This is a genomic window from Clostridium sp. BNL1100 (genome assembly GCF_000244875.1).
GTDB lineage: Bacteria > Bacillota > Clostridia > Acetivibrionales > DSM-1351 > Ruminiclostridium.
Window position 1 is genome coordinate 1,922,672 of the sequence record NC_016791.1, and the last position, 57,671, is coordinate 1,980,342.

Annotated in this window: 54 protein-coding genes, 1 tRNA gene and 1 pseudogene; 44 read left to right on the top strand and 12 right to left on the bottom strand. The window is 37.5% G+C overall.

Features of this window, described 5'->3' with window-relative positions:
* Nucleotides 1–160 precede the first annotated feature (160 nt).
* The 20 genes from rny (at nt 161) to CLO1100_RS08115 (ending at nt 21,902) form a co-directional block, all read left to right on the top strand.
* Nucleotides 161–1,729 (top strand): ribonuclease Y, encoded by a 1,569-nt coding sequence (rny, locus tag CLO1100_RS08020; RefSeq protein ID WP_014313255.1) that lies wholly within the window; start codon nt 161–163, stop codon nt 1,727–1,729.
* A gap of 182 nt (nt 1,730–1,911) precedes the next feature.
* A complete protein-coding gene (locus CLO1100_RS08025) occupies nt 1,912–2,706 on the top strand; it encodes a TIGR00282 family metallophosphoesterase (RefSeq protein WP_014313256.1) in 795 nt (264 codons plus the stop codon).
* Nucleotides 2,707–2,717: 11 nt separating this feature from the next.
* On the top strand, nt 2,718–3,545 hold the full coding sequence (pgeF, locus tag CLO1100_RS08030) for a peptidoglycan editing factor PgeF (RefSeq protein ID WP_014313257.1): 828 nt from the start codon (nt 2,718–2,720) through the stop codon (nt 3,543–3,545).
* 42 nt (nt 3,546–3,587) lie between these two features.
* Entirely contained in the window at nt 3,588–5,234 is a 1,647-nt protein-coding gene (locus CLO1100_RS08035) for a peptide ABC transporter substrate-binding protein (protein WP_014313258.1), read from the top strand.
* Nucleotides 5,235–5,266: 32 nt separating this feature from the next.
* Nucleotides 5,267–5,758, top strand: a complete 492-nt coding sequence (gene lspA / locus CLO1100_RS08040; RefSeq protein WP_014313259.1) for a signal peptidase II — start codon at nt 5,267–5,269, stop codon at nt 5,756–5,758.
* A gap of 30 nt (nt 5,759–5,788) precedes the next feature.
* The gene (locus CLO1100_RS08045) at nt 5,789–6,703 is read left to right on the top strand and encodes an RluA family pseudouridine synthase (RefSeq protein WP_014313260.1); all 915 of its coding nucleotides are present in this window, start codon (nt 5,789–5,791) and stop codon (nt 6,701–6,703) included.
* A 256-nt stretch (nt 6,704–6,959) separates the two neighbouring features.
* Nucleotides 6,960–7,496, top strand: coding sequence for a bifunctional pyr operon transcriptional regulator/uracil phosphoribosyltransferase PyrR (gene pyrR, locus CLO1100_RS08050; RefSeq protein WP_014313261.1), 537 nt, complete (start codon nt 6,960–6,962; stop codon nt 7,494–7,496).
* A gap of 13 nt (nt 7,497–7,509) precedes the next feature.
* Nucleotides 7,510–8,451, top strand: coding sequence for an aspartate carbamoyltransferase catalytic subunit (locus CLO1100_RS08055; protein ID WP_014313262.1), 942 nt, complete (start codon nt 7,510–7,512; stop codon nt 8,449–8,451).
* On the top strand, nt 8,435–9,721 hold the full coding sequence (locus tag CLO1100_RS08060; protein ID WP_014313263.1) for a dihydroorotase: 1,287 nt from the start codon (nt 8,435–8,437) through the stop codon (nt 9,719–9,721). The genes CLO1100_RS08055 and CLO1100_RS08060 overlap by 17 nt, the downstream gene beginning before the upstream one ends.
* Nucleotides 9,722–9,775: 54 nt before the next feature.
* A complete protein-coding gene (gene pyrF, locus CLO1100_RS08065; RefSeq protein ID WP_014313264.1) occupies nt 9,776–10,714 on the top strand; it encodes an orotidine-5'-phosphate decarboxylase in 939 nt (312 codons plus the stop codon).
* Between the two features lie 24 nt (nt 10,715–10,738).
* The gene (locus CLO1100_RS08070; protein ID WP_014313265.1) at nt 10,739–11,821 is read left to right on the top strand and encodes a carbamoyl phosphate synthase small subunit; all 1,083 of its coding nucleotides are present in this window, start codon (nt 10,739–10,741) and stop codon (nt 11,819–11,821) included.
* A gap of 22 nt (nt 11,822–11,843) precedes the next feature.
* The gene (gene carB / locus CLO1100_RS08075; RefSeq protein WP_014313266.1) at nt 11,844–15,059 is read left to right on the top strand and encodes a carbamoyl-phosphate synthase large subunit; all 3,216 of its coding nucleotides are present in this window, start codon (nt 11,844–11,846) and stop codon (nt 15,057–15,059) included.
* 17 nt (nt 15,060–15,076) lie between these two features.
* Nucleotides 15,077–15,853, top strand: a complete 777-nt coding sequence (locus CLO1100_RS08080) for a dihydroorotate dehydrogenase electron transfer subunit (protein ID WP_014313267.1) — start codon at nt 15,077–15,079, stop codon at nt 15,851–15,853.
* Between the two features lie 15 nt (nt 15,854–15,868).
* Nucleotides 15,869–16,792, top strand: a complete 924-nt coding sequence (locus CLO1100_RS08085; protein WP_014313268.1) for a dihydroorotate dehydrogenase — start codon at nt 15,869–15,871, stop codon at nt 16,790–16,792.
* A gap of 54 nt (nt 16,793–16,846) precedes the next feature.
* Entirely contained in the window at nt 16,847–17,530 is a 684-nt protein-coding gene (locus CLO1100_RS08090; RefSeq protein WP_014313269.1) for a histidine phosphatase family protein, read from the top strand.
* A gap of 23 nt (nt 17,531–17,553) precedes the next feature.
* Entirely contained in the window at nt 17,554–18,411 is an 858-nt protein-coding gene (locus tag CLO1100_RS08095; protein WP_014313270.1) for a phosphoribosyltransferase, read from the top strand.
* 75 nt (nt 18,412–18,486) lie between these two features.
* Nucleotides 18,487–19,179 carry a DUF1287 domain-containing protein gene (locus CLO1100_RS08100; protein WP_014313271.1) on the top strand — a complete coding sequence of 231 codons (693 nt, stop codon included), beginning with the start codon at nt 18,487–18,489 and terminating at the stop codon, nt 19,177–19,179.
* Nucleotides 19,180–19,200: 21 nt separating this feature from the next.
* Entirely contained in the window at nt 19,201–19,677 is a 477-nt protein-coding gene (gene ybaK, locus CLO1100_RS08105; RefSeq protein ID WP_014313272.1) for a Cys-tRNA(Pro) deacylase, read from the top strand.
* Between the two features lie 15 nt (nt 19,678–19,692).
* Nucleotides 19,693–19,968 carry a hypothetical protein gene (locus tag CLO1100_RS08110; protein WP_014313273.1) on the top strand — a complete coding sequence of 92 codons (276 nt, stop codon included), beginning with the start codon at nt 19,693–19,695 and terminating at the stop codon, nt 19,966–19,968.
* 92 nt (nt 19,969–20,060) lie between these two features.
* Nucleotides 20,061–21,902, top strand: coding sequence for a hypothetical protein (locus CLO1100_RS08115; RefSeq protein WP_014313274.1), 1,842 nt, complete (start codon nt 20,061–20,063; stop codon nt 21,900–21,902).
* Between the two features lie 43 nt (nt 21,903–21,945).
* Here CLO1100_RS08115 and splB read toward each other — a convergent pair whose 3' ends face one another.
* The 3 genes from splB to CLO1100_RS08130 form a co-directional block, all read right to left on the bottom strand.
* On the bottom strand, nt 21,946–22,965 hold the full coding sequence (splB, locus tag CLO1100_RS08120; protein WP_014313275.1) for a spore photoproduct lyase: 1,020 nt from the start codon (nt 22,963–22,965) through the stop codon (nt 21,946–21,948).
* Nucleotides 22,966–23,035: 70 nt separating this feature from the next.
* The gene (locus tag CLO1100_RS08125) at nt 23,036–24,286 is read right to left on the bottom strand and encodes a YibE/F family protein (RefSeq protein ID WP_014313276.1); all 1,251 of its coding nucleotides are present in this window, start codon (nt 24,284–24,286) and stop codon (nt 23,036–23,038) included.
* Between the two features lie 12 nt (nt 24,287–24,298).
* Nucleotides 24,299–24,652: a DMT family protein gene (locus tag CLO1100_RS08130; RefSeq protein ID WP_014313277.1), complete on the bottom strand. Its 354-nt coding sequence runs from the start codon at nt 24,650–24,652 to the stop codon at nt 24,299–24,301.
* Between the two features lie 244 nt (nt 24,653–24,896).
* Here CLO1100_RS08130 and CLO1100_RS08135 point away from each other — a divergent pair, with 244 nt between their 5' ends.
* The 3 genes from CLO1100_RS08135 (at nt 24,897) to CLO1100_RS08145 (ending at nt 29,276) form a co-directional block, all read left to right on the top strand.
* Complete coding sequence (locus tag CLO1100_RS08135) at nt 24,897–27,467, top strand: ABC transporter substrate binding protein (protein WP_014313278.1); 2,571 nt, start codon at nt 24,897–24,899, stop codon at nt 27,465–27,467.
* A gap of 152 nt (nt 27,468–27,619) precedes the next feature.
* Entirely contained in the window at nt 27,620–28,003 is a 384-nt protein-coding gene (locus tag CLO1100_RS08140) for a DUF134 domain-containing protein (RefSeq protein ID WP_014313279.1), read from the top strand.
* On the top strand, nt 27,930–29,276 hold the full coding sequence (locus tag CLO1100_RS08145; protein ID WP_242836707.1) for an iron-sulfur cluster carrier protein MrpORP: 1,347 nt from the start codon (nt 27,930–27,932) through the stop codon (nt 29,274–29,276). The genes CLO1100_RS08140 and CLO1100_RS08145 overlap by 74 nt, the downstream gene beginning before the upstream one ends.
* A gap of 76 nt (nt 29,277–29,352) precedes the next feature.
* On the opposite strand, the gene CLO1100_RS08150 is transcribed toward CLO1100_RS08145, so the two are convergent.
* Nucleotides 29,353–30,360, bottom strand: coding sequence for a YeiH family protein (locus CLO1100_RS08150; protein WP_014313281.1), 1,008 nt, complete (start codon nt 30,358–30,360; stop codon nt 29,353–29,355).
* A gap of 121 nt (nt 30,361–30,481) precedes the next feature.
* On the opposite strand from CLO1100_RS08150, the gene CLO1100_RS08155 reads away from it, so the two are divergent.
* The 3 genes from CLO1100_RS08155 to CLO1100_RS08165 all read left to right on the top strand — a co-directional run bounded on the left by CLO1100_RS08155 (nt 30,482) and on the right by CLO1100_RS08165 (nt 32,518).
* On the top strand, nt 30,482–31,381 hold the full coding sequence (locus CLO1100_RS08155; RefSeq protein ID WP_014313282.1) for a LysR family transcriptional regulator: 900 nt from the start codon (nt 30,482–30,484) through the stop codon (nt 31,379–31,381).
* Nucleotides 31,382–31,491: 110 nt separating this feature from the next.
* Nucleotides 31,492–32,142: a 4Fe-4S binding protein gene (locus tag CLO1100_RS08160; RefSeq protein ID WP_014313283.1), complete on the top strand. Its 651-nt coding sequence runs from the start codon at nt 31,492–31,494 to the stop codon at nt 32,140–32,142.
* 28 nt (nt 32,143–32,170) lie between these two features.
* Nucleotides 32,171–32,518, top strand: a complete 348-nt coding sequence (locus tag CLO1100_RS08165; RefSeq protein WP_014313284.1) for a C-GCAxxG-C-C family (seleno)protein — start codon at nt 32,171–32,173, stop codon at nt 32,516–32,518.
* A gap of 299 nt (nt 32,519–32,817) precedes the next feature.
* Here CLO1100_RS08165 and CLO1100_RS08170 read toward each other — a convergent pair whose 3' ends face one another.
* The 3 genes from CLO1100_RS08170 to CLO1100_RS21235 form a co-directional block, all read right to left on the bottom strand.
* On the bottom strand, nt 32,818–33,624 hold the full coding sequence (locus CLO1100_RS08170) for a PrsW family intramembrane metalloprotease (RefSeq protein ID WP_014313285.1): 807 nt from the start codon (nt 33,622–33,624) through the stop codon (nt 32,818–32,820).
* A gap of 123 nt (nt 33,625–33,747) precedes the next feature.
* Nucleotides 33,748–33,823 (bottom strand) — tRNA-Lys (locus CLO1100_RS08175).
* 157 nt (nt 33,824–33,980) lie between these two features.
* Entirely contained in the window at nt 33,981–34,103 is a 123-nt protein-coding gene (locus CLO1100_RS21235; RefSeq protein ID WP_014313286.1) for a hypothetical protein, read from the bottom strand.
* 245 nt (nt 34,104–34,348) lie between these two features.
* Between CLO1100_RS21235 and CLO1100_RS08180 the strand changes: the two genes are divergently transcribed.
* From CLO1100_RS08180 to CLO1100_RS08225, 9 genes are all read left to right on the top strand, one after another.
* Nucleotides 34,349–35,116, top strand: a complete 768-nt coding sequence (locus tag CLO1100_RS08180; RefSeq protein ID WP_014313287.1) for a DUF2087 domain-containing protein — start codon at nt 34,349–34,351, stop codon at nt 35,114–35,116.
* A gap of 70 nt (nt 35,117–35,186) precedes the next feature.
* Nucleotides 35,187–35,450 (top strand): DUF1905 domain-containing protein, encoded by a 264-nt coding sequence (locus CLO1100_RS08185; RefSeq protein WP_014313288.1) that lies wholly within the window; start codon nt 35,187–35,189, stop codon nt 35,448–35,450.
* A gap of 36 nt (nt 35,451–35,486) precedes the next feature.
* Nucleotides 35,487–36,986: an MBL fold metallo-hydrolase gene (locus CLO1100_RS08190; RefSeq protein WP_014313289.1), complete on the top strand. Its 1,500-nt coding sequence runs from the start codon at nt 35,487–35,489 to the stop codon at nt 36,984–36,986.
* Nucleotides 36,987–37,290: 304 nt separating this feature from the next.
* The gene (locus CLO1100_RS08200; RefSeq protein ID WP_014313290.1) at nt 37,291–37,821 is read left to right on the top strand and encodes a flavodoxin domain-containing protein; all 531 of its coding nucleotides are present in this window, start codon (nt 37,291–37,293) and stop codon (nt 37,819–37,821) included.
* A gap of 114 nt (nt 37,822–37,935) precedes the next feature.
* Nucleotides 37,936–38,970: a low specificity L-threonine aldolase gene (locus CLO1100_RS08205; protein WP_014313291.1), complete on the top strand. Its 1,035-nt coding sequence runs from the start codon at nt 37,936–37,938 to the stop codon at nt 38,968–38,970.
* A gap of 28 nt (nt 38,971–38,998) precedes the next feature.
* Nucleotides 38,999–39,187: a 4-oxalocrotonate tautomerase DmpI gene (gene dmpI / locus CLO1100_RS08210; RefSeq protein ID WP_014313292.1), complete on the top strand. Its 189-nt coding sequence runs from the start codon at nt 38,999–39,001 to the stop codon at nt 39,185–39,187.
* Nucleotides 39,188–39,527: 340 nt separating this feature from the next.
* Nucleotides 39,528–39,917 (top strand): hypothetical protein, encoded by a 390-nt coding sequence (locus tag CLO1100_RS08215; protein ID WP_014313293.1) that lies wholly within the window; start codon nt 39,528–39,530, stop codon nt 39,915–39,917.
* Nucleotides 39,918–39,987: 70 nt separating this feature from the next.
* Nucleotides 39,988–40,443: a carboxypeptidase-like regulatory domain-containing protein gene (locus CLO1100_RS08220; RefSeq protein WP_014313294.1), complete on the top strand. Its 456-nt coding sequence runs from the start codon at nt 39,988–39,990 to the stop codon at nt 40,441–40,443.
* 108 nt (nt 40,444–40,551) lie between these two features.
* The gene (locus tag CLO1100_RS08225) at nt 40,552–41,316 is read left to right on the top strand and encodes an SDR family oxidoreductase (protein ID WP_014313295.1); all 765 of its coding nucleotides are present in this window, start codon (nt 40,552–40,554) and stop codon (nt 41,314–41,316) included.
* A gap of 24 nt (nt 41,317–41,340) precedes the next feature.
* On the opposite strand, the gene CLO1100_RS08230 is transcribed toward CLO1100_RS08225, so the two are convergent.
* From CLO1100_RS08230 to CLO1100_RS08240, 3 genes are read right to left on the bottom strand one after another with little or no spacing between them, the layout of a single operon-like run.
* A complete protein-coding gene (locus CLO1100_RS08230) occupies nt 41,341–42,051 on the bottom strand; it encodes an SDR family NAD(P)-dependent oxidoreductase (protein WP_014313296.1) in 711 nt (236 codons plus the stop codon).
* The gene (locus CLO1100_RS08235; RefSeq protein ID WP_014313297.1) at nt 42,048–43,061 is read right to left on the bottom strand and encodes a radical SAM protein; all 1,014 of its coding nucleotides are present in this window, start codon (nt 43,059–43,061) and stop codon (nt 42,048–42,050) included. The genes CLO1100_RS08230 and CLO1100_RS08235 overlap by 4 nt, the downstream gene beginning before the upstream one ends.
* Entirely contained in the window at nt 43,021–43,860 is an 840-nt protein-coding gene (locus tag CLO1100_RS08240) for a nucleoside phosphorylase (protein ID WP_014313298.1), read from the bottom strand. The genes CLO1100_RS08235 and CLO1100_RS08240 overlap by 41 nt, the downstream gene beginning before the upstream one ends.
* A gap of 193 nt (nt 43,861–44,053) precedes the next feature.
* Here CLO1100_RS08240 and CLO1100_RS19985 point away from each other — a divergent pair, with 193 nt between their 5' ends.
* The gene (locus CLO1100_RS19985) at nt 44,054–45,205 is read left to right on the top strand and encodes a stalk domain-containing protein (protein ID WP_014313299.1); all 1,152 of its coding nucleotides are present in this window, start codon (nt 44,054–44,056) and stop codon (nt 45,203–45,205) included.
* A 42-nt stretch (nt 45,206–45,247) separates the two neighbouring features.
* Here CLO1100_RS19985 and CLO1100_RS08250 read toward each other — a convergent pair whose 3' ends face one another.
* Nucleotides 45,248–45,793, bottom strand: coding sequence for a DUF6512 family protein (locus CLO1100_RS08250; protein ID WP_014313300.1), 546 nt, complete (start codon nt 45,791–45,793; stop codon nt 45,248–45,250).
* Nucleotides 45,794–45,986: 193 nt separating this feature from the next.
* On the opposite strand from CLO1100_RS08250, the gene CLO1100_RS08255 reads away from it, so the two are divergent.
* The 5 genes and pseudogenes from CLO1100_RS08255 (at nt 45,987) to CLO1100_RS08275 (ending at nt 53,272) form a co-directional block, all read left to right on the top strand.
* Nucleotides 45,987–47,705 carry an ABC transporter ATP-binding protein gene (locus CLO1100_RS08255; protein WP_014313301.1) on the top strand — a complete coding sequence of 573 codons (1,719 nt, stop codon included), beginning with the start codon at nt 45,987–45,989 and terminating at the stop codon, nt 47,703–47,705.
* A complete protein-coding gene (locus CLO1100_RS08260; RefSeq protein ID WP_014313302.1) occupies nt 47,705–49,573 on the top strand; it encodes an ABC transporter ATP-binding protein in 1,869 nt (622 codons plus the stop codon). The genes CLO1100_RS08255 and CLO1100_RS08260 overlap by 1 nt, the downstream gene beginning before the upstream one ends.
* Before the next feature lie 63 nt (nt 49,574–49,636).
* Nucleotides 49,637–50,361 (top strand): annotated as a pseudogene (locus tag CLO1100_RS08265) (SDR family NAD(P)-dependent oxidoreductase).
* 77 nt (nt 50,362–50,438) lie between these two features.
* A complete protein-coding gene (locus CLO1100_RS08270; RefSeq protein ID WP_014313303.1) occupies nt 50,439–51,080 on the top strand; it encodes an NAD(P)H-dependent oxidoreductase in 642 nt (213 codons plus the stop codon).
* Between the two features lie 497 nt (nt 51,081–51,577).
* Nucleotides 51,578–53,272, top strand: coding sequence for a S8 family serine peptidase (locus tag CLO1100_RS08275; protein ID WP_014313304.1), 1,695 nt, complete (start codon nt 51,578–51,580; stop codon nt 53,270–53,272).
* 69 nt (nt 53,273–53,341) lie between these two features.
* Here CLO1100_RS08275 and CLO1100_RS08280 read toward each other — a convergent pair whose 3' ends face one another.
* The gene (locus CLO1100_RS08280; protein ID WP_014313305.1) at nt 53,342–54,970 is read right to left on the bottom strand and encodes an S-layer homology domain-containing protein; all 1,629 of its coding nucleotides are present in this window, start codon (nt 54,968–54,970) and stop codon (nt 53,342–53,344) included.
* Nucleotides 54,971–55,142: 172 nt separating this feature from the next.
* On the opposite strand from CLO1100_RS08280, the gene cobU reads away from it, so the two are divergent.
* Genes cobU through cobT form a run of 3 tightly spaced genes read left to right on the top strand, consistent with a single transcriptional unit; the run spans nt 55,143 to nt 57,592 of the window.
* Complete coding sequence (gene cobU / locus CLO1100_RS08285; RefSeq protein WP_014313306.1) at nt 55,143–55,715, top strand: bifunctional adenosylcobinamide kinase/adenosylcobinamide-phosphate guanylyltransferase; 573 nt, start codon at nt 55,143–55,145, stop codon at nt 55,713–55,715.
* Nucleotides 55,716–55,736: 21 nt separating this feature from the next.
* The gene (cobS, locus tag CLO1100_RS08290) at nt 55,737–56,489 is read left to right on the top strand and encodes an adenosylcobinamide-GDP ribazoletransferase (protein WP_014313307.1); all 753 of its coding nucleotides are present in this window, start codon (nt 55,737–55,739) and stop codon (nt 56,487–56,489) included.
* A gap of 44 nt (nt 56,490–56,533) precedes the next feature.
* Nucleotides 56,534–57,592, top strand: a complete 1,059-nt coding sequence (gene cobT / locus CLO1100_RS08295; RefSeq protein ID WP_014313308.1) for a nicotinate-nucleotide--dimethylbenzimidazole phosphoribosyltransferase — start codon at nt 56,534–56,536, stop codon at nt 57,590–57,592.
* The last annotated feature ends 79 nt before the right edge of the window (nt 57,593–57,671 follow it).

The window sequence follows — 57,671 nt, forward strand, 5'->3', positions numbered from 1 at the left end:
TATTTGTATCGGTCATAGCCATATACCGCTTAGTTATTATTATATTTTGCTATTCTACAGTACATAGGCCTTTGATAGGTTCATTTCTGCTTTTATTCCAATATTAATATGGTTATTGCGAATTATGAAATTTGAGCTTTGAAAACTGAATAAGGAGGAGGTGTTTAAGATAATAGTTAATATTTTAATAGGATTGGCCTGCGGATTAATTATTGCAGTTATTGCTTCTAAAATATTTTATGATAGAGGATTTGAGGCCAGAAAAAAGCAGGCAGAAGCCCAAATAGGCAGTGCCGAGCAGGAGGCCCAAAGAATTGTTGGAGAGGCTTTTAAACAAGGCGAGAATAAGAAGAGGGAAGCACTTCTTGAGGCTAAAGAAGAAATTCATAAAAGCAGAGTAGAACTTGACAGGGATATCAAGGATAGACGAAATGAGTTTATGAGGCAGGAAAGAAGGCTCGTTCAGAAGGAAGAAACACTCGACAAGAAAGTAGAAGCACTTGAACAGAAAGATGAAGCTTTAAATAAAAAACTGAAGGATATTGAAGTTTTGCAAGAGCAGTCCGAAGAGCTTGTTAAAAAGCAAACTGAAGAGCTCGAAAGAATTGCCGGATTATCTGTAGAAGATGCTAAAGAATACTTGCTTCGTAACATTGAAAACGAAGTAAAACATGAGGCTGCGGCACTTATAAAGGAAATTGAGTCTAACGCCAAGCAGGAAGCAGACCGCAAGGCAAAGGATATATTGGCAACTGCAATTCAGAAGTGTGCTGCCGATCATGTATCTGAAGCTACTGTTTCTGTAGTACCTTTACCTAATGATGAGATGAAGGGAAGAATTATCGGTCGTGAGGGTAGAAATATAAGGACTCTTGAGACCTTGACAGGAATTGATTTGATTATTGATGATACACCGGAGGCTGTAATACTGTCTGGATTTGATCCTATACGAAGAGAGGTTGCCAGATTAACTCTTGAGAAGCTTATTCTTGATGGAAGAATTCACCCTGCAAGAATCGAAGAAATGGTTGAAAAAGCTAAAAAAGAGGTTGACAACACTATTCGTCAGGAAGGTGACAATGCAGCATTTGAAACAGGCGTGCACGGCTTGCATCCGGAACTTGTAAGGCTTTTGGGTAAACTTAAGTTCAGAACAAGTTACGGGCAGAATGTACTTAACCATTCCATAGAGGTATCTCACCTGGCAGGTATAATGGCTGCTGAACTTGGTGTTGATGTTCAACTGGCAAAAAGAGCAGGTTTGCTGCATGACATCGGGAAGGCTATTGACCATGAGGTGGAAGGTTCCCATGTTACTATTGGTGCCGATGTGGCTAAGAAGTACAAGGAAAGTGCTGATGTGGTAAATGCCATTCTTTCTCACCACGGTGATGTAGAGGCGACAAATGTAGTTTCAGTTCTTGTACAGGCTGCGGATTCTATTTCAGCTGCAAGACCAGGTGCGAGAAGAGAAACACTGGAATCCTACATCAAGCGTCTTGAGAAGCTTGAAGAGATTGCAAACTCCTTTGAGGGAGTTGAAAAGTGTTTTGCAATTCAGGCAGGAAGAGAAATCAGAATTATGGTTAAGCCTGATGTTGTAAATGACGCAGATATAGTTCTGAAGGCAAGAGAAATAGTCAAGAAGATTGAAGATGAGCTTGAATATCCCGGACAGATTAAAGTTACTCTGCTAAGGGAAACTAGAGCTATTGAATATGCAAAATAATTAATTAAAATAAAATAAAAAAGCGTGGATTCCACGCTTTTTTATTTTTAGCATGTATCCATTAAAGTGTTACTTTTTATTGATATATGTATTATAATTGTTATAGATTACGGCATTACGTACTTAAAAATGAATGTCTGTACATAATAATAATAGCTTAATTAAATTTTGGAGGCAAAGAATTGAAGATACTTTTTATTGGTGATATTTTTGGAAACCCGGGAAGAAAGGCTGTAAAAGAATTTGTACCACAGCTAAAAAAGGAACTGGGAATAGATTTTTGTATTGCCAACGGCGAAAACGCTGCTGCGGGAAGCGGCATAACCTATTTGATCGCTCAGGAGCTTTACAAGTCAGGTGTTGACTGTATTACACTGGGAAATCACACGTGGTCAAAGAAGGAAATTTTGAATTTTATAGACTCTGATGAAAATATTATTAGGCCGGCTAACTTGCCCGGAAATGTTCCGGGTAGAGGATACACCATACTGAAATCTAATGGTAAAGAACTGGCTGTATTAAATCTTATGGGAAGGGTATACATGGATAGCATTGACTGTCCGTTTCAGGTTGCAGACAGAGAATTACAAGAAATAAAATCAAAAACCAAGGCAGTTTTTGTAGATATGCATGCGGAAGCCACATCTGAAAAGTCTGCTCTTGCCTGGTATCTGGACGGAAGAATATGCTGTCTGGCAGGAACGCACACACATGTGCAAACTGCAGATGAGAGAATTTTGCCATGTGGTACTGCATTGATTTCCGACGTTGGAATGACAGGGCCTTATGACGGAGTAATTGGTGTCGACAAGGAATTGATAATTGAGAGATTTATTACCAGAATGCCTCAAAAATTCGATGTTGCTAAGGGACGGGTACAGTTTTGTGCTGTTCACTTAGAAGTTGATGAAAAAACCGGAAAATGTATTAAAATTGAGCGTATATTTAAAGTAGCAGATTCTTTAGACGGAAAATAATGGGGGCATGAATGATAGCAAGCAATGAAAAAATTACTTTGAAACAAAAGAAAGATTTAATATATATTCAGTTTCAAAACTTTAAAGAGTACGAGCATTTACTTACACACTGTTTTACTACAAGACTTGGAGGCGTGAGCCAGGGGGCGTTTTCTTCTTTAAACCTTAGCTTTAACAGGAATGACATCAGAGAAAATGTTAGCGAAAACTATAGGCGGCTGGCAGATGCAATTGGAGTTGATTACAATAAAATGGTTCTGTCGAACCAGATACATGATAACAAGATAAGATTAGTGGGTATTGAGGACGCAGGGAAAGGTCTGACTTTAGAAAGTGACATTATAGGTTTTGACGGCCTTTCAACAAATCAACCGGGTATACCGCTGGTAACATTTTATGCTGATTGTGTTCCGGTATTATTTCTTGATCCGGTAAAAAAAGCTATAACAGCAGTTCACTCCGGCTGGAAAAGTACGGTAAAAAATATATCGTACGAAGCATTAGTGTTTATGAAAAATACGTACGATAGCAATTATGAAGATATTATTGTGGCAATTGGGCCTTCCATATGTATGGATTGTTTTGAGGTAGGCAAGGAAGTATATGACGGATTCAAGGAAAAATTCAGCTGGTGTGATAAATATACGGAATATAGAAACGGAAAGTACTACATTGGTTTGCAAAGAATTATAAAGCATGTTTTGGTGGAGACAGGTGTTCCGGAGAAGAATATTCTAATAAGTGATGTTTGTACGAAATGCAATACTGACCTTTTTTTCTCCTATAGGGGGGATAAAGGGAAAACGGGTGGTTTGGCAGCTGTTATGATGCTTAAATAAAATAAATATGTATTTGATAAGATTATTTGTTGGAGAAAAACAATGACAAAATCCATGAGACTTATTTCTTTACTGATAATTACAGGGCTGATGCTTTCAGCATGTACTGTTAATCTTAATAAAAAATCTGCAAATCCGGTTGAGGATATTTATGAAGGTAAATATGATGTGTTGGACAAAGGCCCTGAAAAAGGCGGGTCAGTACGTTTGTTCAGTACACCTGTAGATACACTGAATCCAATTCTAACAAACAACCAGTATGTTCAGGATTTTTTGGGTTTGGTATTTGAGGGACTTTATAAATTAGATGAGAAGCAGCAGCCTGTGCCTGCTTTAGCTCAAAGTACAGTAACCTCGGCTGATGGGCTAAAAATAACAATAACTTTAAAAAATGGTGTTAAGTGGCACGACGGCGCTTCACTTCAAGCCGGAGATATTGTGTTTTCAATAAATAGTATAATGGATGCTAAGAACAGCAGCGTATATGCGGCTGGCTTACAAAATATTGCATCTGCGTCAGCAGGTAAAAATAACTCGGTTGTAATTACTTTGAAAAAACCTGATGCTTTGCTGTTATACAGCTTGACTTTCCCAATTATACCAATGCATTATTATAATAAAGAGAAACTAAGCGAAAAAAATTCAAAGAAAAATCTTGCACCTGTAGGTACTGGGCCTTATGCTTTTGTAGCATATAATGCAAAAACAGGGGTAAAACTAAAAGCCAACGATGATTGGTGGAACAAAGGTGATTCTGAGTTGACGACTCCATATATCCAATCTGTGGAGGTTAAAATATTTCAGAATACCGGAAAAGCAACTAATGCCTTTCAATCCAGAGACGTTGATGTCGTAACGGCTGATTACAATGAGTTTAAAAAATACATCGGTCGGACTGATATTTCACTTAAACGTTACCCCGGTAAAAACTATGAATTTTTATCGTTGAATATTACAAAAGGGCCAATGGCAAATAAGAGTTTGAGAAGTGCCGTAGCAGGCTTTATTGATAAGAAAAAGCTTATTGATGCTGCCGCATATGGCATAGCTGTACCGGCTGAATTACCCATTATACCTAACTCATGGATAAACCAGCTGGTAAATATTGAACAGTATTCGGATTTAAAAAAGGCAAAACAGCTTATGACACAAAACGGATATGTTCTCTCGCGTAATAAATATGTAAGCAAAACAAACAGTAAAGCCTTTTCATTAAAGCTAATTGTTAATCAGGAAAATGTATTAAGAGTAAATACTGCTAATGCTTTAGCCGCTCAGCTGGCTAAAAATGGAATAACTGTAGAGGTTGAAAAGCTTACTTGGGAGAATGTGCAGAACAGAATAAAATCCGGTGCATATGATATGGCTTTACTGGGATATAAAATTTCAACAAAACCGGATTTGTCTTTTGCTTACTCTACGGAAAATATAAAGACAGGGCTTAATACTGCAAAATACAGCAATCCTGCAGTCGATGGGTATCTACAACAGATTTTAACCCAACCTGACGGTGAAAAACAAAAAAGTTTATATACGAACTTTTTAAAAACTGTTTTAGACGAAAGGCCATACATAGGCTTGTATTTTATCAATGAGGGAGTAATGTGCAGTAAAAACATAAAAGGAGCTGTAAATCCAAATGTATGGAGCAGCTATAATGATTTTTCACAGTGGTATGTACCGCAATAATTATATATTTAAAGAATGAATGGAGGACAAATATGCTTTGGGCGTTGATTATTATAGTGGGTTTTGCAATGGACAGACTAACAAAGGTTTGGGTTTTGGATAAAATCGCAGGTAACCCCGTAACCGTAATAAAAGATTTTTTTTACTTGAGGCATCTTGAAAACGAGGGCGCTGCTTTCAGTATTTTGCAGGGTAAAACTATTTTTCTTATTTTAATGGTATCCATAGTATCTTTGGCCATGTTATACTTTCTCATAAAGCATAAGCATAAGTTTTTGCGTCTTTCCTTGTCACTTATCCTGGGAGGTGCTTTGGGAAATCTGTACGATAGGATTTTCAGCGGTGGAAGCGTGGTGGATTTTCTGGAATTTCATTTTGGGTCATACGTTTTTCCAACCTTTAATGTTGCGGATATATTAGTTGTAGTAGGAACAATTCTTCTTGCGATATATATATTGTTCTTGTACAAGGAAGAAAAGCCTGAAACTACTAAACCAGAAAAAATTCAGAATGAAACAAAATAAAATAAATCATACATGTTCACGGAGGTTGCTTTGAAAGAATTTATTTTGGAATGTGATACAGACGGAGTAAGAATTGATTCATGGCTTGCGGTTAATCTGGAAGATTATTCAAGATCCTATATCCAGAAGCTCTGTCTGGATGGTAATATATGGGTAAACGAAGTGCAGGTAAAGTCAAATTATAAGGTGAAGCCGGGTGACAGTATAAAAGTGAATGTTCCTGACGCCGAAATTCTTGACGTAGAGCCGGAAGATATCCCTCTTGATATTGTATATGAGGACAAGCATATAATAGTTATAAACAAGCCTAAGGGAATGGTAGTGCACCCTGCTGTCGGAAACTACACGGGAACCTTGGTTAATGCCTTAATGAAACACTGCGGGGATAGTTTGTCAGACATAAACGGTGTTATAAGACCCGGAATTGTGCATAGAATTGACAAGGATACATCCGGACTGCTTGTGGTCGCTAAAAGCAACATTGCACACGAAAGACTCTCTGAGAAACTTAAAACTCATGACATAAAAAGGGAATACATTGCACTTGTTGACGGTATTATATATGAAAACAGCGGTAAGATTGATGCACCTATCGGAAGACATCCTGTTGAACGAAAGAAGATGTGTGTTAATACTGAAAACGGAAGAAATGCTATTACCCATTTCAAGGTACTGGAGAGATTCCCAAATACTACCTACCTTGAATTAAAACTTGAAACCGGAAGAACTCATCAGATAAGAGTGCATATGGCCTATATAAACCACCCTATTATTGGGGATATGGTCTATGGAAGGAGAAAGCAAAAGTATAAAACAAAGGGGCAGGTACTTCATGCATGGAAACTTTCATTCCAACATCCTGTAACAGGTGAAGAGATGAAGTTTGAAACAGCTGTACCTGAATATTTTCAAAGTATTTTAAGTCAATTGAGAGAAAATCTATAGACAAGCAGTTATTGTTATGGTATTATTTCATTTAAAAAGAGAGTTACCTTTAAATTAGTCCAGAGAGGCTATAAGGTGAGATATTAAAATATACTTGCATTTATGTATAATCATCAAAGTATGGTTGTATTTGTATATGTTAAGCTTCTTGCCTTAGGCAGGAAGCTTTTTTAGTATGTAGGCAAAATCGGCGAATCAATTGCATGTAAAAGTTTATATTAAAATATATGCTGTAAAAATGAGAGGAGACGACCTTATGGGACATACCGAGTTAATGGATGAAAACGCAATAGCAAGAGCTATAACAAGAATTTCCCACGAAATTATTGAAAAAAATAAGGGAGTGGAAAATCTGGTATTGATAGGAATTCAGAGAAGAGGAGTTCCTCTTGCAGCCAGAATAGCAAATAAAATAAAAGATGTTGAAGGCAGGGAAATTCCGGTAGGAATTCTAGACATTACACTATATCGTGATGATCTTAGCCTCTTAAATGAACATCCCGTTATAAACGGTACAGAAATAAACTTTGATATTGCAGGAAAGAAACTGGTCCTTGTCGATGACGTAATTTATACGGGAAGAACAGTAAGAGCAGCTATAGATGCTCTAATGGACATTAACAGACCCCAAATGATTCAGCTTGCGGTGCTTATTGACAGGGGACACAGAGAACTTCCCATAAGGGCTGACTATGTAGGAAAGAACGTGCCTACATCAAGAAGTGAGATAGTACACGTTAATGTTTTTGAAATTGACGGTTTAAATAATGTTACTATAACGGGTAAGGAATAGGAGAAAAAGAAATATGAACTTGAAATCCAAAGATTTACTGGGACTGAGGGATATTTCGGCAGAAGAAATTGAGTATATTCTAAATACCGCCAAAACAATGAAATGTATTGTTACATCAAACAACAAAAAAACAGCGCATCTTCAGGGAAAATCAATCATTACACTATTCTACGAAAACAGTACAAGAACAAGACTATCATTTGAACTGGCTTCCAAGTATATGGGAGCCAGCGCCGCAAATATATCCGCATCAAGCAGCAGCGTTCAAAAGGGCGAAACATTAATAGACACAGGAAAAACAATTGACGATATGGGTTCGGATATAATAATAATGAGACATCCAATGTCCGGGGCACCTCATCTTCTTGCTAAAAACGTAAAATCCTCAATAATAAATGCCGGGGATGGTATGAATGAACATCCCACACAGGCTTTACTTGACATGTTTACAATACAGGAGAAAAAGGGTACATTAAAGGGCCTGAAGGTGGCCATTATAGGAGACATACTTCACAGCAGAGTTGCCAGAAGTAATATATGGGGGCTGACAAAAATGGGTGCGGAGGTTAATGTATCCGGGCCTGCTACGCTGATGCCCCCTGAGATTGAAAAAATGGGTGTAAATGTTTTCAGTACGGTTCAGGAAGCAATGCTGGATGCTGATGTTGTCATGGGTCTGAGAATTCAGTTGGAGCGTCAGAAGAAGGGGTTGTTCCCCACAATAAGAGAATACGCAAGGTTTTTCGGAGTTGACGATAAAAGGTTAAAACTTGCCAAGGAGGATGCAATAGTGCTTCATCCCGGCCCTGTAAACAGAGGGGTTGAGCTTTCTACCTCAGTCACTGACGGAGAACAGTCTTTCATAAACGAACAGGTAACTAATGGAGTTGCAGTGAGAATGGCACTGCTATATCTTTTAACAAGGAGGGGAACCGTAAATGAAGTTACTAATTAAAAACGGACATGTTCTGGACGTAAAAACCAGTTTGGACAGTGTTGCAGACATATTGGTAGTGGATGGAATTATCCATGATATAGGAAGCGAAATAGATGAAACCGGTTGTGAAGTAATTGATGCTAATGGCTTGTATGTAATTCCGGGTCTTGTAGATGCTCATTGTCACCTGAGAGACCCCGGATATGAGTATAAGGAAGATATAGAGACAGGAACGAGAAGTGCGGCTAAAGGCGGTTTTACCTCAGTTGCGTGCATGCCAAATACCAACCCGGTACTGGACAACGAAGCAATGGTAAAGTATGTAATAAATAAAGCGAAAATTGATGGTATTGTAAATGTATTTCCTATTGGAGCAGTGTCAAAAGGGCTAAAGGGAGAGGAACTAAGTGAAATCGGGGAGCTCAAATTTGCAGGTGCGGTTGCACTTTCAGATGACGGCAGACCTGTCGGTAACTCCTCATTAATGAAAAAGGCAATGCAATATGCCTCAATGTTTGATATAACAATTATTTCACACTGTGAAGACCTTGACCTTGTAGACGAAGGGCTTATGAATGAAGGCTTCCAGTCATCAATTCTCGGATTGAAAGGCAATCCTGCTCCCGCTGAAGAAGTAATGATTGCAAGAGATTTGATACTGGCGGAATATACAAAGGCAACAATTCACATAGCTCATGTAAGTACAGAGCTGGGAGTTGATTTAATAAGGAATGCTAAAAAAAGAGGTGTAAGAGTTACTGCTGAAACATGTCCCCATTATTTTACACTCACTGATAATGCGTGTGAAGGTTTTAATACAAATGCAAAGGTAAATCCTCCGTTAAGGACGCAAAAGGATGTGGATGCAATAATTCAAGGCTTAAAAGACGGCACCATAGATATTATATCAACAGACCACGCACCTCATCATATTGACGAGAAAAATGTAGAATTCAAAATTGCCGCAAATGGAATGGTTGGCTTTGAAACAGCTTTTCCTCTGGCAATTACCTATCTGGTCAAACCCGGACATATGACACTTAAAGAACTTGTATATAAAATGAGTTTTAATCCATCACAAATGCTGGGACTTAATAAAGGTACCATTGAAGTCGGCAAACTGGCTGATCTCATGATTTTTGATATAAATGAACAATATAAGGTAGATATCACTAAATTCGAATCAAAAGGCAGAAATTCACCGTTTAACGGGTTTTCACTATACGGTCAGCCTCAGTATACCATTGTAGGCGGAAGCCCTGTGGTCAGAAAAAAGGTACTGTTGTAAAAATTATTATGCATTGGGTAATAATTTGTATATTGCCCGGAAATGGAGATAAAAATGTTTATTGACAGACTTATTGAGAGTATTCAGGAAAAGAATAATCCGACTGTTGTAGGGTTGGATCCAAAGATTGAATATGTGCCGGCTTTTATTAAAGACAAAGCCTTTAAAGAATATGGTAAAAATTTAAAGGGAGCTTCTGAAGCTATTCTAAGCTTTAATAAAATGATAATTGATTCAATATACGATGAGGTTCCAGCAGTTAAACCACAGCTTGCTTACTACGAAATGTATGGAATCGATGGATTAATTGCTTTCGAGGAAACCTGTAAATATGCAAAGGGCAAGGGCTTGATTGTTATTGCAGACGGAAAGAGAAATGATATTGGAACAACTGCCGAGGCTTATTCAAAGAGTTTTCTTGGTGAAACGGAAATAGACGATGGAGTAAAGCAAAAGGTTTTCGATGTAGATGCACTTACGGTAAGTCCGTATCTGGGAATTGACGGAATTAAACCTTTTATTCAGGACTGTATAAACTTTGACAAGGGAATATTCGTACTGGTAAAGACATCCAATAAGTCCTCGGGGCAGCTCCAAGATCTGGTAACTGAACAATGCAAAAGCATTTACGAAGTTATGGCCGGATATGTACATGAATGGGGAAAACCCCTTATGGGCAAATATGGCTACAGCAGTGTTGGAGCAGTGGTGGGAGCAACATACCCTAATCAGGCCAAATTGTTAAGGTCAATTATGAAAAATGCATATATTCTGGTTCCGGGATACGGGGCACAGGGGGGAACAGCAAGAGATTGTGCAAATTCCTTCAACAGGGATGGACTTGGTGCAATTGTGAATGCATCCAGAAGTGTAATTTGTGCATATAAATCAGAAACATGGAAGAATGAATATACCGAAGAGAAGTTTGCAGAAGCTGCAAGGGCAGAAGTTTTGAGAATGAAGGAAGATTTGAACGCTGCACTTGGCAGATAAATAATAAGACACAGAGGTGAGAATATGAAGGCTTTTTTATTACTGGAAGACGGTACGATATTCGAAGGCAACAGCTTTGGAATGGAAGGTAAGGTAGTTGGAGAGGTGGTTTTTAACACGGGTATGACAGGCTACCAGGAAGTTCTGACAGACCCGTCATACTGCGGACAAATAGTATGTATGACTTATCCCTTGATAGGTAACTATGGTGTAAATATAGATGATATTGAATCCTTAAAACCCCAGGTAAAAGGTTTTATAGTCAGGGAGCTTTGCAAAACTCCAAGTAACTGGAGATCAATTGAAACCTTGAATGAATATTTGAAAAGAAATGAGATAACAGGTCTTGAGGGTATTGATACAAGAGCATTAACAAGGATTTTGCGTGATAATGGTACAATGAAAGGTACTATAATTACGGCAGAACAGCTGGAAAATATACAGGAAGAACTTACAAACGTAAATAGCTATACAATTAACAACCCTGTATTACAAGTTACTACAAATGAAATAAAACATTACAAAGGCGAAGGCCACAAAGTAGCTCTTATAGATTACGGCTTGAAACAGAATATTGTAAGATCATTGTTAAACAGGGGCTGTGAAGTATATATCTTCCCTGCAAACGCAACAGCGGAGGAAGTTTTGGAAATAGACCCCGACGGAATAATGCTTTCTAACGGACCCGGAGACCCAAAGGATTGTCAGTTCCAGATAGAGACAATTAAAAAACTCATAGGTAAAAAGCCAATATTCGGAATTTGCCTTGGACATCAGTTGACAGCATTAGCTAACGGAGCAAATACCGTAAAACTCAAATACGGGCATAGGGGCTGTAACCATCCTGTAAAAGATATAGCAAAGGATCTCACCTACATTACTTCCCAAAACCATGGGTACACAATTGTCGACGAATCACTTGATAGAGAAACTATGACTGTAAGTCATATAAATATGAACGACGGAACTATCGAAGGAATAAAGTACAAAAATGCTCCGCTTTTCACTGTACAATTTCACCCTGAAGCATCACCGGGGCCGGGAGACACAGCATATTTGTTCGACGAGTTTATTAAAATGATAGATTATTCAAAAAGTAGTTTATAAAAGAAGCTGGAGGATATAACAAATGCCTAAACGTAATGATATACATAAAGTATTGGTTATCGGGTCCGGTCCGATAATAATCGGTCAGGCCGCAGAATTTGACTATGCAGGAACTCAGGCGTGTCAGGCGCTCAAGGAAGAGGGAATAGAGGTAGTGCTGGTAAACAGCAATCCTGCTACCATAATGACTGATACGAATATAGCTGACAAGGTTTATATAGAACCGCTTAAAGCTGAAGTAGTTAAAAATATAATAAGATGTGAAAAACCTGATAGCATCTTACCCACACTGGGAGGCCAAACAGGCCTGAATCTGGCGATGGAACTTGCAGAATCAGGTTTTTTACAGGAGCAGGGAGTAAAGCTTCTGGGAACAGCTACTGAAGCAATAAAAATGGCTGAAGACAGACAGGATTTCAAGGACACAATGGAACGCATAGGCGAACCATGTATTGCAAGCAAGGTTGTTACAACAATAGAGGATGCGGTAGAGTTTGCCCGTGAGATTGATTATCCGGTTATTGTAAGACCTGCATACACCCTTGGAGGTACCGGGGGAGGAATTGTATATAATGAAGAAGAACTGAGGGAAATAGGAGAAAACGGACTAAGACTCAGCCGTGTTCATCAGGTTCTTATTGAAAAATGTATATCAGGTTGGAAAGAAATCGAATACGAAGTAATGAGAGACAGCAAGGGGAATGTTATAACCGTGTGTAACATGGAAAACATCGACCCTGTTGGAGTCCATACCGGAGACAGTATAGTTGTGGCACCTTCCCAGACACTTGCAGATAAAGAATATCAAATGCTTAGAACCTCTGCACTGAAAATAATATCAGCCTTGGGAATACAGGGAGGCTGTAATGTACAATACGCCCTGCATCCAACAAGCTTTGAATATGCCGTAATAGAAGTTAACCCCAGAGTTAGCAGATCATCGGCACTTGCATCAAAGGCGACCGGATACCCAATAGCAAAGGTTGCTTCAAAGATAGCAATAGGCTACGGTCTTGATGAAATAAAAAATGCCGTAACCGGAAAGACATATGCTTGCTTTGAACCAACTCTTGACTATGTTGTAGTAAAAATACCTAAATGGCCTTTTGACAAATTTGTCAAGGCAAAGAGAACACTGGGAACACAGATGAAGGCAACAGGAGAGGTAATGTCCATAAGCAGCTCCTTTGAGGCGGCTCTAATGAAAGCCATACGTTCACTGGAACTGGGAATATTTACACTGGAACAGGATATTTACAAAAATCTTGAAGGCAGTGAGATATTAAAAAAACTTCATGATATTAACGACGAAAGAATATTTGTCATAGCAGAGGCAATAAGACGTTCTATAACAGTTGAAGAAATTCATGAAATAACCAAGATAGATTATTTCTTCCTTTGCAAGATTAAAGAACTGGTTTTAATGGAAGAAAAGCTTAAAACCGTAAGTAAGGATCAGCTAGATAAGGATATTCTAAAAAAAGCAAAGAAAATGGGCTTTACAGACAGAATAATCGCCAAGCTGTCCGCAATTCCCCAAAAAGAAATAACCGAACTGAGAAAGCAGAAAAATATTACCGCGGCATATAAAATGGTTGACACCTGTGCTGCGGAGTTTGAGGCTGTAACACCATACTATTACTCAACCTACGATGACCATTCTGAGGTTAAGAAATCCGATAGAGAAAAGGTTCTGGTTCTGGGTTCAGGACCAATAAGAATAGGTCAGGGAATAGAATTTGACTACTGCTCTGTCCACTCTGTATGGGCATTGAAAGAGCTAGGGTATGAAACCATAATTGCAAACAATAACCCTGAAACCGTAAGTACTGATTTTGATACAGCCGACAGGCTTTACTTTGAACCCTTGACGCCTGAGGATGTGGCAAATATAGTTGAAGCAGAAAATCCAAAAGGAGCTATAGTACAGTTCGGAGGGCAAACTGCTATCAAACTCACTAAGGCTCTGGATGATATGGGAGTTAGGATATTTGGTACTGAAGCTAAAAATGTAGACGCCGCAGAGGACAGAGAAAAATTTGATAAAATACTTGAAAAGACAGGTATTCCAAGGCCTCAAGGAAAGACTATATTTACTCTTGATGAGGCGATAGGAGCAGCTAATGAGCTGGGATATCCGGTACTTGTAAGACCTTCCTATGTACTTGGAGGACAAGGTATGGAAATAGCCTACAATGACAAGGATGTCAAAGAGTTTATGGAGATAATAACCAGGACCGTTCAGGAGCATCCCATACTGGTTGATAAATACATGATGGGTAAGGAAATAGAGGTTGACGCAATCTGTGATGGTGAGGAAATACTTATACCCGGTATTATGGAACATCTTGAAAGGGCTGGAGTTCACTCAGGAGACAGTATATCTGTATACCCATCACAGACCATAAGCGACAAGGTTAAGGAGGTTATAGTAGATTACACTGTAAAACTTGCAAAAGCCTTGAATGTAGTAGGAATGGTAAACATACAGTACGTTTTATATAACAATCAGGTTTACGTAATAGAGGTAAATCCAAGATCAAGTCGTACTGTTCCATATATCAGCAAAGTTACAGGAATTCCAATGGTAAATTTGGCAACAAAAGTAATGATGGGCAAGAAGCTTAAGGATTTCAAGTACGGAACAGGCTTATACAGAGAACCCGGATATGTTTCGGTAAAAGTTCCTGTATTCTCTTTTGAAAAACTCCATGAAGTGGACACAAGCCTTGGGCCTGAAATGAAGTCTACAGGTGAAGTACTTGGAATAGCGGACAATTTCCCAGAAGCTTTGTACAAAGGCATTATAGCATCCGGAATAAAGCTGCCAAAGCCGGGGGATGGAATACTTATGACAGTTAGAGACACTGATAAGCCAGAATTGATTCATATTGCAGAGGAATTTGAAAAGTTGGGCTTTACCCTCTATGCAACAGGTAAGACTGCAAATATGCTGAATAATAACGGAATAGCAACAAATGCTGTAAGAAAGCTGGATGAAGGCTCGCCAAATATAATTGAGCTAATTCATGCAGGTAAGCTGGCAATGATAATAAATACACCGACTAAAGGCAGAAACTCGGACAGAGATGGTTTTAAAATAAGAAGAAAAGCCGTTGAAATGTCAATACCGTGTCTGACCTCACTTGATACGGCAGAAGCAATAATAAAATGCCTCAAGCTCGGTAAAACCGAAGGTGAGCTTGAAGTACTGAATTTAAGCATATTTGACGAGTAAAAATACCGGAGGTAAATATGGGTAAGATTCTCAATGAACAGATTGTAAGCACACAAATGCTGTGCAAGGATGTTTTTAAAATGACTATCAGGTCAGAATATGTTGCTTCTAATGCAAAACCGGGTCAGTTTGTCAATATCAGATGTGGCGGGTTGGATGCAATGTTGAGACGTCCTATAAGCATTTGCGATGTAAATAAATCTCAAAATACGTTTGATATAGTTATTCAGGTAAAGGGCAGCGGTACCGAAAAAATTTGCAGTATGTGTCAGGGAGAGGTTGACATAATGGCACCACTGGGGAATTCCTTTATGATAGATGATAAACATAAAAATATATGTGTAGTAGGGGGAGGAATAGGAACCTTCCCTCTCCTTTATCTGTTAAAATCCTCCCAATCAATTCACAAGACTGCTCTACTAGGATTCAGAACCAAAGAGTCCGTTGTTCTGGAGGATAAATTCAGGGTTGCCGCAGATACAGTAGAAATAGCTACAGATGATGGTTCGTACGGGAAAAAAGCCTTTGTAACAGAATTGCTTGAGCAGACAATTGTGTCTCAAAAACCGGATATTATATATACCTGCGGCCCTGCTATAATGATGCAGAAGGTTGCCGCTATTGCGGAAAAAAACGGAATCTCATGTCAGGTATCCATGGAACAACGCATGGGGTGCGGTATAGGGGCATGTCTGGTTTGTGCCTGCAAGACCCAAAAAGGTGATGACTGGAGGTTCAGCCACGTTTGTAAGGACGGGCCCGTATTCTGGAGTACAGAGCTTTGCTGGGACTAAATGGGAGGTTTATATATGTCAAATAAGATAGATTTAAGCACAAATATTGCAGGAGTACAGTTTGACAACCCTGTTGTAATGGCATCAGGTACTTACGGATTCGGAAAGGAATATAGTGAGTATGTTGATTTGAACCAAATCGGAGGAATTTCAGTAAAGGGACTTACTCTCAAGGAAAGAAAAGGCAACAAGCCACCGAGAATAGCTGAAACCCCTGCAGGAATACTTAACAGTGTGGGGTTGCAAAATCCGGGAGTTGAAAGTTTCATAACGGAAGACCTACCTTTTCTAAAAAATTATAAAACTAAAATAATTGCAAACATTGCCGGAAATACTATAGAAGAGTATTGCGAAATGGCAGAAATACTAGGCGACTCCCAAGTGAATGCCATAGAAATGAATGTGTCCTGTCCTAACGTTAAAGCCGGATGTCTGGCCTTTGGGACTACGCCTAAAGGAATAGAGGAAATTACATCCGCAGTAAAAAAATATTGCAAGCAGCCATTGATAGTAAAATTGACCCCAAATGTTTCGGATATCAAGTCAATAGCAACGGCTGCCGAGGGGGCTGGTGCGGACTGTATATCACTTATAAATACAATATTAGGACTTGCAATTGATATAAATAAAAAGAAGCCAATCTTAGCTAACAATTTCGGAGGCCTTTCAGGCCCTGCGGTAAAGCCTATTGCGTTACGGATGGTATACGAAGCTGCGCACTCGGTTAAAATACCCGTAATAGGAATGGGTGGTATTGCTTCTTGGGAGGATGCAATAGAATTCATGCTTGCTGGTGCATCAGCCATAATGGTCGGGACTGCAAACTTTGTTAACCCTGCAATTCCAATAGAAATTGTTAACGGAATTGAAAAGTATCTTGAGCGCCATGGACATACAAGCCTAAATGAAATAATCGGAAAATTGGAACTGAATGACTGATTAATTTGATATAATTATTACTGTTGCAATATATTTATAATATTGGAGGTACTCATGAAAACAAGGCTTATATTTGTAAGACATGCGGAAGCAGAAGGAAATTTCAACAGAGTATTTCACGGATGGTATGACAGCAGGATAACGGAAAAGGGACATAAACAGGCGAAGGCAGTAGCAGAAAGACTTGCTGATTTGCCTGTTGACATTATATATTCAAGCAGCTTGACAAGAACCCTGCAGACAGCACAGTATATAGCTGATATCAAAAAGCTTCCTATTATCCGCACAGATAAAATGAAGGAAATCAATGGCGGAGATTGGGAAAATGTTGCATGGGAAGTTCTGCCTGAATTATATCCGAATGAAAACTATACATGGGAAAATGAACCTCATACGCATCAAATGCCAAACGGCGAAAATATGGAGGAATTCTACACCCGTCTTTTAAAAGAAGTTATGGATATAGTCGGACAAAACAAAGGAAGAAATGTATGTATAGTTACACATGGAACAGCCATCAGGGCAATGCTATGCAGGTTTTACGGCAAGTCTCTTAAGTATATGAAAAATGTATATTGGCATGACAATACATCCGTAACAATCGTTGATTACAATGATGAAAATGATGAATTTCAGGTTGTACTCGAAGGTGATATTGTACATTTAGGTGCGGAGTTGAGTACTATTCAGAACCAGGAGTGGTGGCAAAGCTACATGGAGTCAAGGCAAAAAAAATAATTAAGGTTTTGTAGGAGGTAACAATGGAAAAAAATAATCTGATCAACTGGCTGTTTAAAACCAATGCCGTCAGGATATGTCCTGAAAACAAGCCATTTTGGTATACATCATCCAAGATAGGCCCTTACTACATAAATACACATTTTCTTTATGGCAGTGAAGAAAAGGCAAATAGTCTTTTAAAAGTAATTGATGTATGCAAAGAGAATAAAATGGACTGCTCAGAGATAATACTTGAACTTGCCCATAAGAATTTTGAAACTGACGAGATATATAGAGGCCTTATAACCACCATGTGTGAGTATATAAAGAGTAATATTGACATAGATGATATAGAATATATATCAGGAGGAGAAAGAAGAGACTGGTTCTTTTCACTTATAATAGCAGATATACTCAAAATACCGCATATAACAATATTCAAGGATTTGACGGCTGTATTGTATAAAGATGGAATATCTTCAGAGATAGCGGACCTTGGAGGAGCTAATGTACTTCATATTGCGGATATTATAACAGAGGCTTCCAGCTATGTGCGTGCATGGATTCCGGCTGTTGATAAACTGAAAGGTAATTTGAAATACAGTCTTGTGGTAATAGACAGATTGCAGGGCGGTACCGAAAAGCTAAAGGATGCAGGTGTGGACTCCCATGCACTTATGAATGTGGATAAAGGGCTTTTTGACGGTGCACTTTCAGGCGGACACATTTCATCGGAACAATACGGTTTACTGATGAAGTATCTTGACAATCCAACAGGTACAATGAAAGAGTTCTTAATAAATAATCCTGAATTTCTGGAAAATTCCCTTAATGCAGATTCAAAGACTGCTGAAAGGGCACGTATTTGCATAGAAGCGGATATTTATGGTCTGAAATAAATAATTACTGAATACATATACCTTTGAAAGAATATGGGAATTCAATAAATAACTCGAGAGGGTTGGAGTGATTTAATGAAAAGGTTTGTATTTTTAGCATCCATAGTACTGGCGGCCGGCTTTATAGCATTATTATCATACAGCCACTTTGCCTTTCAGGATGCTTTTTTCTTTCTTAGGGGTGAGGTTAAAATTGATAGATTAATTTGTCATGGAGATATGGATGGAGATGGAATATCTGATAATGAGGATATAGTACAGGGTGCCAGACTGGAAATATCTAACAGGACAAAGTACCAAAGTACTTACTATGAGGGGGGATATCCACCAAAATCAGAAGGTGTATGTACTGATGTTGTGTGGAGAGCGCTAAAAAACGCAGGATACGATCTGAAGGCACATATGGATGTTGATATTTCAAAGAATACAATTGATTATAAAAACGGTATAATTATACCTGATCCTAATATAGATTTCAGACGTGTAAAGAATCAATATGTCTTTTTTAAGAAATTTGCTACGAATCTAACAACAGAGGTAAAACCCTTTGACAGGAAAAACTTGTATGAGTGGCAGCCCGGTGATATAGTAATATTGAAAAACAGTGATCATGTTGCTGTTATATCGGATAAACGCAGGAGAGATGGAGTCCCGGGTATAATACACAACTCCAGCACTTTTCCCATGGAAGAAAACTTACTTTTAAAATGGAGCAAAAATGGCCGTATAATAGGACATTTCAGGTTCCCGCAAAATGACTTGGAATAAAAATGGAAGAAGGGATTTGGTGTGGCAATTCAAAAGACAAATGTAATGAGAATTTTGGACAGTGCGAGAATTGATTATAATATGTATACATACGACAGTAAGGGCGGAGCAATAGACGGTGTTTCAGTAGCCGAAAAGATTGGACAGCCTGTTGAAAGAGTATATAAGACACTTGTAACCAGAGGGAACAGTAAGAACTATTTTGTTTTTGTAATTCCGGTCAGCAAGGAACTTAACCTTAAAGCTGCTGCAAAAGCAGTGGGGGAGAAGTCAGTAGAGATGATAAAAGTTGATGAAATCAATAAGGTTACCGGCTATATCAGGGGAGGCTGTTCTCCCATAGGGATGAAAAAGGACTATAAAACAGTAATTGACAGTACTTGTAAAAGCCTGGATACGTTTATCTTCAGCGGTGGGAAAATTGGTTTTCAGGTTGAGGTAAGCCCTAAGGAGTTAATTGAATATATCAAGGCAGACGTAGAGAGCATAGCTGAATAAAAGGAGATTATCATTATGAATTCAAATGAAGTAATAGCATTTGCAGTAGTACTTATATCAATCTTCCTCACTACTCAGGAAATACTTAAATACCGATTAAAGAAGGAACAAATTAAAGCTGATGCAATGGTTCGTGCTGAGGAGATAAAGGCTAAAAATCAGCTGGAAATTGAAAAGCTTATTCATCAGGATAGTAGTGAAAAAGTAATTAATATTTCTAATTCTGAAGATGCCATAAATAATGACGAAAATCTTAATAGCCATAGAAGCCGTATAAATGATAGATTCTAGCTTTGAACGACTTAGAAATGTAATTTTTTTGTTTACAATTTAATACAATTAATGTAATATATACCTATAATAATTTATTAGGAGGGGTATATATGAAAAGACATCTTGTAATTCTCTTGGTTATGTGTATGCTCTTTACCAGTTGTTTTTCTATGCTGGTAATCCAAGCAGAGGGTTTGGAGGATCTTCCTGCACCTCAAGACCGTTATTTGTGGTCAATAGCAGCAAATGACAACGGATTGTTTGCAGCCGTTGGAGATTACGGTATTGTTAGGTTGACAGAAAACGGAATGGATTGGAAGGATATTCAGCTTCCAACGGATTCTCAGCTAAATTCAGTTGCCAGCAGAGGAATTCAGTTTGTAGCAGTAGGTGATTTTGGTGCAATTTATACTTCAGAAGAAGGTTATGATTGGAAAGAGGTAATGCCTCCAAAGTTTGATTACAATCTTACCTCTGTAGTATCAAACGGAAAAGTTTTCGTTGCTACAGGAAGCAATGGAGCGATTCTTTACTCAGAAGACGGATATAACTGGGTAAAGATTGAAAGAACTTACACATCCTATAAAGAGACTATCCCCAATATAACAAGTCTTGTATGGAACGGAAGTGTATTTTATTCTTTGACTGATGTGGGGACAAGCCTGATATCAGAAAATGGGATTGACTGGAAAGAAAATGAAATCTATACAGCAGTTGAGTCTAAATATGGCTTTTCATTAAAAAATGTAACTTGGGGTAACGATAAGTTTGTTGCCACAGGTGAAAAAGGTACGATCGAAGTATCTTATGACGGCGTTTACTGGAAACCGGTTTTCCAAGACGAAAAAGCATCCTTCAGAAATATAGTTTGGAGCGAGTCTGAAAATGGTTTCTATGCAACCGGAACCCGTGGACTCATCAGTTTTTCAAAGGATGGCTTTGCATGGGAAAGAATAACAAAGGAAAGTATTTCTCCATATGCAATAGAGGATATGGCCACATTCAAAGATATATTTATTGGTATAGGTGGAGGCGGATTAATAACCAGAATCAAGTATCTTGAACACTCAGTCGAAGTTGTTCATGCAGGAGCAAATGATGGTTATCAGCTTTACGATGTCAGTTGTGACGGAAAAACATATGTGGCTGTCGGTACTGACGGCAGAATAAGAAGATCAACTGATGGCGGTTTAACATGGTCATACTTTAACCTTACTACAATAGATGACCTTGTTGATATCGATTACGGTGGAGGAGCTTTTGTAGCAGTCGGGCCCGGTGGTACAATTATTAGGTCTACTGACGGAGGCAAAAACTGGTACTCACCTGTAACAGGCTATGGTAATAACATAGAAGGTGTTACATATTCAAATGGAAAATTTATTGCTGTAGGAAGCAACGGACTTATTCTTACATCCAATAATGCAGGTGTTACATGGAGCGACAATGTTGTTTCACCACCTGTAAAATTGAACAAGGCGGAATTTAACGGGTCGGTATACGTGGTTGTAGGAAACAACGGTAAAATATTTACTTCTACTGATGGAATCAATTGGACTGAACAAATATCAGGAACAACTAAAAACCTGACAAGCGTTGTTTGGGACGGCAATAAATTTATAGCTGTAGGAAGCAACGGTGCAATAATTACTTCACCTGACGGAATAACTTGGTCAACTTCAGTTTCAGGTTTTCAGACTAATTTTACTGATATAACGGTAACTGATAATACATGGATTAGCGGTGGTTACAGAATTATTGCAACAGGACTTTCCGGTAAGACTTATGGTTCAAATGATGGCATACACTGGTTCCCTGTGGCTTCACAGGTTTCAACCAATCTGAATGGAACAGTATGGTGTAACGGTAAATACGTTTCAGTAGGATGCCATGAATGTATTACAATATCCAAGGATGGATCAATTTGGACTCAGGTTCTTGGACATTATTAAAATTTAGTTGAGTAAAAAAGGCCGGTGGCATAAGCTGCCGGCCTTAAATAATATATTTTATCGTACCTTCTCCAAAAAGTTGATTTATCTCCATTGTAAAAAATTCTTTAACTTCATCAATTGATTCCTTGGGATACACATATTTACCATAACCGAATTGTCCGAATTTAAATTTTCGGTTTTCGTTTATCATATCCAGAGTTGTATCAGGGAATATCTCTAAAATCTTATTTTTGGCTCTTTCTGTATACCTGTGTGTTATAATCTCAAAGCTTGCATTCTTTGCAGTATCGTCATCTAGAGTATTTCTAAGTTTTAACAATAGGTATTTATAATCCTCTTTCCACTCTTCATAGAGGAACACCGGTGCGATTAAAAATCCTACCGGATATCCTGCTTTTGATACCTTTCCGATTGCTTCAATGCGTTTATCTGCAGAAGCAGTTTTGTGTTCGTAGGTACTGATAATTTTTTGTGTATTAATACTAAAGCGTATTTCTGTTTGCTTGTTGTGTTCAAGTCCAAGAAGGCTGTCTATATCGGTAAACTTGGTTACAAACCTGAAGCTCGCATTTTTCTGATTTGCAAAAAAGTTAATAGAGGCCTTTAAAGCTCCTGTGTAGGGTTCAACGGGAATAGGGTCTGAGGTGGCAGCCCCTTCGAATATGGTGTTTTCAGGGAGTCTTTCTCGTATATATTTATCTGCACGATTTAATATGTCATCAATGTTTACATAAACTCTAATAAAAGGCTTATCACCTAATTGGGTATTGAGGTAACAGTATTCACATTGACCGACACAGCCGCTTACAAGGGGAAGCTGATAATGTGCAGAAGGCTTACAGCTCTGGAAAGTCAGGCTTTTTTTTATTCCTACTACAAGGGTCTGTTTGCCGTGTTTGTAAAGTGAGCGGTCATCTTCTCCCGGAATACATGACTTTACCCTGTTCAATGCACATTGATTAATCTCAATGCCTATAGAACTAAAATGGTCGTATAGGCTTCTGCCCAGTTCATAATCCAAAGCTCCTGTTTCAAAAATTACTCTTTGCGGTTTAAACATAAAAAATCCTCACACATTTGTTTTTGTTATTGTGTGAGGCTGACTTATATATTATTCACATTTTTAAATACTATTTCCAGCCGTCACTGTAATCATCATTCTCAGTTGTTTCGGTCATATCAAGGTCGGAAGTATCTGCAAGGGGAAGTTTAATTCTTTCTGAATACAAGTAGGCGCAAACAAGAGATGTCAGAGGCATTGTAAAAAGAATACCTATGCTGCCTACTAAAGACTGAAGAATTTCCACAACTATCATCTCTTTGTTAAGAAGCTCTAAAAGTGAACTGTTATATGAAACCAGAAGCAAAACAACGGAAAGGGAGCTGCCGATATAAGCAAGTATAAGTGTGTTAGCCATTGTTCCCATTATATCCTTTCCAATGGCTATTCCCGATTTGACCAGCAGACTGAACGGAGTATACTCCAGTTTTTCCTGCATTTCAGCAAGTGAAGCTGCAATTGACATTGACACGTCCATTATGGCTCCAATTGCTCCAATAAGAATGGCAGCGAATATTATTGCTTTTAAATCTATCGGATGCTTTGTATTAATGCGCAACAGGTAAAGGGATTCCTCGCTGACAAATCCCGTAAGCTTTAAAAGCTTATCCATAATGGTAATTAAAATACCGGAAACAAGGACACCAACCATACAGCCGATACCTGCTGCAAGACTTTTCTTGCTGGGGCCGTAAACGATAAGTAAAGTCATGCAGATTATAAACAGGCAGGTAATTATTGACCAGATATAAATATTGAAGCCCTGTAATACTGCGGGGACAAATACTGCAAATATGGCAGCAAATGTAAATATAAGTGACAATATTGTATTGAAGCCTTTGAATCTTCCAAATATCAGAAGCAGGACGAAAAAGACGATTCCCAGCACTAAAAGTACATTAGTTCTATGATATTCCGCCATTACCCAATCGTATTCGGAATCTTTGTTGTCAAGCTTATATAATATTACTTTGTCTCCCGGTTCAATTTCTTTTTGTGAGCCACCTGAAAATGGATCTATGGTTTGAAGAGCATTAATCTGCTTGCCTTTGTCTTTACCGGATAAAAGTTTTGCCGAAAAAGCAATATCCTTACCCTCATTCGGGCTATCTCCGCCAAGATTATACTCGGTTTTACTTGTTTTGATTATCTTAATAACACTGGCACTCTGGGCTTCAACACCGTCAACACCTTTTAACATATCAAGATTGTTGGTGGTAACCATGTTTCCTATGTATAGCAGTAATATGGAAATAACAATAGTAGAGATGTATATGAGAGTTTTTTTATTTATGAGCCTTTTTAAGTTGTGTGCTTCCATATAATTCTCCTCTTAGAACTTTTTAAATGCAAAGAAAACTGCACCTAAAATACATATAAACGATAAGATATAATTGAGCTTGAAGCTCTCTTTCAGATAAAGTACTGAAAACACACCAAAAACTATCAATGTTATTGCTTCCTGTACAATTTTAAGCTGGGCTGTGTCAAAGTTCTTTGACGCCAGTCTGTTAGCAGGTATCATAAAGCAGTATTCAAAAAATGCTATTCCCCAGCTTACTATAATAATAAGAGGAAGAGAAGCTGAACTATTTTTAAATTTAAGATTACCGTACCATGCAAATGTCATAAAAATATTTGAAATTACCAAAAGTAAAAAAGGCCAGAATTTAATAATTGAATACATATCTAAAACCCCGCTGATATTATGCTTTTATCGTACATGCATAAATAACATTATAATCTATTATTCATAATTTTCAACAGTGATTGCCATATTTGTCCCATTAATATGACAATAAGATTGAAAATTTTAACATAATTAGTATAATATTAGTATGGTATTATATATTTACCGGCAAGTGTTTTATAAAAAATATAGAGGATAGCCAGCAGCCGGGTGCTGATATATAAGGGCTTGAGGTAGTATAATGACATTAAAAAATATAAAAAAGATTATTTTGGCGGGCTTTACAGTTGTGGTTTTTCTATTGTTCTTTGGAATTTCGTTTGTAGAAGCAGTTAATAATGAAGTAATTGAAGATATCCGGCCAAAAAAGAATATTTTGATACTACATTCGTATAATGAAGGCTTGGCATGGACTAGTGATCAGAATACAGGTATAATCGAAACTATTGAAAAAGAATACCCAAATATCAGTACATATGTAGAATATATGGATTGGAAAAATTATCCTACTGCTAGTATACTATCTTATTTAACTGACTACTTCGAATTCAAATACAAACATAAACGTCTTGATCTGATAATTACTACTGACGATGCTGCTTTTAAATTTGCATTACTCAACAGAAAACAATTGTTTTCCGATGCGCCTATTGTTTTTTCAGGAGTTAACCAGGAAAATATTTCAGAAATTGCGGGGAGTTATAAAAATTACACCGGGGTTATTGAAAATATTGATCCTACTGAAACGTTCAGAATAGCTTTGAGAATAAATCCTCATATAAAGAAAGTTTATGTGGTGTTTGATAATTCAGAAAGCGGCTTGTCAACAGGTCGTTTGGTAATGGATAAGGTCGAGGAAATGAATCTGGAACCCATACCAATGAATAGAATGAGTTTCCATGAGCTCTTACAACAAGTAAGTAAGCTGGATGACACAAGTATTGTATTTTTTGCAACTTACTACAGCGATGGAAATGGAAAAATGTTGGAATTTAATCTGGCATCTAGGGAAATAAGCAAGTACAGTAGCGTACCTTTATATCACCAATATGACTTTGGATTGAATAAGGGGGCCTTCGGCGGAGAAATGTTAAGCGGCCGGCTGTGCGGAAACTATGCAGCAAAACTTGCTGTGAGGATACTAAAGGGAGAATCTGCTTCAGATATAAAGATTATATCACCTAAATCAACAAGAGTAGTTTTTGACTATGAACAGATGAAACGTTTTGAAGTTCCGGTTTGGAAACTACCTAAATCTGCAGAAATAATAAATAAGCCATTTTCATTTTTTGAAACTTACAAGCGGCTGGTTTTGTGTGTGATAGGTGCTTTTGTGGTACTGACACTGTTTTTAATTATTTTATTGGTATATATAAGGAAAATTAAAAATATACGCAAGCAGTTATATCAGAGTAACGAGGAACTCACTCAGACATATGAAGAATTGGTTGCCTCGGATGAAGAATTGAAGCATCAACTGGATGAAATCCGTTCCATACAAAAAAGTCTGTCTCAAAGCGAGGAGAAGTACACTTTTCTGGCACTTCATGACATCCTCACGGGTCTTCCCAACAGACGTTCGCTGATAGCGGATTCTAACGGGCTTTTGACCGGCAATTCAGAAAAAAAGCTTGCATTGCTATTTATTGATATGGACAATTTTAAATATATCAACGATACAATGGGACACGAATTCGGTGATGAACTAATAAACAAAGCAAGCCAAAGACTTAAAACGGCTCTTAAAGATCTCGGGACACTATACCGCCTTGGTGGTGATGAATTTATCCTGCTTATACATGATATTGAAAACCAGTTTGAGGCAGAGGAGTTTATGTGTCAAGTTCTTCAAAGTTTTAAAGATGAATTCGAAATCAGGAACAGCGTACTTCATGTCACTTTCAGTATCGGAGCAGCACTATATCCAGACCATGGGAACAGTATAGAGGATTTAATAAAGTGTGCGGATATAGCAATGTACAAAGCCAAGGAACAGGGCAAAAACAGGTATGTCCTTTACGATAAGGACATGGATAAGGCATTTTCCGAAAGAATGACTATAGAAAAGCTATTGCACACAGCTATGGAAAAGAATGAATTTGAGGTATATTATCAACCACAGTTTGATTTGGAGACACAAAAAGTAACCGGCCTTGAAGCTCTACTCAGATGGAAAAGTTCAGAGCTTGGAAATGTTTCACCCATGAAATTCATTCAGGTTGCGGAGGATACGCATTTAATTATCCCTTTAGGAGAATGGGTACTGAATCAGGCTTGTGCATTTATTAAGGAGTTGCATGATAAGGGTTTAAAAGATTTGACCGTATCAGTAAATATATCAACAATACAAATTCTCCAATCAGGCTTTACACGTAAAATAATTGATATAATAAACAGCTATAAGCTCAACCCCGAATGTCTTGAATTGGAGATTACCGAAACTATTTTGATTGAGTCATTTACTACTGTTTTCAGGAAGTTAAACAAATTAAAAAAAATGGGTATAAGAATTGCATTGGATGATTTTGGTAAGGGATATTCTTCGCTAAACTATTTAAAACAGCTTCCAATATCAACTTTAAAAATTGATAAATCCTTTATCGACAGTGTTTCAATAGACGAGGAGGGAAGAACCATAACTCGTCACATAATCACACTGGGAAGATCGTTAGGAATGACTATTATTGCCGAAGGTGTAGAATATACAGAACAACTGGAATACCTGAAAAAATATCACTGCGACAGGATTCAGGGGTATCTGTTTTCAAAGCCTTTGCCCGGAGAAGATGTTAAAAAACTGTTAAATGTGTAATTAATAAATAAGATTTATGACGACCATGCTAACCCGTGAAATACGGTTTTTCATGGTCGTTTTATGTCTGCTGAGCCAACTTCTTGACTTATTTCATTTAATTGGTATAATAATTATGTGCATATGCACATAATTATTATGAGGTGAAATTAATGCCAAGACCCAAAAAATGCAGAAGGGTTGGTTTTATACCAGATAATGCGTGCTTTCATCCCGAAATCAAAAGTCAGGTTCAGGTTGTTTTGAGTATTGAGGAGGTTGAAGCCATCAGACTTGCAGACTATCTGGAAATCGGTCAGGATGAGGCAGCAGATAGTATGAATGTTTCCAGAGGAACTTTTCAGCGTATAATAAATTCTGCAAGGAAAAAGACGGCAGATGCATTGGTGCATGGGAAGACTATCCGAATAGACGGGGGTAATTATCAGGTAGAGTCAGGCAGAAGTTGCTGCAGGAGACAAAGTGGGGAATGCAGCACACTCAACTGTGACAGGTGTGAGGGTTGTATGGACTGTCACAAACCAACAAATATATGACGAGGTGAATTATATGGTAGACAATGGATGCGGTTGTGGTGGAACAGATTGCGGATCAAGTGATTGCGGGGGCAGTTGTCCTTCAAGCGGTGGCCGCCCACAGAATTTTTTGGAAAATACTCATGAACTCAATTCAATTAAAAGAGTTATTGGGGTTGTAAGTGGTAAAGGTGGGGTAGGAAAATCTCTCGTAACGTCAACCTTATCGGTAATGATGAGAAGAAAAGGCTATGAGGTGGGAGTGCTCGATGCGGATATTACAGGGCCTTCAATACCAAAAATATTCGGAATTAACCAAAAGGCACAGGGAAGCGAGCTGGGTATTTATCCCCAAACGTCCCAAAATGGCATCAAAGTAATGTCAGTTAACCTTATGCTTGATCAGGACGATGCTCCGGTTATATGGAGAGGCCCAATTATAGCAGGAGTTGTAAAACAATTCTGGACTGATGTAATATGGGGCGAGGTGGACTATCTGTTTTTGGATATGCCGCCGGGAACAGGGGATGTTCCGCTGACAGTTTTCCAATCAATCCCTTTGGATGGAATAGTTATTGTTACTTCCCCTCAGGATTTGGTTTCCATGATAGTTAAAAAGGCCTACAATATGGCAAGGGAAATGAATATTCCTATTCTGGGGATTGTTGAAAATATGAGTTATTTAAAATGTCCTGACTGCGGTAAGGAAATAAATATTTTCGGCAAAAGTAAAATCGATGAAATTGCAGCAGGCTTGGGCCTAAGAGTACTGGGTAAAATGCCAATAGATCCGTCGATTGCGGAATTATGTGACAAAGGTGAACTTGAAAAAGTAAATCATGAACATTTGGCAGATGCTGTATCGTATATTGAAAATAAGCTACCTGTTGGAAAGGGGAACGGGATAATGAAAATTGCAATTGCAACTGAAGGTAACAATATTTCCTCTCATTTTGGAAAGTGCGAGTATTTTACAGTAGTTGAGATAGAGAATAAATCTATAAAGAGTAAGGAAGTAGTTAGTACAGAAGGAAATCAGCACGGACTTCTTCCGGGTTTTCTGGCTTCGCTGGGTATAAAAACCGTTATAGCCGGAGGAATGGGAGATGGCGCAAGACAGAAGCTTGAAGAAAATAATATTCAGATTATATCCGGAATCAGCGGAAATATAGATGAAGCAATACAGCTTTATATTGACGGGAATTTGAAATCAGCAAGTTCCGGGTGTTCAGGCCATGAACATTCACATGAACATAATCACGGTGAGGGCGGTTGCAGCTGCGGAAACCATTAAAAAATAATATAATAAAGCATAATGACCTTGGAAATAAACTTCCCTCGGTTATTATGCTTTATTTAGCGGTATTAATTTATATCTGACCCGTCATAAACTGAACGCCAATACTGACGGCTGTTACCGTAAACCATACCAGTAACCCCAGAAGAAGTGGTTTTAAACCGGTTTTAAGCATTTCCTTAAAATTTGCATTTAGTCCTACTGCTGATAAAGCCATAACTATAAAAGACTTACCTGTACCTGAAAGAAATGAAACTACTGAACTGTTAAATACGCCAAGTGTGTTTAATAGCGATGCAGCAAGAAATCCGGCGATAAACCATGGAAAAATACGCTTGAAGCTGTATGAAACCGTATCGTCCTGTTTTGCAGCTTTTCTTTTTCTGATTATTGTAATTGCTGCATAAATCAATGATATTGGTATAATCATTGTAGTACGGGTCAACTTTACTATTGTTGCATATGCTCCCGCTGCATTGCTGTAAGCATAACCTGCCGCTACAACGGAAGAAGTATCATTTATCGCTGTTCCGGCCCACAAACCAAAGGCTGTATCGGAAAAGCCCAATAAATGGCCAAGTGGAGGGAAGATTAAGACGGCTAAAATATTAAAGAAAAAAATAGTTGATATGGAATATGCGACTTCCTTTTCTTCAGCTTCTATTATGGGAGATACAGCGGCTATGGCTGAGCCACCGCAAATGGCTGTCCCAACTCCTATGAGACTTGTAAGATTAAAAGGTACCTTAAGAAGTTTACCAAACCCATAGGCCGAAATAAAAGCAAATGAAAGGGTAAACAACATTACATATAAGGATTCAAGCCCTGTTTTCCATACCTGTGTGAGACTTAAACCCGTTCCAAGCAAAATAATAGCATATTGAAGAATTTTTTTTGACGTAAATTTAACACCGTTGACAGACCATGCAGGTTTTCCCATCGTATTGTTAATTATTATACCTAGCAGAATACCGAAAACCGGGCCTCCTATAATTGGAAATATGCCTCCCAGCCATGTTGCAATAAGTGCAATGACCAACGACAGTAGTATTCCGGCAGTATTTTTTCTTATCCATACCATAATTAATTCCTCCGAATTTTTGATATGTTTATTTTAATATTATGTATACATAAATACAAATTATGATTTATTATATATCTATAAGAAATGTTTATAGATTGTTAGTGTACGGAGGTTATATATGATAGACCCTAAAATAACTACTTTTATTTGGGCGGCAAAATTGAACAGCTTTACCAAAGCCGCTGAAATGCTTAATTTAACACAGCCGGCAGTTACGCAGCATATCAAGCAACTGGAAGGATACTATAAGGTTAAATTGTTTAAAAAAGTTGGAAGACAGATATACCTGACTGAGGAAGGAGAGCTTCTTTTTAAGTATGCAAAAGAGATTGAGGCCAATTCTTTGTTTATAGAAAGAACCCTCAAAAATAAATCGGCACTGAACAAGCGATACAACGTCGGAACAACTCTCACAATCGGCGAATTTGTACTTCCCGACATGCTGGGACAGTATAAAAGACAGCATGAAAACATTGATGTTATAGTTCATGTTCACAATACCGATGAAAATTTGAAACGGCTTACCAGTGGGGAACTTGATTTGAGCATAGTTGAAGGGATTTTTGACAAAAACAGATTCAAGTATAAAAAAATGAGAGAAGATGAGCTGGTTCTTGTGGCTTCCCCTGCAAGCAGTTTTGCAAGAAAGGGAGAAGTCAATCTTGAAGATGTTGCATATGGCGGAAAGCTCATTTTAAGAGAAAAGGGTAGCGGAACAAGAATGGTACTTGAAAACAAAATGTCAGACATGGGTCTTAGTATAACTGATTTAAAGGTTTACATGGAGGTTGGAAGTATAGGTGCCATTAAATCACTGGTTCAGGCCAATCTGGGATATACGGTAGTTTCAATGGAAGCAGTTGAAAAAGAAGTGAGGGATGGAACACTGGTTGTAGTACCTATCAAAGGAATAAAAATCATGAGGGAATTCAATTTTATATATATGGATATTAGTCAAAATTCATTTATACAGGAATTTATAGAATACATTATGAATTTTAGAGAGAAAATCAAATAAAACTATATTAATATATCGTAATATTTAAATATATGGATTGACAATAATTAAGTGTTTTAATATAATAAGTATATCCTCGAGGTGCACAAAATTTATATAAGGAGTAAAAGATGAACACAATAAAAAGTTTTGTACACAAATGGGTATGGTTGATGCTTATTTTCTTTTGTATTGGGGGTCTGATATATCCGAAGTTAGGTATTGCCGCTATAATATGTATGCTGGCTCCCGTAGCGGTATCAATCTTCAGAGGAAGAATGTGGTGTGGTAATTTCTGCCCCAGAGGCAGTTTTAATGATATACTGATTTCTAAAATAAGCCGTAATAAAAAAATTCCACGACTTATGAAAAATAAGTGGTTCAGATTGTTTTTTGTTGTGGTACTAATGGGAGCTTTTGCGGTACAGTTATCGTTTGCATGGGGCAATATGGTACAGGTTGGACAGGTGTTTGTAAGAATGATATTAATAACCACTGGATTGTCTATAATTCTAGGAGTTATTTACAGTAATAGAGCATGGTGTGTTATTTGCCCAATGGGTACAATGGCATCTTGGGTTACTCAGGCTGGTAGTGGTTCAAAAGGTAAAAATATAACTTTTGATAAGCAAAGGTGTGTTAGCTGCAATCTTTGTACAAAATCCTGCCCTATGGAAATAGACGTACTTAAATTCAGAAGTAAGGGAGAGGTTACACACCCTGACTGTCTGAAATGTGGTGAATGTGTAATAAAGTGCCCGAAAGATGCACTTGAAATATAAATAAGTTAATTAACATGGAGGTTACAATATGTCCGCTATTGAAGCTAAAAATAATTATATAGGCGCAAACGGTAGTAGAATGAATTGTGCACAAGCAGTAATCAGTGCTTTCAAGGAGAAATACAATATAGAAGATGATTTGGTTGAGCGCTTTAGAAACTATGGAGGGGGCAGGGCTCCTGACGGCCTTTGTGGAGCTTACTATGCTGTTAAGTATATTTTAAGTAATTTCGATAAGGATAAGATTGCAGAACTGGAAAACTATTTTCTTGAAAATGCGGGGGCCTTGCAGTGCAGCAACATAAAGGGGTTAAAAAAGCTTTCATGTGTGGGCTGTGTTGAAAAAAGCTCTGAATTTCTTGAAAAACATGGATGATATGTAAGAGGGGGTTGCAAAACAGAAAGTTTTTATGTAACACCAGTACTCCCGTATAAAATTATATCAATGATTGCTTCTAAGATATTTACAAGAGTTTCTAGCGGCTCATCTTAGGATATTTTACCGTCGCTCACATTCATCGTCCATGATTCATTGTGTAGCTAAAACCTACATCGTGTAGATTTTTCGGTAAAATATCCGTATTCAACCATAAACAACTGCAAATATCTTTCACCAAGCTTCCATTGATACAATTATACTAGCGTACAGGGTAAGAAAGATAAAAATTAGTTTTACTACTCCCCCTTTTTTTCACTAAATTCCAATTTCGATTCACGCCAGCGGTTGTATAGAATATAAAGGCCGGTTAATCCTAACAATATCTGCCCGGTAATAACTGAATACGTCCAAGGAAAAAGATATCTGATAACTAATGGAAGACCATCCCATAAACCATGTAAAACTACCACCGTAATATATGATCTAATAACTTTACCATTGATAAAAAATCTTCCTTGCACACTTTCTCTCAGAAGAACGCTGGATAGTATTGCAGTCCAGGTTCCATGGCCTACGGGGGAAGTTATTCCACGCAGGAGAGTAATAAAAACAGTGTGTGTCAGGCTTCCACCGCTTTGCAGAAAGATAGAAAAAGCATACCCGGTACTTTCAAAGGCTGCAAATCCCATTCCGGCTGCGGAACCTAGAATAATCCCGTCCAACATTGAATTATATCGTCTATGTCTTGCAATTAGAAAGACACCAATAAGCTTAGTGAATTCTTCAATAATACCGACTGTAAAAGCCGTTGTAAATGTTAGTTCACTGATAAAAACAGGTTCAAGCAAAGAAGCTGCGATTGTACCTAAAGCTCCACCAAAGAAAAAGCACATGGCAGTAGCAGACATATTAACGCTGAACCATTCCCTTTTTTCATAGAAAAAGGAGACAAAGGCCACAGGTACCAAAAAGTTTCCTATAAGTACTATACTGGGAAACAGGTTGATGTTGCTTGTTAACATAAAAGCAAGAATTGTAGCTGCATAAACTATAAATCCTATAAAAAGTACACGAAGCCAGTATCTGCGTTTTGTTTGAGTCATATTATATATCACACCTGAAAGTTTATTTATTATTATGATTACAATTTATTTAATATAAATCCTTGGAAAAAACTTCTGAGTGAGTTGTAGAAAAAAACCTCTTACTTGTATGTAAGAGGTTTTTGGTGCGCCATCAGGGATTCGAACCCGGGACACCCTGATTAAGAGTCAGGTGCTCTACCAACTGAGCTAATGGCGCAAATATTTTTTATTATATTATTTGTTTCACAGAGCGTTTTTTATTATAAAAGCAAAAAACAATATTGTCAATACATTTTTAATAATTATGGGAAAAAATTATATATTTAAACAGGAGACAAGTAAAATTAATGGGTGGGCTAAAAGTATTAATAGCTTTATGCATATTTTCTTCTTCTCTTTTTTCTGGTCACTTTTTTTTTATTTGCAAAGAGTTTTATTAAAGAAACAACAGTTAAAAGCAGACTTAAAATATCCTTTATAAAATCTAAAAATTTCATTTACATACCGCCCTTCATAAATATGGGTGACCTCCAAAATACATCATGACCCCACAAATATAAAGGCAGGCACTATTATACTTTCAACCCACCGAAAATTTATTTTCCTGAGTTTAGTAATATTTATTCGGGACAAATCATTTTAGAACTGATTTAATTTAACTTGCCAAAATCTAGTTGACAAATTATCAATGAAATTATAAAATGTTTATAAAAATGATAAACGATTTAAGGAGTTGTGCAAATTGATTCATAACATTTTAAAATTATCCCTGGATGAAATAAAAAAAGGATACTCCTGCAACCCGGACAAAGGCATATTTACCTGTCTTATCTGCGGGAAAGTATTTGAATCAGGAGAAATGTTTTCTATTGACGGAAGGTACTACGATGCTTCAAAGGCTGTACAAATCCACAGACAAAAGGACCACGAGGACATGGTGGATATTTTGGCTTCCTTTGATAAGAAATACACGGGTATTACAGAGAATCAAAAAGAGCTGCTTTCCATGATATATAAGGGGATGTCTGACAACGATATTGCCAGAAAAACAGGAGTTGCTCCCGCTACCGTTAGACGTCAGAGGTTTGTTTTCAGGGAAAAGGCAAAGCAGGCGAAACTGTTTCTTGCCATATTTGAACTTGTAGAGAATAAATATTCACAAAGAAAGGAAAAAGCCGTGGAAGATGAATTAATAAATGTTCATGTGGGTGCAAAAATGATTGATGACAGATATTTGACAACGAAATCAGAGGAGGACAAAATCATCGAATCCTTGTTTGAATCGTTGGAGCCGTTAAGACTCAAGGTTTTTTCGCCGAAAGAGAAAAAGAAAATTGTAATACTCAGTAAAATTGCAGCACAGTTTGAGAAGAAGAGAAAATATTCTGAAAAGGAAGTAAATGAAATATTGAAGGGTATTTACCCGGACTTTGCCACAGTAAGAAGATATCTTATTGAATACGGTTATATGGAAAGGACAAAAGATTGCCGGGAATACTGGCTGAAATAAAAAGGTTTCAAAACCATATAAGGTGGTAAAATAAAGTCAGATTAACTTTTTCATAAGGCGAGGATAAAAAATGGGCAAAGTATATGAGTTTGAAGCAGAAATAAAAAAAGTACCTGATATCGATGGTGCATATGTTGAAATACCATTTGATGTCAAAGCAGAGTTTGGGAAGGGCAGGGTACCTGTTAAAGCAACATTTGACGGGGAATCCTATGATGGGAGCCTGGTAAAAATGAAGACCCCTTGTCATATAATTGGCATCAAAAAGGATATCAGGGCTAAAATAGGCAAGCAGCCCGGAGACATAATAAAAGTAACAATCCAGGAGCGGTAATCATATGACCGTTCTGAGTATTTAAGGAGACATAATATGCCAAGAAGAACCTATGTTACAAGTATGCCGGATAAGACAGGGGCATTTTTGCTTGCGTCTAAAATTATTGCCAAATATAACGGAAATATTGTCCGGGTAAGCTATAATAAGGCCATAGACCTTCATACCCTATTCATTGATGTTGAAGCAGACGAAGAAGCCCTGAGCAAAATCGCAGAGGAATTGGGAAGCATAGGCTATCTCAACGAGAAAATTTCCGAAACACGGATCATTGTTGTTAACATAAAAATTCCAGATATATCCGGAGGAGTCCTGCCTATACTGCGTATTCTGGACAGATACGGAATAAATATATCTTATATAAACGCAAGTACGAGTGATTCCGAGTACCAGGATTTTAAAATGGGTTTGCTCATAGAGAATCCCGGAATAATCAAGATGCTGCTGGATGACATCAGTGAGATGTATCAGATTGAGATTATAGATTATGATGACTCCGAAAAAAAACTGGATAATACCATCTTTTATATTCGCCTTGCCAATGAAATGAAGAAGCTTATGCATCTCAGCACTAAAGTGACCATGGAGTTTATTTCAGAATCTAACAGGATACTGCAGATGCTTCAGGAAAAAGGCGAAAGCCCTGACAAGGTTTTTGACTATATCAGAAGATTTGCATATTTTATAAGTCGGCACAGGGGGAGCAATTTCAATGCCGATATTGAAAGGCTGAAAATAAGTGATGCGGTTACCCTTTACAATATACAGCCCCCATGTGGCAGCAACACATATGTTATGGAGTCGGAAGAGGAGCTTGTTCTGGTTGATACCGGATATACCATTTATTCAGACGAAATGCATGGTATTTTCAGAAAGCTCTTTGGTGACTGGGAGGAAAGGGTAAAGAGGATATACATAACCCACTCGGATGTAGATCACTGCGGACTTTTGTCCAGGCTACCCAATGCCGGCATATACCTGAATAAAAAGAGTGCAGAGAGTCTGGAAAGACAGTACAAGGGGATTTCCGATTACAGGGAAAAAAGTAGTATAGGCTTGGGATACAGCAAGCTAAGCAGGATTATTTCAGGATATGTGCCGGTAGATACTGAACGGTTTGAGATTATGAACACCGGTACACTGGAAGATCACAAAGATCTTTTACATATTGCAGATTTTACCGTTGGCGACATTGATTTTAAGGTTTTTGAGGGTAGCGGAGGTCATATGTACGGTGAAATGGTTTTTGTATCAGATGACAGAGGTGTGATTTTTACGGGGGACATTTTAGTTAACATAAGTGGATTTTCCGCTGAACGTGCAGAATTTAACTCTCTTGCACCATATCTTTTAAGAAGTGTCAATATCGATTCCCAAAAGGCAACAGAAATGAGAAATCAGGTGATCCGAATGGCGGAAAAGATTTCGGCCGATATTCAAAAGCCGTGCATAGTTTGCGGAGGACATGGCCCGGTTTCTACTATAAAGAACGGCAGGATGGTAAACAGCGAAGCGGCAGAGACTGTAACGTTGTAAAGCCGATGATTGTGCAAACGGGCCACTGTGAATTGAGTTTCGATGCATTTTTGATTATACTTTTGACTGACAGCAGGTTAAACAGAAATCCCAAAGAGAATGAAATTTTTCCGGTATCATATTTCAGGTTGGAAGGTGAATTGTTGTTAAGAAAGGTATTTGTTGATGTTACCACAACTTTCACAAGAGACGGAGCCCTACAACACTTGTATTTTGTATGGAAAGACTGAATAAGGTAAAATATATTACAAATATGAGGTATAATTATATCATAGATGTTGATCTCATAAAGGGGGGGAAGTTTGTGAAAGCAGTGGTAGTTTATAAATCCAAATCGGGTTTTGCAAAAAAATATGCACAATGGATTGCAGAGGAGCTTCAGGCGGATATTTACGAAGCCTCAAAAATAGATGTTAAAATGTTAATGCTCTACGACACAATTATATATGGTGGCGGACTTTATGCAATTGGTATAAATGGACTTAAAACTATAACAAAGAACTTTGACAAGCTCAAAGATAAAAAACTTGTGGTTTTTGCTACAGGAGCTACGCCACCAAGAAATGAGGATATTGAAAAGGTTAGAAATTCCAATTTTACAGAGGAACAGCAACAACGGATACGTTTCTTTTACTTGAGAGGCGGTTTTGATTATACCCGGCTTAAACTTATTGATAAAGTGCTGATGAATTTGTTGAAGCTGAAAATCAAATCCAAGAGTAAAAACAAATTGATCCCTGATGAAAAAGGAATGCTTGCAGCCTACGACAAACCAATTGATTTTACAAGAAAAAAGAATATAGAAGACTTGATATTGTATGTGAAAGCAAAATGATTTTTTACTAGAATAGCTTGATTACTTTACCGGAATACTTTATGATAAACAAATAATCTAAAATTTGTTTACAAAAAGAGGGGGATAGCCGGCATATCGGCGGATTAAAAGGAAATGATACGTTTTAATTGTGATTACAGCGAGGGCGCACACCCTAAAGTATTGGAGAAACTTTTACAGACAAATATGGAGCAGACAGTAGGGTATGGAATGGACCCTTATTGCAAAAAGGCAGCTGGAATTATCCAAGATAAAATTCAGCGTCAGGATGCTGAAGTACATTTTCTGGTTGGCGGAACCCAGACAAACCTGACAGTTATTTCAGCAGCACTAAGGACCCATCAGGGAGTAATTGCTGCTTTTAGCGGACATATAAGTACACATGAAACAGGTGCAATTGAAGCTACGGGACATAAAGTTATTGAACTGCCAAGCAGTGATGGTAAGCTGACCGCACAACAGGTTGAAGAAACCGTGAAGGCACATTACTCTGATGAGAGTCCTGAACATACGGTTCAGCCGAAGATGGTGTATATTTCAAACCCTACGGAAATCGGAACAATATACAGCAAGAAAGAGCTTGTTGAATTAAGCAGGGTATGCAAGGAAAACGGTCTTATTCTATACTTGGACGGTGCAAGACTTGGATATGGGTTATGTGCAGAGGACAATGACCTTGATTTGCCGACTATAGCGCAGTTTTGTGATGCTTTCTATATTGGAGGTACCAAGGTAGGTGCACTTTTCGGCGAAGCATTGGTTGTTTGTAATAATAAGCTAAAAAGGGATTTGAGATACATTATAAAACAAAAGGGCGGAATGCTTGCAAAAGGCAGACTACTTGGATTACAATTTATTTCACTTATGGAAAACGATTTGTATTTTGAGATGGCTATCCATGCAAACAAAATGGCGAAGCTAATAAAAGAGGCTCTTTTAAAAAAAAGATACAGTTTTTTAATATCGTCAACTACAAATCAACAGTTTCCAATATTGCCAAATGATGTTTTAAAAAGACTTAAGGAGAGCTTTGAGTACTCTTTCTGGCAGAAAATAGATGAAAATACCAGTGCCGTAAGGTTCTGTACAAGCTGGGCTACTAGTCCCGAGGATGTACAGAAATTGATTGAAGAAATAGAAAAAGGTTAAAATATGCTCAAGGAAAGGAGGTTTTAATATGCCGGTAATTACTATAGAAGCAGGTAAAATGTCAAAGGAGCAAAAAGCTACCCTTGTTAAGGAATTGGTTTCAAAGGCAAGCGAAACATTGAACATACCTGAGCAGGCATTTGTTACATTAATCCGTGAAAATGAATTTGATAATATCGGAAACGGTACAAAGCTTTTGTCAGATTTGCACAAGTAACTAGTAAAGAATTAAAACGGAGTGTCGCAAAGCTACTTAAAAAGTAGCTGGTGATACTCTTTTACTTTTTTATAGACATTCTTTCAGGTTCTGTACTTGGCAACCAGCCCGAGGATTGTACAGCAAATCGGTTAGAGAGATAGAAAAATTATAAAATATATTAAAAACAAGGCTAAAAAACTGGTAGTGACAGTCTTTTCTAAAACAATCACATAAAACTTACAAAAATTTATAAAAGATTGAGCATAAAAATTATGTAAACCATCACCTATTTTTCATAATAAGCATAAAATACATTACGAGAATATTCTTGTAATATATTTTAAAAGGAGATTTTTTTATGGAAGAAGTACTCGATATTAATGCATTAAAGGCGCAAATAAAAGCTGAGCTCAAGGCTGAAATTAAGGCTGAATTAGATGTAGATATAGAGGAGGAAAAAGAGTTTCATAAACAGAAACAAACAAACAAACAAGTCAATTATACTGTATTGACTCAGAAGCAGTATCAGGGTCAGAAGGCTGAAAATGATGCAGATAATGAGGCTGAGAATGAGGCTGAGAATAAGACAAAGGCTGAGAATAAGACAAAGGCCGAAAATGAAGCTGAGAATAAGGCTGAGAATAAGACAAAGGCAGAAAGTGAAGCTGAAAATAAAACAAAGGTAGAAAATGAAGCTAAAGCTAAAGCTGAAGCAGAAAACCAAAAGCAAATAAAGTATTATGTCTAGCAATGAATAGTGGGATTTTTCCCACTATTACATATGATTTTTAAAATCATGTAAAATAGGAGATGAAGATATGGAATTTAAGGATCAAACGCTTCAGGAAGAAGAAGGAAAAGTAAAGAAGAAAAATAAGATATCCCTTGAAAAAGACAGTATTCAGTATAACGCTCAAGACCTTGATCAGGAACAGAAAATGGATGTAAACCCCACACAACTGAATTCACAAAATATTCGTCTTTACCTTAGTAGAGGGGAAAACAATAACTCAGGAAAAATAACCGGTACTGCCTATATAAAAGAGAGTAAGGAGGTTGTGAAAAATGCAGGAATAAACCTGTTCCTGGGCCATGATAGGAGATATCCCGTATACAAAACAAATTCTGACGAAAATGGAAATTTTATAATAGATGACATACCGCCAGGATTTTATACAATAGTTGCAAAATATGACAGCAATTTAAAATATGAATCACATTACATCAAAATTTTTGGCGGTCAGGTAGTACATCAGTCTATTTTGCTGGAGTAATATGTTTAAGTATTGAATTTGTATAATAAATCTCTTTCTTTTTTGTTTATATTAATAAAAAAAGGATATAAATAAATTATAAATAGAAGCAAGAAAGAGGTGTATTATATGGATTTATTTGATTTAACCGGAAAAGTTGCAGTAGTTACAGGAGCGTCATCAGGTTTGGGTGTACAATTTGCAAAGGCTCTGGCAAGACAAGGGGCTGATTTAGCAATAGTTGCAAGAAGGCTTGAAAAGCTTAATGATGTGTCTGAAGAAATAAAGAAAATGGGAAGAAAATGTTTGGCCTTCAAGTGTGATGTTTCAAATGAACAGGAAGTTAAAGAAACAGTTGCTGCTATAATTGAAAAGATGGGTAGAATCGATATCCTGGTTAACAATGCAGGTGTAGCGGAAGTTGTTCCTGCTGAAAATCACACGACTGAACAATGGAACCGGGTACTTAACACTAATTTGACAGGAGTATTCATGTTTGCCAGAGAAGCAGGAAAAAACATGATAGAAAACAAGTACGGCAGAGTAATTAATATAACCTCTATGTTTGGACATATAGCCAACACCGCAACTCAAAATTCAAGTTACCATGCATCAAAGGGCGCAGTTATAAACCTTACCCGTGCTTTGGCTGCTGAATGGGCAAAATATGGTATTACAGTAAATGCTATTGGACCGGGATTTTTTGAATCTGAAATGACTGGAGATATTTTAAGCAATCAAGAGTTTAATAATTTTGTCAGTTTCAGATGTCCTATGGGAAGAGTCGGTAACATGGGCGAGCTTGACAGTGCATTAATATTCCTTGCAGCCAATTCCTCCAGCTATGTTACAGGACAAACTGTTTTTGTAGATGGAGGCTGGACAGCGGTATAATACAAACAGATACCACCCGCCAGATTATTCACTGGCAGGTGGTTTTCTTTTTATACGGTTTTTTTGGGGGCGAATGGTTATATCGTTTACAACCATGTTTTCAGAACAACCCAAAATGTATTCCACTGCGTCTGCGGTTTGCTCCTCAAGCAAAACAGCGTCGGCATTACTGTCATAGGTAAAATCAAGATTATCATAAAAATTGCTGCTGGTAATGTCAGGGTGGACGACAGCTACTTTTACACCATATTTTCGTACTTCCTCAAAAAGGCTTGATGAAAAGTGTGAAAGTCCTGCTTTGGAAGAAGCATAGGCACAGCCATGAGTACTTATTTTCTTAGCGGTTACCGATGAAATGGAAATTATAGTTCCCTTGCTCTTTTTTAAAGCTCTTAAAAGTAGTTTGCATAAAATAAGGGGAGCTTCAAGGTTTGTACGTATCATGGTTTGAATATCGTTAATTTTCAGCTGCTCATGAGGAGCGAAAAAGCCTACTCCTGCATTGTTGACTAACAGGTTAATTTCAGTTTCCTCAGATTCGATTTGTTTAATTATCCTTTGAAGTTCATTGGTGTCCAGAACATCACAATTAAATCGGATAAAATTTTCATGAGAGTATTCTGTATTCTGAAAGGAACGGGCTACTCCGTATACTTTATAATCCATTGAAATGAGTCTCTTTACGATAGCCAAGCCGATTCCTTTTGAAGCTCCGGTTAATATTGCTGTTTTCATAATGTAAATATCTTCTCCTTTGACAAATATTCTTCTAAAACTTTCAGATGACTAGCCGTTACCATTTCCATAAGTTCAGGGGGATATGACACTATGTCATCTTTTATACTGTACTCATCTGCATAAAGCTGTGAATTATTTTTTTGCTTTTCTATTCTTTTGAAAAAATCCTTTGACATTCTGAAAAAACCGTAACCTACGTCTTTTAATTTATCCGGGTTGATTTCCGTGAAGAGATTTCTGAAAAATGGTTCATATAGTTTCTCGCTCCCGGAATTTATTATAACCGGATCAAAACACAATCGTACTTTGAAGCCTCTAGAAACAGCGGCTTTCACAGCTTTTATACGGGCTGCCAGAGAAGGCGTAAGCCTTTCAAATTTTTGTATAATTTCTTGAGGGGCCAAACTAAAAGCAATCACAATATTTTCAGCAGGTGAAAACTCATTGTAAAACACTGTATTGGCGCTCTTGGTACGGATTTCAACGTTAATGTCAGGATATTGAGTAAAAAAGTCCTGCAAGAAATCCCAGTACGAAATTACATTATGAAAACCAATAAGGTCAGTATCGTAGGAAACGGCCAGATAAGCTTTTTTCCCACCTAAAGTGTTTTCTATTTCCTTTTTGAATTCATCTATGTTAACAAAGGCAACTATATTTGCAGAGGGATACATTCCTTGCAGATAACAATAATCACAGTCAAAAATACAATTAAGAAGAAAAGAAGCATAATAAAAGTCCGAATATCCGAAATCCTGACACACTTCAGGGCCCTTATACAGAAACGGACTGCTTTTTACTGCCAATATAAGGGACTGGCGGTGTTTCTGAAGCTGGAAACACTGATTTCCTCGGTTGAATACGTCCTTGTAATTACGTATAGTAATTACGGGTATATCTGTGTATTTCTCCAGAACCATACGTACAACAGGATAATTATATGCTTGTTCTTCTACATATATTGAATTAAACAGATTTTTGCTTAATTTTTGCAATAATGTACTCAAAATATTTCTTTCCTTCCTCTTTAGAGTTGGCCTTAATTTCGTTAAATTGCTTTAATGAGGATAAAGGCTCCAAACCGTTTATTCTGGCTCTTTTAACTTCTTTGGTCAGAATCAGCTTCATTGCCTGTGTAAATCGCAAGCTTAAGCACAGTGCTTCTATTGAATCCTTTTCTTCTTCAGGAGGCAATTCACCAAAACCTTCATTCAAATGTCTCATTTCTTTTATTATACTTTCGAGAATAGGCATGTTCATTTCAATATAGCCTTTAAGCTTTGCCTTGTCCAGTTTATCAGGTTCGAGGTAATCTGATATTATTTTAAGTATGAGTACGTTATGGGCAAAGAAAAACTTTTTGGAAGCTTCCATGATACCGGCGGATTCCATGTCGCAGAATAATTCCTTTTTCTCAGTTAAATTTACTGCTTTTACAACCTTTGGATAGCATTCAACAGGTATCTGGGGAATTCCGTCACCGAAAAATACGTCAGGATAATAGTCCTTTCCCGTATCCATGTCGGTAACCTTGTTTACAACCAGTAAACTTCCTGTATCAAAGCTTTTGCTGTTTGTACCGCAAAAGCCGATATTTATTAATACATTGTTTTCCCCCGAACCGTATTTAGTATATAAATAAACTGAGGCCATGGCACTTTTCAGCTTGCCGACACCACTTACAATAAAAGTAATATCCGAACCTTTATAGACAGAGTAGGGATGTATTGTCATATCTTTTTTTAGTTTGAAATAATCAATAATAGGGGCAGCTTCCAGCATTAGTGCCGTCACAATAAATATCATACGCATTCTCCCGTTATTATGTTATCGCTCAATATGAGTATAAAGGAAATTATATCAAATTTACAGTTTAATGGAAAGATATTGCAAGATTTTAATGTAAACACATACCTGTTGAAAGATAAATAAGTGTAATATAAAATTAATCCAGATAGAATTATGTAAACTTCTTTCTTTTCTTATTTTGGAGGGTAAAATGTATAAAAAGATATTTTCTTGCTTCCTTTTATTTTTTCTTTTCTTTGGGATGCTTGCTCCCGGAGCTGCCATGGCAGCTGATACTACGGAACTTCCGACAGGTTCGATTGCATTATATATCGGAAGCAACAAAGCTTATGTAAACAATACGGAGAAATTAATTGATCCTATGAACGGGTCTGTTGTACCAATTATTCAAAACAGCCGAACTATGTTGCCTGTTAAATTTATTTCTGAAAACTATGGTTGTACTGTTCAATGGGATGGGGCAAACAGAAAGATTACTGTAAAATCTGGTGAGAACACTGTGGTATTGCAGATAGGTAACAAAACAGTGTATAAAAACGGAATAGGGTTTTTAAGCGATGTTGCTCCTTTTATAAAGGATAACAGAACTTATATCCCGGTGAAAGCACTGTCGGAAAGTATCGGTAAAAATGTATTCTATTACAGTAAACTTATTCTAATAAGCGAGCCGGAAACAACCTTTAACAGTGCGATAGACCAAACCCTTATTGGTGAAATGCTAAGCAAATATACAGAACAAAAGCTGACTATAGAGCAAATAGCAGCCTTTGATAAAAGTACAGTAATGATATATAGCTTAGATAGTAACAAAGTACCTTTTTCTCAGGGAAGCGGATTTTATATAGGCGAGGGGGTTATAGTTACAAATTACCATGTAGTCAAGGATGCAAGGAGCATTATCATAGAAACTGAAAATGGAAGCCAGTATGAAATAGCGGGCATGGTGGAATGGGATCAGACACTGGATTTAGCTATGCTCAAGACAAAACAAAAGCCTGATATGATTACGTTAAAGCTGGGATTTAACAAGACTTTGGTAAAGGGTCAGCAGATAGTAACCATAAGCAGCCCTTATGGTTTTAAAAATACTGTTTCAGATGGAATCATTAGCGGATTCAGAAAAGAAGGGGATGTAAATCTCATTCAGATTACTGCCCCAATTACTTTCGGAAGTTCCGGAAGCCCTCTTTTTAACATGTATGGTCAGATAATTGGTATTAATTCATCGGGAATGGAATCAGGCAACCTGAATTTTGCAATATCCGTCAATCACCTGTATAACTGGTATATGTCAAAAGTTGCAGGAAAAACATTCTATGAGATTTCAATAAAAAGTGCCTGAACTGTCATTAGTTCAAGCACTTTTATTCCTGTAAGGGCTGCTTTATATTCCGTATTTGCCATCAACTTTGTCAAAGAAAAGAGGAAGGTGCGGAGGTTGAAATGTCCAGTAAACAAATAATACACAAATGAGAGCAATAAGTAAAATTGAAAACCCGGCACCCAAACCCTCTGAATATCTGTAGAAATGAAGCCCCAGACACTGACCGATAATGCTGGCCAGAAAAAAGATAAATATGTCTACATAAAGTGATTGTAATCCAAATGCCTGGGTGTAAAAGTAGTAAAAAAACATCATTGAAAGTATTGAAGAAACAATGGATACTAATAATCCTGTAAACCATAGGTTGGCATCTATTCCGTATTTCTTTTGTTTTGCAATATAATAAACTAACCACCATAGTATAGTGGGGACCAGTAGCAGCTTTGTATGTTCCCACACACTTTCATTTACCGGGGAAATCAATCCTACTAAAACTTTTTGACCTGACCAATCATATAAAAAGTGAAAAATAGAACCTACTATGAATACAAACGGGATACCAATTAAAATCCATTTTTCAGGATGAGTAAACCTTTGTTTTTTCATAATGTCACAACCTTTCTTATTATTGCACTATTAAATCTATGGTAGAAAAAACTGGAATATGACATTTGTTTTTTCATAGGATTTCATATAATTGACATAACAGAACAGATTTATTATAATATGTTAGGGTTCTAACAATTAGGGTGCTAACTATTTGTGATATTTTTGTTTGAAACCTTTCAGGGGGTAGATTATGAATATTTACCGGAAATACTTTAAAAAGTACAGGTTTATGTTTTTGACAGCTGTGAGCTGTGTTTTATTTGAAGCGGTTTGTGATTTACTTCAGCCGGCTATCATGTCTCGTATAATAGACAGCGGAATTAAAAACAGCAGGGTGGACTCAGTTTTGAAGCTGGGGCTACTAATGCTTATCGTAACAATTTGTGGTGCTGGATTTGCGGCTACCAGAAATATACTTGCCAGCAAGGTTTCCCAAAGATTTGGGGCTGATCTGCGTTACGATGTGTTTTCAAAAATAATGAAGTTTTCGGAAGAAAGTGTAGATAAAATAGAAAGCGGTTCCCTTATTACAAGAATGACAAATGATACAAATCAGATTATGCAGTTTGTGAACGGTATGATGAGAATTTTTTTCAAAGCACCTTTAACATGTATCGGCAGTATAATACTTGCTGTTATTCTCAGTCCGTATATGAGTATTGTTCTGTTTTGTGCTATAGCCATAATTGCAATTCTTATTATAATCAGTATGAAAATGAGTTATTCTCGTTTTGCAAAAGTCCAAACTGCGATAGACAGGTTAAATACCACAGTACAGGAATATCTCCTTGGAATTAGGCTGGTGAAGGCTTTTGGACGTTTTAACGATGAAGAAAAAAAGTTTGATGCAGTCAATACAGACTTATTTCAAAAGAGTGTTTCCTCTCAATTGGTAGTTTCATATTTTTCTCCCGTCATGTCACTAACAATAAGCACAGGTATTGCATTGATAATTTATCTGGGTAGCATTTTATTCGGTAAAGGATATATTGAGGTTGGTAAGATTGCAGCCTTTATAAACTATATGATGCAGATACTAACTTCATTGATTATGATAACAAATATTTTCAACACTTTTATAAGGACAAAGGCTTCAACTGAAAGGGTTGTAGAGATATTAGAAAGTGAAGAAGACTTTTCCGGTTTGGATACTAAGGCAGTTTTCAGTGAAGGCAGTTTGGAATTTAAAAACGTTACCTTTGCATATCCTGGCGGGAGCGGTCTTCCGGCTCTGAAAAACCTATCTTTTAGGGTGGATGACGGTGAGACCCTTGCGGTTATTGGCCCCACAGGCTCAGGAAAATCTACTGTTGCATGGCTATGCCTTCATTTTTATGATGTACTGGAAGGGAATATTTATATTAATGGCAAAGATATTAAAGAGCTGGATACAAATTATATAAGAAATATTGTTGCACTGGCACCTCAAAAAAGTATACTTTTCACAGGTACAGTTTTCGATAATATAGCCTGGGGGATGCAGGAAACAAATGGTGAGAAGGTGCTAAATGCTGCAAAACAAGCACAGGCAGACGAGTTTATACAAAAAATGTCCAACGGGTATGACAGTTTGCTTGGACAGAACGGAGTTAATCTCTCCGGAGGACAGAAGCAAAGACTCTCAATTGCAAGAGCACTTGCAAAGGAATCTCCAATAATGATACTAGACGATTGTACCAGTGCACTTGATGCTGTTACCGAGGCAAAGGTAAGGCGGGCTTTACGAAGCACTGAGGATAAGAAAACCATTATTATGATAACTCAAAGAATTGGTACTGCGATGACTGCCGACAAAATCCTTGTTATGGATAATGGGATAAATGCAGGTTTTGGAAGCCACAAGGATTTATTGAATACTTGCAAGACCTACAGGGAAATTTACGATTCCCAGATTGGAGGCGACTTATAATGGCTGGTGCAAATAAACCCGGAAACATAGGCAATATGCCGGGCTTGGGAAACAGAATGGGAGGGCCGCCTCATCAGAGATTTCAACCCATGGCTAAACCCCAAAATAGTAAAGGCACAATGCTAAGGCTGATTAGTATGTTTGGCAAATGGAAAAGTTCGCTTATAGTGGCTACTGTACTTACTATAGTTTCAGCCTCGGTGTCACTTATCACGCCTTTTCTAATTGGAGAAGCAATAAATACATTTAATATTAAAACAGGAACTATAGATAAAAATATATTAACTATAATACTGACCGCACTTATTGCCTGCTATCTTGTGAGTTGGATAATAGATACTTCAAATGGTATTCTTATGGCAAGGGTTACTCAAAATCTTGTAAAAAGTATAAGAACGGACTTCTTTTCGAAGCTCCAGAGAATTCCTTTGAACTTTTATGATACCAGAGCCCACGGGGATACTATGAGCAGAATAACCAATGATGTTGACAACATCAGCAGCACAGTAGCTCAGACAACTACACAGCTTATATCCAGTATTTTTTCAATAACAGGTTCGTTTATAATGATGTTGTATTTAAGTCCTGTTTTAACCCTTGTTGCACTAATAACCATACCACTTGTTTTTATACTTACAAAAACAATAGCCCGGCACAGTCGAAAATATTTTAAAAGTCAGCAGAGTATGCTTGGGGTGCTTAACGGTGTAATTGAAGAAAACATTGTGGGATTAAAGATGGTTAAATCCTTTAACCGCCAGCAAAAGGTTTTGGAGGAGTTTAAAGCGGTTAACGGTAAGCTTTGCGAAAATTCCACCAAGGCTCAGATTTGGGCGGGTTTCCTTATGCCCTTTATGAATGTCATTAACAATTTGAGCTTTTCGTTTATTGCCTGTACTGGTGGAGTGCTGACAGTTAATAAAATATTAACTGTAGGTGTTGTAGTCAGCTTTCTAACGTATTCAAAGCAATTTGGTATGCCTCTTAACAATATTGCAGGAATGTTTAACACTATTCAATCAGCTTTGGCGGGAGCTGAAAGAGTTTTTGAAATTCTGGATGAAAATGAGGAGGCAACTGACAAAAACGATATAAAGGAATTTTCTGATATTAAAGGTAAAGTTGATTTCAGAAATGTATCCTTTGCATATAATTCGACACGCAAAGTTCTGAATAACATCAGTTTTCAGGTTAAACCGGGAGAAGTTGTGGCACTTGTTGGTGAGACGGGAGCCGGAAAAACTACTATTGTAAATCTACTAACCAGATTTTATGAGACTGATGAGGGAGAAATATTAATAGATGATACCAGTATTACCGATATTTCAAGAAAAGATTTGAGAAGTTGTTTTTCGGTGGTTTTGCAGGACACATGTCTTTTTACGGGTACAATAATGGACAACATAAGATATTCAAAGCCTGAAGCAACGGATGAGGAAGTTATGGAAGCTTCAAAAATGGCCCATGCCCACGAGTTTATTTCAAGGCTCCCCAAAAAGTATAATACACATATTACGGGAAGCTCCGATAATCTAAGCCAAGGACAGAGACAGTTGATTGCAATAGCAAGAGCTGTTCTGTGTAACGCTCCAATACTTATTCTGGATGAAGCTACAAGCAGCGTTGATACTAAAACAGAAAAAGAAATTCAGCTGGCATTACTAAAGCTTATGAAAAACCACACCAGTTTTTTGATTGCTCACAGGCTCTCAACAATACGTGATGCTGACAAGATTTTTGTAATAGGGAATGGCTGTATTCAGGAACATGGAACTCATTTTGAGCTTATGGATAGAAAAGGTATTTACTATAAAATGGTAATGAATCAGATGGGACTTGGCGAAAATTTTAATGGAGGTGTATACTGAATGAAAAACATTATTATAACAGGGAGTACCAGAGGTATAGGACGTTGCATGGCAATTGAATTTATGAAGGCAGGGTGCAACGTTACCATTTCAGGAAGAGGTGAGAGTATTCCTGAGGCAATTTCAAATGAGCTAAAAGAGTTTAAAGACAGATACATTTATGTACCCTGCAATGTTCACAGCATAAGTGATGTTGAGAATCTTTGGAGCCAATCTGCTCAAAAGTGGGGCAGGATTGACATTTGGATAAATAACGCAGGGCAGAATTGTCCACATGAATTTATATATAACACAGAAGCTCCTTATGTAGACAAACTCATTGATCAAACATTAAAGGAATGGTATATGGCTCACAGGTTGCGGCAAAAAATATGCTGAAACAGGGCGGAGGAAGAATTTATAATATGGAGGGTCTTGGTTCAAATGACATGATTCAGGTCAAAACTATTCTCTATGGTACATCTAAGAGGGCTCTGACATATTTCACACGTGCACTGGCAAAGGAACTGGAAGGAACTTCTGTTAAAGCAGGGAGGCTGTCTCCTGGTATGATGCTTACTGATTTTCTGACTAAAACACCTGACGGAGAAGCTTCTCCCGTGTTAAACGATAACAAATTTAAATTTATTTTTAATACTTTGGGAGATAAACCTGAAACAGTTGCAAAATTTTTTATACCTAAAATGCTTTCAGATACAAAAAATGATTCTCATATCGAGCGGCTGACTACTAGAAAATCTTTTGCAAGATTTTTATGTGTACCTTTTAAAAAAAGAAAACTGATATAGAGTTCAATATTTTTTAGTATATTTACATTTTATATGCAAATATTATAAATATCCAAAAAATCTTCGGGGGGATATTTATGAAAAAGCTGCTATACATTAGTGTTAATACAAAACCGGAAGAGATGTCTTCTTCAAAAACAGTTGCAAGAAAGCTCATTAACAGTATACTTGAAAAACATCCAAGTATGGTTTTCGAAGAAGTAGATTTGTACAAAGAGCATATACCACAGTTGAAATGCAGTTACTTTGAAAGCAGGAGTGCTATTGTAAATTCAGAGGCGTTGGCAAAGCTGCCTCAAGATGAACAGAATGAAGTAAACCAGATAATAAAGTTGTGTGATCAGTTCAGAGATGCGGACATTTACGTAATTGCATCGCCTATGTGGAGCTTGTCTTTTCCTGCTCCATTAAAGGAATACATTGATTGTGTTATCCAGTCCGGTAAAACAATTGCTTTTGATGAAAATAAGCCTTATGGTTTGCTAAATGATAAAGAGCGTACTTTTATATATGTACAATCGTCAGGAGCAAATATTCCATGGATTATCAGACCTGCTTTAAATAAGGGTTTGAATTATGTACACGATATTATGAGATTTTTAGGCATAAGCAAGTTTGAAGAGCTGTTGGTAGATGGAACAGGAACCACAGAACTTGAGCGGCAGGAAGCAATTGAGAAAGCAGCTTCAAGGATTGAAACTATGGTTGATCAAATTTAAGTCCTATCATAACATTACTAAATATTTCTTTTTACAACAGGGATCTTGTGAATCCCTGTTTTTGTTATAATCAAAATTCCATTCTTATTATAATAATTAGAAAAAAATCCCAAAAATTTGAAAAAACATATTGACATCCATATATTGGAAGTGGTATATTATTTTAAAGTGAATAAGGAAGCATGCTTTATTCATTTACTCTATAGGGTTATCCTGAGTGGTCAGGAAATATCTTTACACAACGTTGTGCAAAGCATAAACGTGAAGTATCTGTAAGTAAAATAAATTCACAATATGCCATTTTTATACGTATGATGCAAGAATGCAAGTATGTATTATTGCATAAGAGTTCCAAGGCAGCCGTGCTATTGGTTGGGTTACCATACAATTGCGCAGTTTTAATAATTATGTCATCAAATAAATTATGAGTCAAATTATGTAAATATGTGGCACGGTAAATTAAATAACTATAGCCAAAATAGAGGGGAGAGACATATATGAGAAAAAGTAAATTAGTAAAACTATTTTTTATTTTAACATTGGTGTTTACAATTGTAGGTACACAAACACTTACTTTTGCTAAGCCTTTAAACGAAGCAGCAAAATCCGAAAGTCCGGCATTTAAACTTACCAAAAGCCCCGATAGCAAATTATTTGTAAATCTTAAAGAGAAAATTGATGAATCTTCTGACGATGATGAAATACCGGTTACAGTGTTATTTAACAAAAAGCTCTCTGATACTGAATTTTCATCAATTGAAAAGCTCTTGGGTAATCCTAAGCTAAAGCATAAATTTGATATTATTCCCGGTGTTGCTCTAAACTTAACAAAAAAGCAAATAAGCCAGCTTGAAAAATCGGATTTGATTCAGCAGGTAGAGTATGATGCACCTGTTCATGCTACTCTGAACACTGCATCAAGCTCCTTTGGAGTAACTCAGGCCAAATCTGATTTTAATGTTAACGGTGATGCTGATAATGCTCCTACAACATATAGTACCAGTGACGTTGTAGTTGCAGTTATTGACACAGGTATTGATTCAAGCCATGTGGATCTTGACGGCGGTAAGGTAATAGCATGGAAGGATTGGGTCAACAACAAAACAACACCTTACGATGATAACGGTCATGGAACACATGTTTCAGGTATTGTCGCAGGCACAGGAGAGGGTAACTCAAGCTATAAGGGAGTTGCACCGGGTGCGTCCCTCATTGGTTTGAAAGTTCTGGATTCAGCCGGCAGCGGTACTATGAGTAACGTCACAGCTGCAATAGATTGGGCTGTAACAAACAAAGCCAAATACAATATCAGAATTATAAGTCTGAGCCTTGGAACTGATGCAAGTTCAGATGGAACAGATTCTACATCAGTTGCAATTAATAACGCTTTTGATGCAGGAATTGTACCTGTAGTCGCAGCAGGTAATGCAGGACCGGGAAAGGCAACTATAGGTTCCCCGGGAGCAGCATCAAAAGCTTTGACTGTCGGTGCTTTTGCAGATGTGGGAGAAAAAGGTTTCTTCCTGGCGGATTTCTCCAGTAGAGGTCTGACAGCTGACGGTAGAGTAAAACCTGATATAGCTGCTCCAGGTTATCAGATAACATCTGTACAGGCTAATTCAACCAATAAATACATAGCATACAGCGGAACAAGCATGGCAACACCTTTCACATCAGGAACAGCAGCATTGATTCTTGATGCAAACCCAAGTCTTACAGCATCACAGGTTGTAAATATAATAACAAGCACAGCTCAGGATTGGGGTCCTGCCGGGCAGGATTTGGATTATGGTTTTGGAAGACTGGACGGTTATGAAGCAGTGAAGAAAGCAGGTAATTTTACAGGTACCGGACCTTCCGTTCCAAACCACATTTATAAAGCAGAATCATTAGCAAAAACCAATACTTACGATGAATATACAATCTCTATACCTAACACAACATATCCTATAGCTATAACATTGATTCACCCTAACTGGTCATCCTCTCAGGATTTTGACGTATATCTATACAATCCTAGCGGAACAGAGGTTGCTTCTTCAGAAACAGCAACCAGACAGGAAACAATAAGTTATACACCAACTACTGCAGGAACATACAAGATAAAAGTGCTTTCATACAAAGGAAGCGGTTCATATTTCTTTGATGTAAGCTCCAGCGCAGCAACTATTACCCAGACTACTAACCAATAAATATTTCTTAACAAAAAACAGCGGAGAGTTCCTCATTTTGGAACTCTCCGCTATTTTTTTACCCCAAGCTTATCTTGGAGGTACAGGTGTCGGATTCTGAATATTAGTCGGTGATATTGTAAATCCTCCCGGATATTCCAGTAAAGCAGCTATTACTCTTGTAGCTTCTGCTCTGGTAATTGTTTTTTTCGGTCTGAACGTGCCATCCGGGTAACCTGAAAGAATATTATTCATTGATAGAACAATGATTGATTTATTTGACCATGAGTTACTTTCAGGACTTACGTCAATGAAAATTCTTTGAGAGAAATCTACAGTATCGGGAGTGAATAGTATCTTGTCACATACTACCGCAAATTCCTCTCTGGTAATTTTTCTTTCAGGATAAAACAGGTTCCCTGAATATCCGCTGAATATGCCCTTTTCCTTTACGATGGCAATTTGTTTTGCTGCCCAGTGAGTTTTAGTGTCTGCAAAGGAAGCAGTTGCGGTCTCATTTTGAAGTCTAAGTGTTTTTACAAGCAATGCTGCGGCTTCGGCCCTGGTAAGACTGCCGTCAGGCACAAAACGCTTGCCGGGCATACCACTGACAATACCTTTTTGAAACAAATCTATAATGTAGCTTTGTGCCCAGTGGTTTGATATATCTATAAATGGTTTACCAATGAGCCACTGGCTGTAATTATTCCAGAAACGCTGCGGTTCTTGCCCCAATGCCCAGCTACCTGCACCCAAAAGGTTATATTTTGAAACAAGGGATAGCTTTTTTTCTAGAGAAGTTTCATCCTCATACCAAATATCGTAGGTACCGGCTGAAAGTTTGCTACTTCCCCAGATAACCGCATTATCTGTTGAAGTTACTGTCACAGTTGCACGGGCACATTGGGAGGTACTGTCATACCAGGTTGTGGATTTGCAGGTTGATACCAGACGTTCAACGTCAGAAACAGTTACTCCGTAGCCGCCGCTTGTTGAACCCTGCTTCCAATATCTCCCGTAAAATGGTATTCCTAAAACTATTTTCGTAGAAGGAACATATTTCAGTGCATAGTTTACACTTTTTTCAACAAAAGAAAAGCTGGCCACCGCTCCCGGTGCACTTCCGGTGTAATGTTCGTCGTAAGCCATTATGAATACCTGATCGCAAACGGTACCTAATGCGGCGTAATCGTAGGAACCCTGCCAGCCAATAGTTGATCCCCACGGATTAGCAGCGACACATACGGTCAGTATTTTGGTTTTTGGCATATAAGAACGTAAAAGTTTTATAAAAGCTGTATATGAATTACGGTCTGATTCGGTAAGGTTTTGAATGTCTATATTTACACCGTCACAACCAAGCCGTACAATTTCGGCACTCAAACTGGCTACAAATGAATTTTGATTGGTCAATGCAGCTCTGCCAAGGGATCTATCCCAGTTATTGCTTAGGTAGGGTACGACTTTTATTCCACGTGCGTGCATGCTCTCCACAAAAAGAGGGTCCACTTTTATGGTATTTTTTAAAGTTCCGTTACTGTTAATTTCAAAATAATCAGGAGAAACTGTTGTTAGATTTGTACCGGAACGATTAACATTATTTATATAGGTCGTTGTGTTTCCTGCATATAGGTAACTTATGCTTTCATAAGCGGAAGTGCTTGTCTGAAAAAGGAATAAAAATATAAACATTGATATAATACATTTTTTTAGTCGCATGTTATTTCCTTTCCAATATTCGTTTACATATAATATGTGTTACATTTAAAAAAATAAACATGCTGGACTTATGAGAAACTAGTTAATAAGTTACTTGACAGTACTGGCAGTAAATAGTTTATAATTTTAGGTATGCATTTGGAAATATTGGAAGTTCATTGGGAGGACAAATATGGAATCAGAAGTTTCAAGCAGTATTATATTAGTAACAGGCGGGGCAAGAAGCGGTAAAAGTACATATGCAGAAAAGTTGGCTAAGGAATACGGTAAAGATGTTCTGTACGTAGCAACAGCAATACCTTTTGATGATGAAATGAAGCTAAGAATAAAAAAGCACAGAGAGCAACGGCCTGCAAATTGGGAAACTGTTGAGGCTTATAAAGACATGGATATATTGCTTGAAGATAAGTGCCGAAATAAAAAAGCAGTTCTTCTGGATTGTATCACAGTAATGATTACAAATATAATGTTTGAAGTATGTCCTGATTTTGATAAAATTGTTCAAGAGGATATGATTGCAGTGGAAGAGGCTGTTAATATTCAAATGGAAAGACTTATGGTCGTTGCAAGAAATTCAGCGATTCCATTTATTCTGGTTACAAATGAAATTGGAATGGGTATAGTGCCGGATACTAAGAGCGCAAGACTCTTCCGTGACATTCAAGGCAGAGTAAATCAGAAACTTGCATCCGCTGCTAAAGACGTTTATTTGTGTGTGTCAGGCATTCCTGTAAAAATAAAATAAATCATGAAAGAAGAATAAAAAATGATAATTTTAAAGCGTTTTTTACTTTTGCTTCAGTTTATGACTACAATTCCTATTCCTGTGAATCAGGATGTAGGCGATGAGGATTTTGGCAAGGGACTGGCCTTAGCACCGTTGATTGGTTTGTTAATAGGAGGGGTGGTTGCGTGTGCAGGTTATGTTCTGAATATGTTTTTTGCTCCCGCTATATCTGCCGTACTTGTAGTTATTACATACATACTATTAACCGGAGGAATTCACCTGGATGGCTTAGGTGACACCTTCGACGGTATTTTCTCCAACAGACCTAAAGAGAAAATACTCGAAATTATGAGAGACAGCAGGGTAGGAACATATGCGGTACTGGTTACTGTTTGTATCTTAGGGCTGAATGCGGTACTAATATATTTTATGATTTCAGCTCATATGTATTTTACTCTGGTACTTATGCCTGTAGCAGGAAGAATAGGCTCTGTTGTTGGAGCAGCCGTTTCAGAGTATGCAAGAAGCGAACCGGGGTTGGGAAAATCCTTTATTGATTATTGTGGATTAAAAGAGCTTATAATAGCATTGATAATCAGTATTATAACATTTTTTTCTTTTAGAGGATTTACGGGTGTTTTTCTCTGCATTTTCATGTTTTTATCAGCAGTGTTGCTGGTTAAATTTCTGGGTAGAAAAATCGGAGGTGCGACGGGAGATGTTCTCGGAGCTGTCTGTGAATTAAATCAGACCATATTTTTAATAATATCGTATTTACTGGTATTTCGTTAATAATTCTTAATTTTAATAATAGATAATTTGTGGGGGGATAAATTATGACTTTTATAGAAGCATTGAATGTCATAGGAGAGCTTGATATTAAAATGATACAGAAGGCACAAAAAAGATTGGACAGCCTGACGAAACCTTTGGGAAGCTTGGGCCGTTTGGAAGAAATCGTGAAACAGCTTGCAGGAATAACCGGAGAATTGTTTCCTTGTGTAAAAAATAAAAAAATCATAATAATGTGTGCAGATAACGGAGTAGTTGAAGAAGGAGTCAGTTCATGCCCTAAAAGTGTTACTTCTAGTGTTACACAAAATTTTCTGAAAGGCTTTACCGGAGTGAATGTTCTTTCAAGACATTCGGGAGCTGATACCTTTGTTGTAGATGTTGGTGTTGATGATAATATTGACTGTCCGGGAATATTAAGCAGGAAAATAAGAAAAGGTACATGGAATATTGCTAAAGGTCCTGCGATGACAAGAGACGAGGCTATAAAAGCTATCGAGACGGGAATTGAAGTTGTAGGAATGCTGAAGGAACAAGGAGTAAATCTCCTTGGTACTGGTGAAATGGGGGTAGGAAACACAACTACAAGCAGTGCTGTAGCATCTGTACTTACCGGATACGAGATAGGTGAAATGATAGGCAGAGGTGCAGGCCTGACCCAGGAAGGTCTTATCAATAAAGCAGAAGTTATAAAGAAAGCAATTGATGTAAATATGCCTGATCCATCCGATCCTATAGATGTACTGGCAAAGGTCGGAGGGTTTGACATTGCTGCACTTACCGGGTGTTTCCTTGGAGCAGCTGCCTACAGGCTTCCTATTATGATTGACGGATTTATCTCGGCTGCCGCAGCTTTGGCGGCTATAAAAATAAAGCCTGATTGTAGAAATTTTATTCTTCCTTCACATGGTTCTGCTGAACCGGGAAACAAGAGAATAATGGAAGTACTTGACATGACTCCCATGCTTATGCTGGAAATGCGTTTGGGAGAGGGGTCCGGGGCTGCGCTGGCATTCCATGTTATAGATGCTGCTGTTGCAGCCTACAATGAAATGGGGACTTTTGGCGATGCGCAAATTGAACAATACAAACCATTGGATTAGGCAATTAAAGTTAAATAATTGCAAAAAAATGGTAATAGAGTATAATATATATATAGCTTTAGCTGAGTAAGGTAAATTA

What these genes read in the sequence shown, in the direction of transcription:
- carB (WP_014313266.1), top strand. Translation starts at nt 11,844, where the DNA reads ATGCCTAAACGTAATGATATACATAAAGTATTGGTTATCGGGTCCGGT.
- CLO1100_RS19985 (WP_014313299.1), top strand. Translation starts at nt 44,054, where the DNA reads ATGTATAAAAAGATATTTTCTTGCTTCCTTTTATTTTTTCTTTTCTTT.
- CLO1100_RS08280 (WP_014313305.1), bottom strand. Translation starts at nt 54,970, where the DNA reads ATGCGACTAAAAAAATGTATTATATCAATGTTTATATTTTTATTCCTT.
- splB (WP_014313275.1), bottom strand. Translation starts at nt 22,965, where the DNA reads ATGTTTAAACCGCAAAGAGTAATTTTTGAAACAGGAGCTTTGGATTAT.
- CLO1100_RS08240 (WP_014313298.1), bottom strand. Translation starts at nt 43,860, where the DNA reads ATGATATTTATTGTGACGGCACTAATGCTGGAAGCTGCCCCTATTATT.
- CLO1100_RS08070 (WP_014313265.1), top strand. Translation starts at nt 10,739, where the DNA reads ATGAAGGCTTTTTTATTACTGGAAGACGGTACGATATTCGAAGGCAAC.
- CLO1100_RS08215 (WP_014313293.1), top strand. Translation starts at nt 39,528, where the DNA reads ATGGAAGAAGTACTCGATATTAATGCATTAAAGGCGCAAATAAAAGCT.
- CLO1100_RS08140 (WP_014313279.1), top strand. Translation starts at nt 27,620, where the DNA reads ATGCCAAGACCCAAAAAATGCAGAAGGGTTGGTTTTATACCAGATAAT.
- CLO1100_RS08115 (WP_014313274.1), top strand. Translation starts at nt 20,061, where the DNA reads ATGAAAAGACATCTTGTAATTCTCTTGGTTATGTGTATGCTCTTTACC.
- CLO1100_RS08055 (WP_014313262.1), top strand. Translation starts at nt 7,510, where the DNA reads ATGAACTTGAAATCCAAAGATTTACTGGGACTGAGGGATATTTCGGCA.
- CLO1100_RS08130 (WP_014313277.1), bottom strand. Translation starts at nt 24,652, where the DNA reads ATGTATTCAATTATTAAATTCTGGCCTTTTTTACTTTTGGTAATTTCA.
- CLO1100_RS08255 (WP_014313301.1), top strand. Translation starts at nt 45,987, where the DNA reads ATGAATATTTACCGGAAATACTTTAAAAAGTACAGGTTTATGTTTTTG.
- CLO1100_RS08110 (WP_014313273.1), top strand. Translation starts at nt 19,693, where the DNA reads ATGAATTCAAATGAAGTAATAGCATTTGCAGTAGTACTTATATCAATC.
- CLO1100_RS08230 (WP_014313296.1), bottom strand. Translation starts at nt 42,051, where the DNA reads ATGAAAACAGCAATATTAACCGGAGCTTCAAAAGGAATCGGCTTGGCT.
- CLO1100_RS08090 (WP_014313269.1), top strand. Translation starts at nt 16,847, where the DNA reads ATGAAAACAAGGCTTATATTTGTAAGACATGCGGAAGCAGAAGGAAAT.
- pyrR (WP_014313261.1), top strand. Translation starts at nt 6,960, where the DNA reads ATGGGACATACCGAGTTAATGGATGAAAACGCAATAGCAAGAGCTATA.
- pyrF (WP_014313264.1), top strand. Translation starts at nt 9,776, where the DNA reads ATGTTTATTGACAGACTTATTGAGAGTATTCAGGAAAAGAATAATCCG.
- CLO1100_RS08185 (WP_014313288.1), top strand. Translation starts at nt 35,187, where the DNA reads ATGGGCAAAGTATATGAGTTTGAAGCAGAAATAAAAAAAGTACCTGAT.
- CLO1100_RS08155 (WP_014313282.1), top strand. Translation starts at nt 30,482, where the DNA reads ATGATAGACCCTAAAATAACTACTTTTATTTGGGCGGCAAAATTGAAC.
- cobT (WP_014313308.1), top strand. Translation starts at nt 56,534, where the DNA reads ATGACTTTTATAGAAGCATTGAATGTCATAGGAGAGCTTGATATTAAA.
- CLO1100_RS08250 (WP_014313300.1), bottom strand. Translation starts at nt 45,793, where the DNA reads ATGAAAAAACAAAGGTTTACTCATCCTGAAAAATGGATTTTAATTGGT.
- CLO1100_RS08165 (WP_014313284.1), top strand. Translation starts at nt 32,171, where the DNA reads ATGTCCGCTATTGAAGCTAAAAATAATTATATAGGCGCAAACGGTAGT.
- CLO1100_RS08170 (WP_014313285.1), bottom strand. Translation starts at nt 33,624, where the DNA reads ATGACTCAAACAAAACGCAGATACTGGCTTCGTGTACTTTTTATAGGA.
- CLO1100_RS08150 (WP_014313281.1), bottom strand. Translation starts at nt 30,360, where the DNA reads ATGGTATGGATAAGAAAAAATACTGCCGGAATACTACTGTCGTTGGTC.
- CLO1100_RS08270 (WP_014313303.1), top strand. Translation starts at nt 50,439, where the DNA reads ATGAAAAAGCTGCTATACATTAGTGTTAATACAAAACCGGAAGAGATG.
- cobS (WP_014313307.1), top strand. Translation starts at nt 55,737, where the DNA reads ATGATAATTTTAAAGCGTTTTTTACTTTTGCTTCAGTTTATGACTACA.
- CLO1100_RS08080 (WP_014313267.1), top strand. Translation starts at nt 15,077, where the DNA reads ATGGGTAAGATTCTCAATGAACAGATTGTAAGCACACAAATGCTGTGC.
- CLO1100_RS08160 (WP_014313283.1), top strand. Translation starts at nt 31,492, where the DNA reads ATGAACACAATAAAAAGTTTTGTACACAAATGGGTATGGTTGATGCTT.
- CLO1100_RS08275 (WP_014313304.1), top strand. Translation starts at nt 51,578, where the DNA reads ATGAGAAAAAGTAAATTAGTAAAACTATTTTTTATTTTAACATTGGTG.
- CLO1100_RS08260 (WP_014313302.1), top strand. Translation starts at nt 47,705, where the DNA reads ATGGCTGGTGCAAATAAACCCGGAAACATAGGCAATATGCCGGGCTTG.
- CLO1100_RS08085 (WP_014313268.1), top strand. Translation starts at nt 15,869, where the DNA reads ATGTCAAATAAGATAGATTTAAGCACAAATATTGCAGGAGTACAGTTT.
- CLO1100_RS08095 (WP_014313270.1), top strand. Translation starts at nt 17,554, where the DNA reads ATGGAAAAAAATAATCTGATCAACTGGCTGTTTAAAACCAATGCCGTC.
- CLO1100_RS08225 (WP_014313295.1), top strand. Translation starts at nt 40,552, where the DNA reads ATGGATTTATTTGATTTAACCGGAAAAGTTGCAGTAGTTACAGGAGCG.
- CLO1100_RS08220 (WP_014313294.1), top strand. Translation starts at nt 39,988, where the DNA reads ATGGAATTTAAGGATCAAACGCTTCAGGAAGAAGAAGGAAAAGTAAAG.
- CLO1100_RS21235 (WP_014313286.1), bottom strand. Translation starts at nt 34,103, where the DNA reads ATGAAATTTTTAGATTTTATAAAGGATATTTTAAGTCTGCTTTTAACT.
- CLO1100_RS08190 (WP_014313289.1), top strand. Translation starts at nt 35,487, where the DNA reads ATGCCAAGAAGAACCTATGTTACAAGTATGCCGGATAAGACAGGGGCA.
- CLO1100_RS08125 (WP_014313276.1), bottom strand. Translation starts at nt 24,286, where the DNA reads ATGGAAGCACACAACTTAAAAAGGCTCATAAATAAAAAAACTCTCATA.
- CLO1100_RS08205 (WP_014313291.1), top strand. Translation starts at nt 37,936, where the DNA reads ATGATACGTTTTAATTGTGATTACAGCGAGGGCGCACACCCTAAAGTA.
- CLO1100_RS08035 (WP_014313258.1), top strand. Translation starts at nt 3,588, where the DNA reads ATGACAAAATCCATGAGACTTATTTCTTTACTGATAATTACAGGGCTG.
- CLO1100_RS08060 (WP_014313263.1), top strand. Translation starts at nt 8,435, where the DNA reads ATGAAGTTACTAATTAAAAACGGACATGTTCTGGACGTAAAAACCAGT.
- CLO1100_RS08100 (WP_014313271.1), top strand. Translation starts at nt 18,487, where the DNA reads ATGAAAAGGTTTGTATTTTTAGCATCCATAGTACTGGCGGCCGGCTTT.
- CLO1100_RS08135 (WP_014313278.1), top strand. Translation starts at nt 24,897, where the DNA reads ATGACATTAAAAAATATAAAAAAGATTATTTTGGCGGGCTTTACAGTT.
- lspA (WP_014313259.1), top strand. Translation starts at nt 5,267, where the DNA reads ATGCTTTGGGCGTTGATTATTATAGTGGGTTTTGCAATGGACAGACTA.
- dmpI (WP_014313292.1), top strand. Translation starts at nt 38,999, where the DNA reads ATGCCGGTAATTACTATAGAAGCAGGTAAAATGTCAAAGGAGCAAAAA.
- pgeF (WP_014313257.1), top strand. Translation starts at nt 2,718, where the DNA reads ATGATAGCAAGCAATGAAAAAATTACTTTGAAACAAAAGAAAGATTTA.
- cobU (WP_014313306.1), top strand. Translation starts at nt 55,143, where the DNA reads ATGGAATCAGAAGTTTCAAGCAGTATTATATTAGTAACAGGCGGGGCA.